Raw genomic sequence first — 57,671 nt, forward strand, 5'->3', positions numbered from 1 at the left:
TTGTAGGTTCTTATATTCACCACGGCAACAAAATCGCTGCAATCGTAGGCTTATCAGCAGCTATCACCGATGCTGCCGAAGTAGGTAAAAACTTGGCAATGCAAATCGCTGCTATGGGTGCTGAAACCCTTTCTTACAAAGATTTCTCTCCTGAGTACATCGCTAAAGAAACTGAAGCGCGCATCGCAATTATCGAAAAAGAAAACGAAGAGTTACACCGCTTGGGCAAACCGCTCAAACACGTACCTCAATACGTTTCACAAGCGCAACTCACTCCCGAAGTATTAGCTAAAGCTGAAGCCGATGCCAAAGCCGAGCTCAAAGCTGAAGGTAAACCTGAACAAATCTGGGATAAAATCCTTCCTGGTAAAATCCAACGCTTCATTTCCGATAACACTACCCTCGACCAAGAAAAAGCCTTGCTCGACCAAGTGTACATCTATGACGAAAGCAAAAAGGTATCTGAGTTTGTAAAAGGTAAAAACGTTGAGATTACCGCTTTCAAACGCGTAGCTTTGTAAAATTAAGTAGGATTAATTGTAAAGTTAATTGTAAACATAATTGGACTCCCTTTGCTGTCAAGCACGGGGAGTTTTTTAATGAACTCAAATAAAGGACTTCTTCTCTTTTGATTTACTGCACTCTGTGCTTCCTATTTCTTTTGAAAGAAAAACTTTTTAAGAAAAAATCCTTTCTTTTACTTGCGTGTTATCATAATATTAACTACCTTTGTCGCTCCATCATAAACTTAGTATTTAAAAAATTCATAACTAACAATATATTATGGACGTAAAGAAAATTATGACCGCCTTAGAGGCGAAACACCCAGGTGAAAAAGAGTACTTGCAAGCAGTACACGAAGTGCTCGAATCTGTTGAGGAGGTGTACAACCAGCACCCCGAATTTGCCAAAGCTAAAATTATTGAACGCATCGTGGAACCCGACCGCATTCACACTTTCCGCGTGGATTGGGTAGACGATAAAGGCGAAGTGCAATCTAACCTCGGCTACCGCGTGCAGTTCAACGCAGCTATTGGTCCCTACAAAGGCGGTATCCGCTTCCACAAAGCTGTGAATCCTTCAATGCTCAAATTCCTCGGCTTTGAACAAACCTTTAAAAATGCGCTCACTACCCTTCCTATGGGTGGCGCGAAAGGGGGCTCCGACTTTGACCCTACCGGTAAATCCGATGCCGAAATTATGCGCTTCTGTCAAGCCTTTATGCTCGAACTCTGGAAATACATAGGCCCCGATACCGATGTACCTGCGGGCGACGTGGGCGTTGGCGGTCGCGAAATAGGCTATATGTACGGTATGTACAAGAAATTAGCTCACGAGTACAACACAGGCGTACTCACCGGTAAAGGCATCAACTGGGGAGGCTCACTCATCCGTCCCGAAGCTACAGGTTATGGTGCCCTCTACTTTGTAGACCATATGCTTAAGAAATTAGGTTGGGATATCAAAGGCCAACGCGTAGTGGTATCAGGTTTTGGTAATGTAGCGTGGGGCGCTTCTCAAAAAGCTACCCAACTCGGCGCAAAAGTCATCGGTCTTTCAGGTCCCGATGGTTGTGTGGAAGTGCCTAACGGTATGACTCACGAGATGATAGATTACCTCTTGGAACTCCGCGCTTCCAACCGCAACATCGTAGCGCCTTTTGCCGAAAAATTTGCTAAAGAAAGCAAATTCACCGCTGGCAAAAAAGCGTGGACAATCCCTTGCGACATCGCCTTGCCTTGTGCGTTCCAAAACGAATTGGACGGTGAGGATGCCCAAATGCTTATCAAAAACGGTGTGAAATTGGTTGCCGAAGTATCGAATATGGGTTGTACCCCCGAAGCGATCAAAGCATTCCAAGATGCTAAATTGCCTTTTGCTCCAGGTAAAGCAGTAAATGCAGGGGGTGTAGCTACTTCAGGACTTGAAATGACCCAAAATGCTGCCCACCTCGCGTGGAGAAGTGAAGAAGTAGATGCTAAATTGCACCAAATTATGGAGTCTATCCACAACGCTTGCCTCAAATACGGTCAAGAGGACGGATATATTAACTACGTAAAAGGCGCCAACATCGCTGGCTTTATGAAAGTAGCCTACGCGATGCTCGATCAAGGCGTAGTGTAATGCATCAAAATAAATCTAATATCAAAGCTGCTCAACTAAGGGCAGCTTTTTGTTTTTAATATATTTTTGTATTAAGGTCGTAATTTAAAATTGAGTGGCATCATAAAATATTCTTCTATAGGGTTACCATATTGGTCTCGGGCAGGCACAAAGTCTGGGAGGTCTCTAAAAATTCTTTTTCCTGCTTCTAAAAGCTCTTCAGGACCTGTTGCACTTTTAGGACTTACTTTTCCTTCTTTATCTATCAATATCTTAACAAAAACAGTTCCTGTAATATTGTGTCGTGTAGCATTTAGTGGATATTTAAATTTTCTTATAACTGCTCTACGAAAGCACTTGCCTATATCCTCTCTTTTTTCCTTCTCACTTAAGTATTCTTTCCCTGGCCTGTAAGCACCTATTTCTATCACAGGTTGTAAAGCCATTTCGTGCGCTTTAGCAAGTCCTTCTTTTCCTTTTATAGGTTGCTCATTTTTGTCTTTAGGAATCTCAAAGCTGATAGGATAACGCCCTTTCACAGCTATAATCTTCCCTTGTGCGTCTTTAGCGGGAGTTACTTTAGGAAAGTCACTAAAAATCTGATAAGTAGCTTCTTTTATGATATCGTATTTACCTTCTTTCAGAGCTTGTTTTTCTTTATACGCTACGTGTACATCAATAGAGTCTTTATTTACCGTCAAAACTCCATTTTTATCTATTACAAAAAGCACTTCTACAAGAGCTTCAAGCCCATTGTCAAAAGCTTCTTGAGGGTAGCTAAAGTGGTCATATACCCAGCTGTCAAAACACTGCCAAAAGTCGCTTCTGTTTTCTTTCTGTACTGTTTTCTTGATGCTTGTGCATTTAGGTTCTTGCACTACCGCACTACTTTTGATGTCAATAGGAAGCGTTTGCGCTTGTACCAAAGTAAAAAAGCTCAAACATAGTAAAGTGAAAAGTGTTCTCATTGGTTTGAAAAAAGTTATAATTTTCTATTGCAAAAGTACTACTTTCTTTTCAGATGAACAAGTGAATTGTAACAATCCTTAGCTCACTACATACATTTCATTGGCATTATTGGCTTTTTTTGGTATTTCTAATATTATCCCTATCTTTGCCAAAAATTCTTAGTTTTCTGCCTAAAATGAAGATTGCTATTTACATACGCCAGTATTCCGAGGAAAACGAAGCCATTCTCAATGAGCTTTTTACCCTTCTATTACCCTCCGATAAAGTGTTTATAGAACGTGAAATCCTCAGCGACCTCAACGATCGCTCCGAGCTATTCGCAAGGGCAAAAGCCTTTGCCTCTTTCGAAGACCTCAACTCCTCTTACGATGTGATGCTCACCATTGGGGGCGATGGCACACTGCTCAAGGGAATTACCTATGTCCGAAACCTGCAAATCCCCATTCTCGGTATCAATGCAGGACGCTTGGGCTTCTTGGCAAATGCTCATAAAGACGACCTCAAAAACGTACTAACACAACTCCGTGAGGGGAATTACAAGGTCGTAGAACGTTCCGTTATCGAAGCCGTTTATGCCGATACAGGCGAACCCGTAGACCCCGTGAACTTCGCTCTGAACGAAATAACCGTCACTCGCAAAGATACCGCCTCTATGATTACTATCGATACCGAACTCAACGGCGATTTCCTCTCCTCTTATTGGGCTGACGGGCTTATCATCTCCACCCCCACAGGCTCTACTGGCTACTCTCTTAGCTGTGGCGGACCTGTAATACTCCCTACCGCCAAAAACTTCGTCATTACCCCCATCGCGCCTCACAACCTCAACGCCCGTCCGCTGGTAATCCCCGAAGATACCGAAGTAAAACTCACAATCTCAGGCAGAGAAAAGAAATTCCTAATGTCGCTCGACTCACATATCAAGTCCGTAGCCAACAAACACTCCATTATAGTCCGTAAGGCGCCTTTTGTCGTGAAAATGATACGCCTCGACGGAGATAGCTTTATCAACACCCTGCGCTATAAACTACTATGGGGTGAAGACCGACGAAATAAATAGTATGAATCAAGAATTAATAATATTTGGTTTATATTGAATTATGATGACCGTCATCCATTCCCCTCTCCGAGGGGGCTAGGGGGAGGTTTATAATATTTAAACTCTTGTTTTATAAGTAACTAAAAAAATGAAAGGATATATTTTCGACTTAGACGGTGTGCTTGTCGACACCGCTAAATACCACTACATCGCGTGGAAAACCATCGCTAAAGAATTTAATTTCGACCTCACTCCTCAGCATAACGAACAACTAAAAGGCATTGGTCGTGAAGTCTCCTTGCACCAAATTCTCAAATGGGCAGGCAAAACACTTTCCGAAACCAGCTTCACCGATACTGCTTTGCGGAAAAACAAATTGTACTTAGAGCAAATCAGCCATATCGATAGCTCTGAGTTACTACCTGGTGTGTTAAACTTCTTACAGCACCTCAAAGCCCATCACAAAAAGATAGCCTTGGGCTCAGCAAGCCGTAATGCCCGCTTAGTGTTGGAGCGCACTGGCATTCTCCCCCTATTCGCTGCTATTGTCGATGGCACGATGGTAAGCAAAGCCAAGCCCGACCCCGAAGTATTCCTCAAAGCCGCCGAAGGTTTGGGACTCCCTCCCGCTGATTGTTGCGTGTTCGAAGATGCCCCCGCAGGCGTACAAGCCGCCAAGAGTGCCGGAATGAAAGTCATAGGCATAGGCAATCCCGAAGTACTTAAAGCCGCCGATACCGTAATTCCCAACTTCTTAAATATGAAACTATAAGCACCCACTTCAGCTAATAATATGAAATTTATGAAGCCCCATAACCCCTTTAGACTCTCCAATTCCTCCCTCTGTGAGGCTATCCACAATAGTCGAGTAAGTGAATAGGGGGAGGTTGTCTTCATCTTTCCGTCATCACATTCCCCCCTCTCCCGTCACTACATTCCCCCTTTGAAGGGGGCTAGGGGGATGTTTTTATTATTTTTCCTGTCGCCGCATTCCTCCTTTGAAAGCGGCAGGGGGGACGTTTCTCCCCCTTTCCGTCACTAATTCCCCCCTTGAAGGAAGTCTGCGAGAGCAGAGTATGTGAATAGGGGGGAGGTTTCCCTCGCCATTCGTCCCTCGCCCCCCGTCGCATCTCCCCCTTTGAAGGGGGTAGGGAGGATGTTTATACAATATTAAAAAGATGTTTATATAACAATAATGACCGTCACAACCCTATTGCCTATTGCTCTAATTTTCCACCTGCCCGTCGTGCTACGACCTTGCCTGTCGTGCTACGACCTTTTTCTTTCGCCTCGAAACCCCATTATTGGCATTTTTAGTATTATTGTATTACGGTATGAATCAATCACTTATACACCCTTTGTATAACAATCGTCCAAGATTCGTATAAGCTTCCTATAAGCTTTGTATAAGCTAACCATACCCTCCCAATACCTTTTTTACATCAAATCTTGCCTTATCTCGCTTCTGAATTCCTCCGTTTCCTTCCGAAACCACTAATATGTCACTTTTAGCGGTATACACTTTGACAAAGTTTCCACCTGCCTGTGTGGCTCACACCTAATTTCCAAATTTACTAATCTTCTAATTTTTCACCTGCCTGTGCAGCTCACACTTAAATTTTCTCTCCGCTATTTATTATTATTCAAAATAATTTCATACCTTTGCACCCAAAATTAGTGACTAACTAACCACTGATATCAATGAAAAAAAAGATTTTAATCATTCTTACCCTGCTCCTCATCGTGTTGGCAGGTTATTTTGTGTGGCGAAAATACATCGCCCCTACCCGTATTGCGCTGGTAAATTTCATCAGCTATCAGGCGTCTAACATCGCCCTCTCAAATACCGATAAGTTTATCAAAATCGAGGAAGTCCCTCTTGATGAATTGGATAAACTCAAAAACTACGACTTCGTCCTCGTGTGGGCTATGGGTCTCAAAGTGAGTGACGAACAGCGCAATCAGCTCATCGATGCCGCCAACCGTGTGCCTTTCCACAGCTTCGCCGTTACCAATCCCGATAACGATATCAGTAGCCTCAACGAAACCGAACTCAAGCAAGTGGGCGACTATCTGATGAGTGGCAACAAGGCAAACTACCAAAACCTCGTGCGTTATGTCCGCAAATATATCGATAAGAAATGGTTCGCCACCGAACCAGCACCGCCTATCGAGCGTAAAGAAAACGTCTACTTCCATTTAGACGACGAGCGTTCGTTTGCGTCACTTAAAGAATATCAAACCTATATTGAAAAGAATAACTTCTATAAAGAAGGAGCTCCTCGTATTGCCGTAGTAGCAGGATTGCACGAACCTTTTGGCGGCAATAAAGAACATCTCAATGGGGTCATACGTGCGCTCCAGAATGAGGGGTTGAATGTCTATCCGTTCACCGCTCAAGCCAAACGCATCGAATTCCTTGAAGAAATCAACCCCGATGCGGTGGTATATTTCCCTCACGGTCAAATGATGATGGGACAACCCGAACTCTTCACCAATTGGGCAAAAGCGCATAACGTGCCACTCTTCACAGGGCTATCCGTCTTAGCAATGAAAGACGATTGGGAAAAAGACCCTATGGGAATGTCAGGCGGCTTTATGGGGCAAACCATTGTAATGCCCGAGCTCGACGGCGCGTTATATCCTTATGTGGTGATTGCACAAGAACAGAACAAAGACGGGTATTACTTTCTAAATGCTATTGAAAACCGCGCTCAAAAGTTCGCTAAAATCGTTCATAACTTCACCGACCTCAAACGCAAAGCCAATGCCGATAAGAAGTTGGCTATCGTATACTTCAAAGGTGTAGGGCTTGCCCCTGCTGCAGCACAAGGAATGGAGGTCGAACCTTCACTCTTCCGCTTCTTGCACCAATTGAAGAACGAAGGCTATAACGTGGGCAATCTGCCTGCTACTCAAGCAGAGTTCAACCAGTTATTGATTACCCACGCCAATACTTATAGGGCAAGCGCTAAAGGTGATATCGAAAAATTCTTCGCTACAGGCACACCTGCTTTAGTCGAAGCTCACGAATTGGACAGTTGGCTCAAGAAAACACTGCCCGAAAAGCTTTATAAAGAAGTCATAGCAAAAAATGGTGCAGTACCGGGTACTTACCTCAATACGTCTAAAGACGGCAAAGATTATTTAGCAGTAGCACAACTCACCTTAGGCAATATTACTATCTTGCCTCAACCTCCTGCCGCTATCAGTACTGATGACGATTTTAAGGTGTTGCACGGCGTAAAAGAAATCCCTCCTTACGCCTATATGGGAGCTTATTTGTGGGTACAAAATGGCTTCAAAGCTGATGCGCTCATTCACTTCGGTACGCACGGCTCTTTAGAGTTTACCCCTAATAAGCAAGTAGCCCTCTCCGATTACGATTGGTCAGATATATGTGTGGGTACAGTACCACATTTCTACTATTATACCATTGGCAATATAGGCGAAGCAATGATGGCTAAACGCCGTGCGTATGGCAGTATCGTGTCCTATCTTACTCCTGCATTTACCGAAAGCGATATGCGCAATACCTTTAATACGTTAGAGAATAATATCCTCTCTTATCAGAAAGCAAAGAACCCTACCGATAAACAAGCCATTGGCTTACACATTAAAAAGTTAGCCGTGCAAATGGGCTTGCACCGCGATTTGCGTTTAGATAGTATCCTTAGTAAACCCTATACTGAAGATGAAATCGACCGCCTTGCTAACTTTGCCGAAGAAATTGCAACCGAGAAGATTAATGGCGAATACTACGTAATGGGCGTGCCTTATACTCCTGATAAAATTAACTCTACCGTCTTGGCTATGAGTGCCGACCCTATTGCTTACAGCCTTGCTACTTTAGATAAGTATCACGGTAAAGTCACTGAAGCCGAACTCAAGCGTAAAGCATTCTTTACAGCTCGTTACCTCAACCCTGCTAAAGCTTTAGTAAACCAAATACTCGCAGGTAAACCGGTAACTACCCAATTGGTGTGCAGTTATGCACATATCTCTCCCGATGATTTGCAAAAAGCCAAAGAAACAGTGGCTGCCGAAGAAGGCAATGGTATGCCTTACTTTTTGCAACAGCAGATGAAAAAACAAGCAACAGCTGCCGTTACGCATACAAGCGCTACAGCTTCGGCTACTGCCAAAAAACCTGATGCGGTAGGTCGTCCTACTAAAATCAAAGCCCCTGCTAAGAAGGAAGAACGCAAACCTCTTACCAAAGAAGAGTTGGTGGCTCTTAATGCTAAAAAAGCTAAAACCGACTATGCTCGTGCCTTAGTAGATATCGAAAAAGCCATCTATAATGTGATGCTCTACAAGCAAGGCTTGCAAGAAAGTCCGCGTTTAGAAGAAAAAGCCTTTTTTAATGCACTCAAAGGAGGATATACACCACCTTCTTCAGGAGGTGATGCCGTTGCCAATCCTAAAGGCGTGCCTACAGGTCATAACCTCTATGGCGTCAATGCCGAAAGCACTCCGTCAAAACTCGCGTGGGATAGAGGTATAGCTTTAGCTCAAAATGTCATTGCTGAATACCAAAAGAAACACGGCGAGTATCCTAAGAAGATAGCTTATACCTTTTGGAGTTCCGAATTTATAGAAACCGAAGGAGTCTCCATTGCTCAAGCGCTCTATATGTTAGGGGTTGAACCAGTATGGGATACCTTTGGTCGTGTAGGCGATGTACGCGTGATTCCGTCTGAAGAACTCGGTCGTCCGCGTATAGATGTGGTGATACAAACCTCAGGTCAGTTCCGTGATTTAGCTGCCTCTCGTCTGTTCTTGCTCACTAAAGCCATTCAGATGGTATCAGCACTTCCTGAAGAAGCTTATGCCAATGAAGTAAGTGCCGGTAGTGTAGATATCGAAAAGCAATTGGTAGCTGCGGGTGTATCGCCCAAAGAAGCTCGTGAACTCTCTACCGAACGCATCTTCGGTGGCTTACAAGGGCGTTATGATACTGGCATTAAAGAAATGATTAACGCTGGTGATAAGTGGGAAACTCAAAAGGATATCGCCGAAGTGTATATGCATAATATGGGCGCTTTCTACGGCAGTAAAGAAGGCTGGAGTAAGTTCCAAGAAGGTATGTTTCGCGCTGCCATTAAGAATGCCGATGTCCTTATTCAACCTCGCCAAAACAACACTTGGGGCGCTCTTAGTCTTGATCACGTCTATGAATTTATGGGAGGTATGAATGCCGCCATTAAAGAAGTAAACGGCAAAGACCCCGATGCCTACCTTGCTGACTATCGCAATCACAAGAATATGCACGTGCAAGAACTCAAAGAAGCCGTAGGAGTCGAAGCCCGAAGTACCATATTTAACCCTAAATACATCAAAGAAATGATGAAGGGTAAAGCTTCAAGTGCTGGACAAATATCCGAAATCGTTACCAATATGCACGGTTGGGAAGCTACTCGCCCTGAACTCATCGACGATGCTATGTGGAACGAAGTGTACGACACCTATATCGAAGATAAAAACCACCTTAGTATTACCGACTTTATTAAGAAGGAAAATGTGGCAGCCTTGCAAGAAGTAACCGCTGTAATGCTCGAAGCCACCCGCAAAGGTATGTGGAAAGCCTCTGCTACTCAAATCAGCAAACTTGCCGATATGCACACTACCCTTACCGAGCAGTTTGGGGTGAGCTCTTCGCAATTCTCTTCAGAAAACAAGAAATTGCAAGACTATATCAGTCAAAAAGTAGCCCCCGAGAAAGCCAAAGCCTACCAGCAACAATTGGCACAAGCGCACCAAGGCAGTCAGGCACAACCTAATGACCAAGCAAATACTAAAGATGCTAAAGTGCTCAAGAAAGAAGAAACTAACACCGGTAACCCTCAAGAAAAAGTATCGCTTAGCGCCCTTTGGATAGGAGGTATCGTCCTCCTCGCATTTGTCGGGCTTATCATCTTTATCCGCAAAAGAAGAAGATAATTGAAGGTATAGCAAATAATAAAGGCGACTCATTTGGGTCGCCTTTTCATTTTTATTTTCATTACAAATTCAATAATTCCTCTACGTACTCTCTGCTGTTCGAGAGTCGGGGCACTTTGTTTTGCCCTCCAAGCTTGTCCTTGTGTTTCAGCCAATCGTGGAAAAGCCCCGTACGAGCCTTGTGCACTTTAGGCATATTCAGTGTCATATTGTTGTAGCGCTTCGCTTCGTAGTCCGAATTGAGCTTTTGCAACTCAAGGTCTAATATCTCAGTGAATTGCTCTAAACTTTCCGGTGCCTGCTCAAACTCTATCACCCATTCGTGTCCCCCTTTCAGCTTGTCCTGCATAAAAATAGGTGCTACCGTATAGTCTTTTAGCTGACTGCCGGTCTGCTCACAAGCTTTCTCCAAAGCACGTTCAGCGTTCTCAACAATGAGCTCTTCCCCAAATACATTAATAAAATGCTTCGTCCTGCCCGTAATCTTAATCCTATAAGGCGCTACCGACGTAAACCTTACCGTATCTCCTATCACATAACGCCACAAACCCGCATTAGTGGTAATCACCATCGCATAGTTCTTTCCTATCTCCACTTCACTTAGCGGAATAGCCTTTTGCTCCGCAGTGCCAACGGTCTCCATTGGTATAAATTCATAGAAAATACCGTAGTCCAGCATTAGCAACATCTCGTCCGAATTGTTCCGGTCTTGAATGGCAAAAAAGCCCTCAGAGGCATTGTATATCTCGTAATAACGGAAACTATCCGAAGGAATAATATTTTTATATTGTTCACGATACGGTATAAAGCTCACCCCGCCGTGAAAGTACACTTCTAAGTTAGGCCACAACTCCAAAAGATGTTCCTTTTGAGTGTCTTCCAAAAAGCGGTTTAGCAGTACTAACATCCACGAAGGAACGCCCGCAATACTCGTCACATTCTCTGTTTTTGCCTCTCTGATAATCGCTTGTAACTTGCTTTCCCATTCACTCATCAACGATACCTTGTTGCTCGGCGTACAACTCCATTCTGCCCAAAAAGGCAAATTTTCAATCAAAATCGCCGATAAATCCCCAAAATAAGTACCGTTCTGTTCATACAACTGCTTGCTACCCCCCAATCTCAAACTCTTCCCCTTGAACAAATTCGAATCTTCGTTGTTGTTTAGGTATAAGCACAACATATCTTTCCCCGATTTGTAATGGCACAGTTGCAACGCCTCATCGCTTACCGGAATAAACTTACTCTTAGCATTAGTCGTCCCACTACTCTTGGCAAACCATTTAATCGGCGTATGCCAAAACACATTCCGCTCCCCACGCCTCGCCCTTTCAACATAAGGCTCAAAGTCTTCATAAAACACTAAAGGAGTATTCCGAGTAAACTGCTCATAGTTTTTTACCTCAGCAAAATTATATAGCTTGCCGAGTTCAGTATCTTTGGCAGCACCCAGAAGCTCCAAAAGCACACGCTCTTGAACCTTGTGAGGGTGCTCTACAAACTCCTGTATTTGGTCAATACGGCGTTTTAAAAACCACGAGGTAATAGAATTGAATAAAGCTAAAGGCATATCCTATAAAACAAATTACAAGTGACAAAAGTAATAATTATTTCTGAACTAACAAGCAACTACCATTACAATTAAGTTACAAAAGTAACTTTTATCTGCCGGTTTGTTGGCTTTCTGTAAGTTACCTCCCTCCTTGAAGAAAGAGTTCCTTCATTTTTCCGTCACTAATCCCCCCTCTCCGAGTCGGCTAAAAAGAAATTTTTCTCACTTTCCCCATCACATCTCCCCCCTTGAGGGAAGTCCGCGAGAGCGGAGTATGTGAGAAGGGGATGTTTTTATTATTTTTCCTGTCGTCGCATCTCCCCCCTTGAGGGGGGCAGGGGGGGATGTTTCACTTTCTTTCCCCGTCCCATCTCCCCCCTTGAGGGGGGCTAGGGGAAGGTTATCCCCCTCTCTGAGGTTGTCAGCAACTACCAAATAATTGAATAGGGGGAGTTTTCCTCCATTTTTTCTCACATCCTCTCCATCGCATCTCCCCCTTTGAAGGGGGCAGGGGGGATGTTTATACAATATTAGGCACAGCTGAGTATGTGTATTAGGGGAGATGTTTCCGTCACTAATTCCCCCTCTCCGAGGGGGCTAGGGGGAGGTTTTCTTCGTCATTCGTTCCTCGTTCCTCGTCCATTTCCCCCTATTGCCTATTGCCTAAGTCCTAACACCTCTTCCTATTTCTTTCGCCTCGAAACCCTATTTTCAGCATTTTTTCCTTCACTCTTAACTACTAACTCTCAACCACTTATACACCCTTTGTATAACAATCGTCCAAGATTCGTATAAGCTTCCTATAAGCTTTGTATAAGCTAACCATACCCTTCTTACAGCCCATCTCTTATCTTTTACCTGAAAAACCACTTCCGATATTCTTCGTTATCTTTCTCCTTCCTCATCTCTCTTCTGAGCCCCCCCTCAGAATTTTTGAGACTTTCTCCAACAAGTCTGAAATGTCCGACTTGTCCGACTCGTCCAAACACCTTCAACCAACTTTTACCTTTTATCTTTTACCTTCAATATTTGGTATTATCAGTATTCTTGGCATTATTTTGGTATTATCAGTATAATTCCCTACCTTTGCCCCCAATAATAAGAGAAAAACATCAAGAATGAATACACCGCAAGAATTGTGGCGCAACAACTATGAAGAATCTCAAATGTTTACTGAAGACAACCTCGTAGCCGCCAAACGCAACGGCAAATGGGGTTTCGTAAACCGCAACGGCAAAGAAATTTGCCCTTTTAAGTACGACAGCACACTCCCCTTTATACGCGGAGTAGCACCAGTGAAAGTAGGCAACCTTTGGGGCGCAATAAACACCTCTGGCAAGGAAATTGTACCCGTGTTCTACGAAGCTATTTTTTATTTCTTTGAAGGATTTGCCAAAGTAAAGAAAAACGGCAAATTCGGCTTCGTAAATCTCAAAGGCGAACTCGTTATCCCTGCTATTTATAACCAAGCCGACCATTTTTCAGCCCGTATGTCCGCCGTAAGTAAAGACGGCAAAGCAGGATTTATCAACACCAAAGGGAAAGAAGTAATCCCTTTTGAATATGACGATGCCATATCCTTCAACGAAGGTCTTGCCCCTGTGAAACTAAACAGTTTATGGGGATGTATTGATAAAAATGCCCAACTGCTCATTCCTTATCAGTACCACGAACTCCAAGGTTTCTTTGAAGGTTTTTCCAGAGTAAAGCAAAATAACTATTGGGGTATTATCAATAAAGAAAATAAAATACTTGTCCCTATTGAGTACGATGAAGTTCTCGGTTTTGAAAACGGTTTCTCCCCTGTGATGAAAAACAATAAATGGGGATTTGTAAACAAAGAAGGTAAACTCATCAGCGAGCTGAAATACGACGAAGTCGCCGATTTTGACAACAAAGGTGAATTTGCCGCCGTGATGATTGATGAACAATGGGGGTTTATCAATAATAAAGGCGAAGAAATTGTACCCTTACAGTACGATGAAGTCTGCAATTTCCATAACGGAATGGCTGCTGTATGCAAGGACGACCTCTGGGGGTTCGTCAATGCCCAAGGCGAAGAAGTATTCACACCAGAGTTTGACGATGTTCATAATTTCGGGGCAGAAGGAATGGCACTTGGCTTTATCGACGAAAAGTCTTTTGTATTGTACAAACACGGCAAGAAAGTCCCTTTTGACCAATTTACCTAATTCACCAATGATGTAACAAGTAATAAATAATAAACATCGCAAACTTTGAGGGTGTCCGAAAAGTTTTTCAAAAGTATGATTGCGGATTGTCCCCCTTTGAAGGGGGAACTATAGCGACGCAAAAGTGACTTTCGGATAGCCCCTTGAAACCTACTAAGAAATGATCGTAAAAATAAAAAATGTATCCGATAACGCCCTCCCTTCCTATCAAACCGAAGGCGCTGCTGGCGTAGACCTACGTGCGAATTTACCCGAAGGCAGTATCACTTTGCAGCCTTTGGAACGCGCTTTAGTGCCTACGGGCTTATATTTAGAAATTCCTGAAGGCTATGAAGCCCAGGTGCGCCCGCGCAGTGGGTTGGCAATCAAACACGGTATTACAGTAATCAATAGCCCAGGCACTATTGATTGCGATTATCGTGGCGAAGTAAAAGTGCCTATTGTAAACCTATCCAATGAACCCTTCACCATCACTCACACCGATCGTATTGCCCAAATGGTATTCGCCAAATACGAGAAAGCCACCTTTGAAGCTGTAGCTGAGCTTTCACAAACCGAAAGAGGCACAGGAGGGTTCGGTAGCACCGGCAAATGATGAATAAACAGCATTGCAAACTTTGTCAAAGTCTCAAACTTTGACAAAGTCGATTAGACAAATTGACTCATTGACAAATTAGCACTATGAAAAAAATCATCTTAATCCTTACAGCTGTATTATTAGTGAGCTGTAAAACTAAACAGGTAGCAGTAACGCCAGCAGGCAGAACCAGTGTTGATAAACAAACCAAAGAAATTATCAACCAGCACCTCAAGTCGTTTCCTACTTTTAAAACCCTCAGCGCTAACCTGCAAGTAACTTATAACGATGGTAAAAACGAGCAGACCCTGCCTCTTTCTTTTCGTATGGAGAAAGACAAAACAATATGGATTTCTGCTCCTTTGGGGATAGCCAAAGCACTCATTACCCCTGAAAAAGCTGAGTACTATAACCGCTTAGACAGTTCGTTCTTCAGTGGCGATTTTAGTTATATCAGTAAGTTATTGGGGGTAGACGTAGGTTTTAACGAATTGCAGAATCTATTATTAGGCAATGCGCTTTACGATTTAAATTTTAAGAGTGAAGGGATTATCAAGCTCCTCCCTGACGACAACAACCGCTACAATATTGAAGTCACTGGAGAGTCACCTGTGGAAGTGATTTACCGCATTTTCCCCGATAATTACCGCATAGAGGTTACTGAAGTGAATCGGACGAACCAAAAGGCAGTAACGACTTACAGCTATCAACAAGTGGGGGAACTTTTATTGCCTCACACTATCAAGATAGTTGCCAGCGAAGGAGAAAATAGTACCCAAATCACTTTAGAGTTCAAAGGATTGGATTTAGATAAAAAACAGTCATTCCCTTTCAAAATCCCATCAGGAATGAAAGAGATAACAATTAAGAATTAACAATATTGCTTCTGCGTCACACATTCCCCCTCTTTGAGGGGGTTAGGGGGAGGTTTATAACTGATGAGCAAATATTTTTTTGTTAGTTTCCTAACTCCAATATCCCTGAAATCTGTGTGAGACTAAAAAAATGCCCGTCGTGCTACGACCTATGAATATACTAAAAATCACATTGCTTTTGCTTTGCTTTCCGCTACTTCTTACAGCCCAAACTAAGCAAAAAGAATTAGAACAACGTAAGAAGGCACTGCTTGAACAAATCAAGCAGATGTCCGCTTTGCGCCAACAACAAAGTCAGCAACACAAAACCACGATTCAGCAGATAGAAGCTGCTAACGAGAAGATATTAGCGCGCACCCGCCTGATACAAATCAATCAGCAACAGGCGAATTTGCTTTCTAAGGAAATAGCCGACAACGAGGAACAACTGCGCATCCTCAAAAAAGAATTGGGATACCACAAAGGCGAATACGCAAAGATTATTAAGCAGTCGTTTAAAAGCAAATCAGCTCAAAACCGATTGTTATTCTTGCTTTCTTCTGAAAGTTTTTCACAGGCTTACAAACGTTTGGCTTATATGAAGCAATATGCCGATTATCGCAAAGAACAAGTAACCCTCATCCAGACTAAAACTGAGAAGATAAAGAGCATCAACGACACTCTACTCGCCCAACGCAACACTAAAAACCAAGTATTAGAAGAACAACGCCAAGAGCAAGCTACTTTGCAAACTGAGAAAAAGGAATTAGAAGTATTGGCTACTAATATCCGTGCCGCAGAGCGTAATTATGAAGCACAAATTCGCGAAAAACAAAAACAAGCTAACGCTATTGACCGCGAGATACAGCGCCTGATTCGTTTGGCTATCATAGAGGCAAATAGACGAGAGAAAGAGCGTTTGGCAGCCTTGAACAGAGGGAAAAATGCCCCTAAAACAACTTCTACCCCTTCTTCAGCATCTAATACTGAGGTTACCTTTGTGCTTACTCCAGAAACGCGCAAAGTTGCTGACAGTTTTGAAGCCAACAAAGGCAACCTTATTTGGCCAGTGGCAAAAGGCTACAAATCGCAAGGTTTTGGAGTGTATTATGACCCTGTGTACCCTGATCTTCAACATTACAACAATGGTGTAACCATTGCTACTGAAAAGGGTTCAGAAGCTCGTTGTGTGTTTGAAGGAGAAGTATCGGCTATACAATCGATCCCAGGAAGTAACAAAGTGGTGCAGGTACGTCACGGTAACTACATTACTATTTACTATAACCTCACTGATGTATATGTAAAGAAGGGGGATAAAGTAAAAGCTAAAGAGCCTCTTGGGAAAATCTTTACCGACAGCAATGGTAAAACTGAAATGAAGTTCTTCTTATATAAAAATACTACCCGCCTCAACCCTGAGTTCTGGATACATAAGATGTAATAACATAATAAAATCCCTACAATTTTGTAGGGATTTTTATTTGAGTGCTCCAAAGTTGTTCCAAGTTTGCCCCAAGTTATTAGGGGTGAGGTTGTAGTAATGAGTATAGATAGGTTTAGGTTTTACAGATTATTTTTTTATAATTTGCAATTATTTTGTATATTTGCATTACAAATAGCTTTTATAAAAATAGTGAAGCTAATAAAGTTAGATGTTTAACAAATTAAATTTAAATGAATAAAATTGAGTATTATTTTGTGCAAAAAAGGAAAGAAGAAGAATACTTTCCTTATAGAGTTATAAAGCTACAGAATAGTTGGACTGAAGTAGAGAATCTTGAAACGGGAGAAATGGAAAAACTTATTCGTATTCACCATAAAACTGAAATCGATATCAGATTCCAGAATAGAATTCAGAAAATAAACTCTTTTATTGAAGAAAAAAGAGTTATTTTACATCCTATTATGTCTCCTTTGGGGAAAAATAATTCAAGTTTATCTTTTGAAATATTTATATTTCTAACTAAAAAAGATGAAATAAAAAACCTTGAAGAAAAATTCAATAATGAATGGAATGAATATCTCAAAGAGATTGAAAACTGTAGGATTGAAAAAGATGTTAAAGGAAAAGAATTTAGAGAACGTTAAAAAAAGCTAAACTATATAATCACAATAGAAGATCTTTTTGAAAAATTAGAAAAAGAATACAATATAACTTTTTCTTCTGAAGAGAGAAGGAGTATCATTTTGGAATTAGATAAACCAAAACTATAATAATTCTTATACAGATAATTGTTTACAATCCATTTTGTCAAAGCCCTTGGGATTTAACAACTTTGATTAAAGTTAGTATACAACCTCACACCACTTTATGGGTAAGTAATTGTAAACATTTCGTTCTTTTATCTAAAACAGTTTCAACTGTTCCACAGGTAATAACTGAAACGTTTTGCGGTGGTGCTCGGTAGCGCCGTATTCGGCAATGGCTTTGCGGTGCTCAGGGGTGGGGTAGCCTTTGTTTTGCTCCCAATGGTACTCAGGGAATTTCAGGGCGAGTTCCTCCATATACTCATCGCGGTAGGTTTTCGCAAGGATAGAAGCTGCTGCGATGGTTTGTATTTTGCCGTCGCCTTTTACTACACAAGCGTAAGGGATTTGTTGGTAAGGCACAAACTTATTGCCGTCAACGGCTATAAACTCTGGGGTTATCTTGAGCTGAGCAATAGCGCGGTGCATAGCGGTAATCGAAGCGCGAAGAATGTTCAGTTGGTCAATTTCGGCAGGCAGTACGTGACAAACAGCATAAGCTACCGCCTCACGCTCAATAATGGGACGCAGGAGATTGCGTTGTTTTTCAGTGAGTTGTTTAGAATCGGTGAGGAGGTCGTTTTTAAAGTCAGGGGGTAATATCACGGCAGCAGCGGTTACAGGTCCCGCCAAACAACCGCGTCCCGCTTCATCGGTACCTGCTTCTAAGGAAGAATGATAGAATATTTGTAGCATAGGTATTAGGACTTAGGCTTCAGGTGTTAGGAATACAAACGACTATTTACTAAATACTAAAGTTGAACAGTTCCCTCCAAAGCCAAAGGAGTTAGAGAGTACGTGCTGTATAGGTTTGTATTTCAATTCAGTTTGTGGGCGAATGGGCACTTCTTCCATTGGGGTGGTAAAGTTCAGATTGGGAAATACTACCCCGTGTTGCAAAGCTAATACGCTAAACACGGCTTCTACTGCCGAAGCTACTGCCAAAGTATGCCCCGTGAAGGCTTTGGTAGAACTAAAATCGGGAACAGTCTCGCCAAAAATGCGCATCAAAGCCCGACTTTCGGAAAGGTCGTTGTTCACTGTTGCGGTGCCGTGCGCATTGATATAATCGATGTCCGTAGGCTGTAAGCCTGCTACTTTTAAGGCTTTTTGCATTGCCAAGAACGCCCCTTCGCCATCGGCGGAGGAAGCGGTTTGGTGATAAGCATCGTTGGCATTGCCCCAACCTTTGACCTCTGCCAATATAGTAGCTCCGCGCTCTTGGGCACTTTCTTCCGTTTCTAATACTAAAAAAGCTCCTGCTTCTCCTAAGTTCAAGCCCTTGCGATGTTGGTCGAAAGGCGTGCAATCGGTATCCGAGAGGATCATTAGGGTATTAAAACCGTTGATAGTGAATTTAGAAAGCGCATCAGCACCTCCTGCGATTACTTTCGTAGCCCTACCGGTACGCAAGAGGTTTACAGCCGTCATTATCGCATTGGCAGACGAAGAACAAGCGGTACTCACGCTGGTAACCACGCCTTTTAAGCCTACGCAATCAGCGATTTGGTGAGATACCTCGCCTATGTTGTGAGTGGTGATATAGCGGCGCAATTCCTCTTCTTCGCCATAGCGAAAAAAATAGCGTTCGGTCATATCCATACCCCCCACGGTGGAGGCCATAATGAGTCCGCAGTGCTGGAGGTCTTCTTGGGTAAGTCTCGCATTGGCAATAGCTTCTTGCAGGGCAATAATGCCCAATAGGAAAGTGCGTGAATAGGCGTTTACTTTGGGGAGACCCAAAGCGGCAAAAAGTTCTTCATTGGTGCGCTTGATTTCCCCTACTTTGATGTGGTCAGCGTGAATGGTGTCTACATTTTCAATCCTGCTAATCCCCGCCTTGCGATGTGTAAGGGCATACAAATGCTCTCCGACAGTGTTACCTATCGAAGAGTTGATGCCCATACCGGTGATGACTATTTTGTGGCACATCGCTATTTAGTGCGGTGAGCGGTGATGTATTCCGCCATTGTTTTCACCGATTGGAAGATTTCTTTTCCTTTTTTAGGGTCGTCTAAGCGGATGCCGTAATTCTTGTCGAGTAGTACGATAAGTTCGAGAGCGTCAATAGAATCGAGAGCTAAACCAGTGCCAAAGAGCGGTTCGTTTTCGTCTATATCCTCAGGAGTTACTTCTTCTAAGTTGAGTACTTCGATGATTTTGTTTTTGAGTTCTAAAATAAGTGCGTCCATTGATAAAATTGTTATGAGGGGGCAAAGATAAGAAAATAATTGACAATTGACAATTAATAATTAACAATTAACTGTGGAAGTAAAGTATGATATTCGTGTATGATGAACGTCATACATTCCCCCTCTTTGAGGGGGGTAGGGGGGGAGATTTTTATTGTAAAAAGCTGTTTTTTCAAAGGATATTATTTACCTTAGGGACATATAACCCTTTATGAAATCTTCAAAACTATTAGCAATTATTACTGCTTCTACAGGGTCTAAATCTCCTAACGGACATTGAAATACAGCAAAATCTTTTGCTTTGCAAAATCCATAGCAAATACCTCCACCGTCAGTACCTATAGCGATGTATTTATCCGAAAGATATTTTTGTATTTGATATTCTGCGTTTAACACTGAGAGGTCTTCAGCCTTCCAAAGGGATAGATAGCTTTCATCTATATAACCTTCCCCACCGTTACTCCATTGTAAAAACAAACGGTAATCTTCAGGGAAAGAGAAGTTTAATAGTTTTTCAATAGAGGTTATTTGTATTGTATCAATTGCTGGATTGTGTGTCCAATTTTTGAGATATTTTGGAAAAGTTATCATATTTACGTCACGCTGTAGGGGCAAATTGCAATTTACCCATTCTTCATAAGGTATTTATAATTTTATAATGTATGTTTTTAGCTAAAGAAACTATTTCTGCACTATAATCAGCAGAAGTTTCTAAAACTGCCTTTAAATAGTATTGTAATTGCATTAAAATTTCAGTACCCGTAGCACTGTACTTTATGCTATCGGCTATTTGTGTAGCGAGTGTGAGATGACCTTCCTGCCTTAAAAGATTGACAAGATGCTCTGTTTCTTTGTATAAATCCATAATGTGTGATAGATTTGTGTAATAGACTTTGTCAAAGTCCTTGGACTTTGACAAAGTTTGTGGCGCAATCATTGTCAATTATCAATTGTCAATTAATTGGCAAATTGCTTTGTACTCTTCTCCGAGCACTTCCACCCAGCCAGTGAGCACGCTCTCGGCTTTGCCTTGCTTTAAAAGCGCCTGACTGTATTGCTCCAAAAAAGGTTGGGCTTCTTCATAGCTGTTGAATACAAAAAAGCTGTTCTCGGTCTTCAGTTGGTGGCGTATGCTTATTTCGCCTAAGCAGATATTGGGCAGGGTATAGACGAATACAGCGGGACTGGGGTAATATTCCTTAGGATTAGCAATGGTAGCTTGATGCTTCAGGTCGGTGTCGAGACTAGCTGAGCGGTTTGCAAATACCAAAGCCACACCGCTTTTTTCGGTTTGCGAAAAGGGACGTAACAGCACTTCGGCTACTAAGAAAGCGAGTTTGCTGAGGTTGTCCATTTTAAAGAACTTAGGATAGTCCATTTGCAGGGCTTTGAGTGCTTTTTTGGAGAAATCGGCAAAGGAGTCGCTCTTCTCGGCAAAAAGCACGGAACCGTTAAGGGTAATGGTGTTGTTTTCTATAGTGCAGTTTTTCATATTTTAAGTGATACTATATAAGGGAGCTCCTATGAGTTCAAAATCTTTCTTATTCAAGGTATAGATACTCATATCATAATAAATAGCAGTAGCTCCTATCAATGTATCAGCTACTTTTGAATGAGGCTTTTCGAAAACAAGTTTCATTGCGACGTTACAAATATCATCGTTGATATTAATTACTGGAATACTATTTATTACTGTTTTTAGCTTCATTCGCTTAGTCTTTTCGATACCTTCATAGAAAGCGAGCCAATTCATCAATTCAATATAGATGACAGGAGTAATACATACATTTTGTATTCCTATAATTTCATCAATGGTTATTGTTATCTCTGCACTACTATTAAGAATATAACGACTTATTACATTTGTATCGCAAATTACCTTTTTCATTTTATCGGATAGGGTCACAAGGAGCGATTAACCCTTTTTTATAAAGGTCAGCTCCCACTTTTTGGGCTTCTTTTATAAGAGTAGCTAAGTTTTCTTCTTGATGAGCCTCTTCTTTTTCTTCAATTATAAGAGCAAAACCTGTATTTTTATTACCTATGTCTAAGGTAGTTTGCTTTTTTTTCTTTTCTAAGACATCTGTTCCCATAATATTCATTATTTTCTGCAAAGATACAAATAATTTACCAATATAGTAACGTGATTTGTAAATATTTCGTATATATTTTTGAGATATCTAATCGCTAATGACTTTTATGACTAATGCTGTGTTGCTTCCGCCGAATCCTGAAGCGGTTTTAAGGATATGTTTAACTTCTTTATATTGGGTTTCTTTCAGTACATTAATGGGATGAGAAACACCTAAGGTTTGGTAGTTCAGGCTCTTTATGAGGGTTTTATGACGTGCAAATTCGATGGTGAGTACAGTTTCGAGCAAACCTGAAGTGCCTAAAGTATGACCGAAGTAGCCTTTGTAGCTGTTTAGAGGGGTAGTGAGAAGTCCTGCGCGCATAAAGGCGATGCTTTCCATCTCATCATTATAGAGAGTGCCTGTGCCGTGTGCGTTGATAACATCAATTTGTTCAGGGGTTAAGTGAGCTTCGGTAAGGGCATTTTGAACGCTTAAGTAGAGACCTTCGCCTGTGCGTGAAGGTCCTGAGATATGGTTGGCATCATTGATAGAACTGCTACCCAACAGCTGTGCTTTAGCGTCTGTTGCTTCGCGAGTTACGTAAGCCACTGCGGTAGCTTCGCCTAAAGTAATGCCATCGCGCTGAGCATCATAGGGGCGACAGGGTTGTGCACTCATCGCTTGAAAGGATTGGAAGCCTGAGAGCACAAACTCACTTATCTCGTCGCCTGCTAATACTACGGCACTGTCATAGGCTTCGGTTTTGAGGAGTCTATCGGCTACTGATAGTGCCATTGCTCCTGATACACAAGCGTTTGAAACGACTATAGGGGTAGTGGTTACCCCTATGGCATTCGCCATTTTTTGGGCTAAATTTGACAGCAGAGGTGTACTATTGCCATTGGTAAGTGCTGAAATATTACCCTTGGTGGTAGAAAGGATAAGAGCGGTTCGAGGGGTGATTTTGATTTTATGAAAAATAGGCGCTATCGCTAAGAGCAAGAGTTTTTCTAAACGAGAGAAGTCGTTGCGTTCTGCTACTTGCTGAAAACGGTTTTCAACAGCTCCGTCGCCAATCTTAGAAAGGCAAACATCGGTGAGCTGTCCGTACATAGGGTAGCGGGCAATTCCCGAACGTGAGCGCAATACGAGATTGACGGTAGTAGGGAGGTCGAAGCCTAAAGGGGTTACTATGTTGTAATGCTGGATATACATTTTTGATGGCAGGAGCCTTACGGGTTTTTGATATAAAATGCAAAGATACGATGTTATTAGCAAATTAGCAAGTTGTAGTGCGATAAGTGGGAAAAATTAGGTGCGGTCGTAGCACGGTGCGAGCCGCACGGGCAAGTGTGAGCCACACGGGCAGTAATGGGGAGATTGGTTGGAGGTGGTCGGACGAGTAGGACAAGTAGGACATTTTGGACTTGTTGGAGAAAGTCTGAAAAACTTTGAGGGGCTTTCAAGAGAGAGATGAGGAGAAAAAAAAAGATAACGAAGATGAGCAGGACTGTTTGGACAAGTCAGACGAGTCGGACATTTCAGATTTATTAGAGAAAGATAACGAAGAATGTCGGAAGGGGTTTTTTAGGTAAAAGGTAAAAGATGAGCTGTGAAAAGGGTATGGTTAGCTTATACAAAGCTTATAGGAAGCTTATACGAATCTTGGACGATTGTTATACAAAAGGCATATAAGTAATTGATTCATACTGTAATACAATAATGCCAATAATGCTGAAAACAGGGTTTCGAGGCGAAAGAAAGGGGAAGAGGTGTTAGGCCTTAGGCAATAGGCATTAGGGTTGTGACGGTCATTATTGTTGTATAAACATCCCCCCTCTCACATACTCCGCTCTCGCGGACTTCCTTCAAAGGGGGAGATGCGACGAGGGACGAGGGGCGAATGACGGAGAAAACCTCCCCCTAATTCACTTACTGGACAAATGCCGACAAGCTCTATGAGGAGGGGTAACATCCCCCCTGCCCCCCTTCAAAGGGGGAGATGCGATGGGGAAAGTGAAAGAAAAATGGTAAAAACTTCCTCCTATTCACTTACTCCGCTATCGTGGACAACCTCGGGGAGGAGAAATTAGTGACCGAGGAAATATTGAGGACTTTCCAAAAGAATGGGGGTGTAGTGAGGGTTTCTTTTGTTTGTTAATTATCGAAGACGAATTTTTTGCCGTCTTCGCCTAAAAAAACGTTCTGAAAGACTTCTTGTGCTTCCTCTTTAAAGAGGTTTACATCTGGATAGCGAGAGGAGTAATGTCCTAAAATAAGGGCATCGGCGTGGGCATTTTTGGCGACGAGTGCGGCTTGATAGGCGGTGGAATGCATTGTTTTAGCAGCAAGTTCTTCGTTGATTTTTAGGAAGGTAGATTCGTGATATATCACACGAGTGCCCTGTATTTCGGTTGCTAAGTTTTCTAAATAAAGGGTATCGCTACAATAAGCGTAACTTTGGGGGCGATGAGGATCGAAGGTGAGAGAGGCATTGGCAATAGTTTTGCCGTTTTCTAAGGTTATATCTTTACCGTTTTTGATGTTTTGATAGTCGCACGTTTGTATTTCGGGGTACTCAGCAATAGCGTCGATATTTAGGCGACGTTCACCTTCTTTTTCTTGAAATAAGAAGCCATTGGTATAGACGCGGTGTTGGAGGGGAATGGTGCGCACGAGCACTTTATCATCTTCGTAAAGCAATTCAGAAGTTTTAGCAGATAGCTCGTGAAAATACAAAGGGAAGGGTGTATAAGCACCTCCTAATTTGAGAATAAGTAAGACGGCTTCTTTGATGCCTTTAGGTCCGTAGATATGCATTTCGGCTTCACGACCGAGGAGCTGGAATGTAGAGATAAGCCCGAAGAGACCGTAGAAATGGTCGCCGTGAAGGTGAGAAATGAATATGTGTTTGATGCGGGAGAACTTAGCGTTGGCGTTGCGGAGGGCGATTTGGGTAGCCTCACCACAATCGATAAGGAAAAGGTGACCGCGCATTTCGAGCAGTTGAGCTGAGGGGCGGGCATTGGAGCGAGGAGTGGCACTATGACAGCCTAAGATAGTTACTTCCATAAGTCGCGTTCTATTTCGTCGAGTTCAATAAGGTCATACGCCTCTTGGAGGGTGGGGGCGATGTGCAGAGTGAGTTCAAGACCTTCGAGAGCGAGTTCACGGTTTACTACCACCAGCGATTTTTGGTGTTGCTGGCTGTGCTGTTCAGCTAAAGCGACAAGAGGTTTAAGGTCTTTTTTTAACCAGTGTTCTTCCTCAGAGAGGGTAATTACAATGTGCTGTGTTTTAAAGAGTTCATTATTAGTAAAGCTGGCTATCCACGAGGGCAATTCTGCTTTAGAAAGGGCGATTACAGTAGTTTCATTCATTTGGTAAAGAATATTTGCGCAAAGTTATGAATAATATTTAAAATACAAAATTATCTTTTCAAATAAATATCAAAGGGCGGAAGGAATTAGGTCGTAGCACTACAAGCTAAAAAAAACTTTGCCAAAAGCGCGAGCTGCACGGGCAAGAACTTTTGGCAAAGTGTGTAATGTTATTATTGTAAATAAACTGTATAACTTACATTAATTAATGATATCAAATCCAGTGTATTTTCTGAGGACTTCGGGTACTACGATACCTTCAGGCGTTTGGTAGTTTTCCAAGATACCCGCGAGCACGCGTGGTAAGGCGAGGGAGCTACCGTTGAGGGTGTGTGCCAAGCGATTTTTACCTTCAGCGTCCTTGAAACGCAATTTGAGTCGGTTAGCTTGGAAGGTCTCAAAGTTGGACACGGAGCTTATCTCTAACCACTTTTCTTGAGCGGTGGAATATACCTCGAAGTCGTAAGTAATGGCAGAGGTAAAGCCTAAATCGCCACCACAAAGGCGCAAGATATGGTAAGGGAGTTTCAATTCGTTGAGAATACCCTTTACGTGTTCTATCATTGCTTCGAGCGCTTTATAAGAGCGGTCGGGGTGTTCAATGCGTACAATCTCCACTTTATCGAACTGGTGCAAGCGATTGAGCCCACGCACGTGAGCGCCATAGCTACCCGCTTCGCGACGGAAGCAAGGGGTATAGGCAGTACAGCAGATAGGCAAATCACTTTCGCTCAGCAAGACATCGCGGAAAATATTCGTTACAGGCACCTCAGCTGTAGGAATCAAATAGAGATTGTCTACCCCGATGTGGTACATCTGTCCCTCTTTATCAGGCAACTGACCCGTACCGTAACCTGAGGCTTCATTTACTACGTGAGGCACTTGGTACTCGTTGTAGCCTGCTTCGGTGTTCTTGTCGAGGAAATAGGTAATAAGTGCGCGTTGCAATTTAGCTCCTTTACCTTTGTAGACAGGAAAACCTGCGCCGGTGAGCTTTACGCCCAACTCAAAATCGATGAGGTCGTACTTCTTGGCGAGTTCCCAGTGAGGGAGGGCGTCCTTGCCGAGATTAGGAATTTCACCCGCTTCAAATACCACTACATTATCGGCTTCGGAAGTACCTTCGGGCACCAATTCATTAGGGATATTAGGCACGCGGTAGAGCAAGCCATTGAGCTCCTCGACCGCTGTGTTGAGGGTATCAGTGAGGGTTTTAATATCTTCTTTGAGCTGTGCAGTCTCAGCTTTCAGCGCATTAGCTTTGTCGGTTTCACCTGCTTTAAAGAGGTTACCGATTTCCTTAGAAAGGTTGTTAGATTTTGCCAGTGTTTCGTCCAACGCCAATTGGGTGTTACGGCGTTTTTCGTCTAAGGCGATAATGTCGTCGATGAGGTGCAACTCTTTGAAATTGCGTTTCTTCAGACCCGCAAGTACGCGGTCTTTTTCTTCTCTAATAGTGTTTAGTTGTAACATATTTCTTCAATTAACAATTGACAATTAATAATTATCAGTAAATTCGTGAGTAACGTCGTCCCATTGGTCATAGCGATAAGGAGTGTTATTATAGAAAGCTTCAAAAGGGGTGTATGCCTCGGCAGCGGTATTGACGTAAGTACGGTAATGGCTAAAGCTATCAGGACTGTGGTACACGCGGGCTTCTACTTGATAGGGGCTCTCTTCGTCGAGTTCGGGCTCAGCCATAATGGTTTGCACATAGTCGCTGGTATCGCCGTCCTCGCTGTACACTACAAACACGTGAGAGCTATAAGGCAATTCCTCAATCAGAGTTTTGATTTCTGAGAGGTTTAAAACAATGGGTTGCTGGTATTCTTCAGTTACTATTCTTTTCATTGTATGTTAGGGTTTTTAGGCCACAGGCATTAGGTCTTAGATTAGACTTTGACAAAGGCCGTAGCACGGCAGGCGTTAAGGACTTTGACAAAGTGTGTGACGCAAAATTGACAAATTACAGTGCTGTTGCAAAGGCGATGAGCCCAAAGAGGATGCCTGGAGCATTAGCAAGAGCTACGGGGATATCGCGTTTGGGATTTTTCAGCAGTCCGTAGGTAACCCATAGGGCGCAGTTGATAGCAGCTACCAAAGGCTGGATAGGATTGCCTGGTTTGCCGTTAAGATTATCGTGAATTTGTGGAATGTAGGACACGTACATTCCGATGGCGGTAGCAGTGGCTACCCAACTTAAGATAGTAAAGAATTTTCCGTTTTCCATTTTATTTAGGGTTTAGGCCACAGGTAATAGGCCATAGGCATTGGATGATGAGACGTATTAGACTTTGACAAAGTGTGTGACAAATTACTCTGTGGGAGATAAGAACGCTTTTTTTTCTGCTATTTTTTGAGCAAAAGAGGCGATAGAGTTCTCGGAGAGTTCGTGCATAAAGTTGTCTCTAAAAGGTTGTACGGAATTGTGCAAGGGGCAGGGTTTTTCGGAGGAGCACTCCTTGAATCCCATTGCGCAAGCAATGAACTTATCGGCTTCGCCTATGTTCTCAACAACCGTCATTAGAGGGGCTTCTTTTTCTTCATCGGAGAGCCAAAAGCCACCCCCAGGACCTTTGTTAGAGCTTATCACCTTTTTGCGCGCTAAAGTCTGTAATATTTTTGCCAAAAAAGGCGTGGGAATATGCAAAGCCTCTGCCACGTCCTTTGGGGCTAATCTCTTACTCGCCGACGAGTATACGGCGAGGTATATTACTGCATTAATGGCATACTTGCTGGAATTGGATAACATATTCGTTTCTTTTTTATTATGAGTTCTTATCTATTTGTCGGCTGATGACTAACTTCTGTATTTCAGTAGTGCCTTCGCCTATGGTACAGAGTTTAGAGTCGCGGAAGAATTTTTCTACAGGGAAATCCTTCGTATAGCCATAACCACCGTGAATTTGAATGGCTTCGGTAGCTACCCGCACGCACACTTCGGAGGCGTACATCTTTGCCATTGCTCCTGAAAGGGTTACACGCTGACGGTTGTTCTTCTGGAAAGCGGCTTTGTGTAGCAAAAGTTCAGAGGCTTCAATTTCGGTAGCCATATCGGCAAGTTTGAAGCCAACAGCTTGCAGGTCGATGAGGCGTTTGCCAAACTGCTCGCGCTCTTTGGCATATTTGAGCGAGGCTTCATAAGCGCCTTTGGCAATGCCCAAAGAGAGTGCCCCTATAGAAATACGCCCGCCGTCTAATATCTTCATCGCTTGGATAAAGCCCTCACCTACTTCGCCGAGGCGGTTCGCATCGGGGATACGGCAGTCTTGGAAAATCATCTCGGCGGTTTCGCTGGCGCGCATCCCGAGTTTGTTTTCCTTCTTACCTGCGCTAAAACCTTCTGTACCGCGTTCTACAGCAAAGGCTGTGATTCCGTGCTTGTCGCCTTTGGCACCGGTACGTGCAATCACTACTGCTATGTCGCCACTCTTGCCGTGAGTAATGAAGTTTTTAGTGCCATTAAGTATCCAGTCATCACCGTCATTGACCGCTGTGGTAGCCATACCGCCCGAATCAGAACCGGTATTGTGTTCGGTGATGCCCCAAGCGCCTATCCACTCGCCGGAAGCTAATTTAGGCAACCAGCGCTGTTTTTGTTCTTCATTGCCAAAAGCAAGGATATGATTGGTACAAAGAGAGTTATGAGCAGCTATAGAGAGCCCTATAGAAGGGTCGACTTTTGAGATTTCTTCGACAATGGCGATGTAATCGTGATAATCGAGACCTGAACCGCCATAGATTTCGGGTACTAAAATACCCATAAAGCCGAGTTCGCCTGCTTTGCGGAATACCTCAACAGGGAATTCCTGACTTTCGTCCCATTCCATTACGTATGGACGGATATATTTTTCGGCGAACTCTTTGGCGGCATCGGCTACCATTTGTTGTGTTTCAGAACAGTTAAAATTCATTCGTTATATGCTTATTTCTAATACTAAGGGGCAAAGGTACGAAATAATTACGAATTACGAATTACCAAATATGTTTTTTTTAATAAAGAGGGGAGAAGAAGGGTATTAATTGTTAGAAAAGTACTATTTAATAAAAATGGTATGCAGTGATGATAACGCTCAATTAGAAATGCTATATTTTACTATAAAGCGGAAGATTTTTCAATATAAAATAAGTAAAAAGCTTTTTGATTGTTTATGCTATAAAATAGGCTAAATAGCTATAAAACAGATAAGTAATATTTCTATCTTTTTTAAAGATTAAGAGTACTTCAAGCGAAGGAAGAGCGAAGGAAAGACGAACCTAAGACGAAGGAAGGGTGGTAGTTAGTTGAATTTCAGTTGGAAGGAAGAGGTAGTTTACTTATTGAGAAAAAAGTGTTAAAGGAGAATGATCTTCTTTTTAATTATCTTGAAGACTACTGTTCGATATAGAGATACAGCTGTAATCGTGCGATGCGTTCTTTGTCAAACCCCTCGATTTGCAAAAGGTCGTCAAAAGATTTGAAATTGCCGAGCTCAGAGCGCAAACCTACTATCTTCTTGCCTTCTCCGTATTTCACATAAGGAATTTTGCTGAGTTCGTACATATTGAGAGTATTGATATCCTTTTTCTCTATCACGGGTGTTGTTTGTACCTCAAAGCGTTCGGCTACACGTTCGTACACTTCTTTGTCGAGTCCGTAGACCTCAGCTACTTGTTCCATATAAGTAAAGCCGTGCAATTTGTTGCGGTACTTCAAGATACGGTTGGAAAATCCCTCGCCTATGCCGTAGATTTTCATCAGTGCATCGGCAGTAGCAGTGTTGATATCTTGCTTGGGATAGTGTTTTGAGGGGTATTTTTCATAAGAAGAGGCAAATGTTTTGCGGTTTTTCACCCAGTCGGGGAATTTGAAAGAGGGGGCGATTTTGTGCAGCACACTATCGCTGATGCCCGTTACTTCTTGAAACTCTTCCGCTGAATTGACATATCTATCTTGCGCGCGGAAAGCCTGCAAGCGGTCGTATTGCTCAGTCGTGAGTCCGATTTTGTAAGCCTTGTAATCGCTGAGAAAATTAGGGTTGAAGGGGTAAATAGTATCTTTATTAGCGCGAAGGGTGAGCTCCCTGAGTGAATCCATTTCGCGCTCGGCAACCGAGGTGTCTACAGGAGCGAAAGTGCTGGGGAACTCACAATTGCGAAAGGCGAATTGCAGGGCGATGATCAGAACGAGAAAAGCGATAATTCCTCGGGTTTGACGTTGGGTAAAAGGCATAGTTAATAAGAGTTTAGTATATTATTATTGGAAACCTCCCCCTAACCCCCTCAAAGAGGGGGAATTGTAGCGACGCAAATGCGACTTTTGGGACAACCTCAAGTGTGCGATTCAATTAGTCATTAGTTTTAGAACTTCGGCTTAGGACGATATATCCCAGAATACCGCCAAGGATAGAGGCTGCAAAAATTCCTATTTTGGCTTGGTTGATGTACAGCGGTTCTTCAAAAGCCAACGTGGTTACAAATAGCGACATCGTAAAACCTATAGTAGCGAGTAAGCTCACGCCTAAAAGGTTGCGGGTATTCATTCCTTCGGGGAAAGTAGCTATTTTACTCTTGATAAGCAAATACGATCCTCCGAAAATCCCGAGGACTTTCCCTAAGAACAAACCGAGTGCTACCCCCCACATCACATTGGTGCTGAGCAGTTCGCTCATATTTACCGAGAGTGACACCCCTGCGTTGGCCAAAGCAAAGATAGGCACTACAAAGAAAGTTACAAAAGGTTGCAAAGCGTGTTCTAAGCGTTGCAAAGGCGGTACTGAGGAACGCGCATCGGCACTGATTTTCTCAATAAGGTGCAACTGCTCTTCGCTGAGCGTAGGCAACCCATTCGGGTCGATTTGCTTAAATTCTTCGAGATTCTTTTTCGTTTTGGCGATAAAATCCTTCTCTACCATTGCCACATTGGCAGGAATCATAAAGGCTACTAAAACGGCGGCTATCGTTGCGTGAATACCTGATAACAAAAAGGCAATCCATATCACGATGCCAAACAACCCGTAGAAAAACACCGACCGTATACCGATGCGCTTGCCCACGTACAAGAAGGCGAGCAATGCCAAGCCTATACCTAAATTTACAAAGGAAATATCGGAAGTGTAGAAGAACGCAATCACGAGCACAGCTCCTAAATCGTCTACAATAGCCAAAGCAGTGAGAAACACTTTGACAGAGAGCGGAATGCGATCGCCGAGGAAGTACAACACGCCCAATGAGAACGCTATATCAGTAGCCATTGGGATACCCCAACCGGCAGTGGTTTCGGAATGGAAGTTCAGCGCTACGTAAATCACCGCGGGCACGACCATACCGCCAATAGCAGCGACTATGGGCAAGAGCGACTTACGCAAATCGGACAGTTCGCCCGCTACGATTTCTTTTTTGAGTTCCAAACCTACTACGAAGAAGAAAATCGCCATCAAGCCGTCGTTAATCCAGTGGTGGAGTTCGAGGTTTAGGTAAGTTTCACCGTTAATAGCAAAGCCAAAATGGTGGTGCAAGAAGCCAAAATAGTATTTGGACAGCGGGGAATTGGCGAGCACCAAGGCGATGATCACCGTAATAAACAAGACAATACCGCCCGAGCGGGTTTTCTTGGCAAATTCGTAAATAGGGGAAGTGATTTTATTGATTAAAGGTTCTTTCATTTTAATGATTGTTGAAAGTCTCGCACGGATCTCACGGATTGCACGGATTTTTGAGACTGATATATTTTTAGTTAATTTGATTCACGGATTAAAGCAACAAGTTGCTTGGATTTCACAGAACGATGTTACTTAATTGCCCGTCGTGCTACGACCGTTGTTTTAGCACTTCGTATAGGAAAACGCCGCAGGCCACAGAGACGTTTAGCGAACTGATATCGCCTACCATTGGCAATTTGGCTTTGCTATCTACAATTTTCAAGACGGCGGGCGATACTCCCACATCTTCGGCACCCATCACAATGGCGGTGGGCAGGGTAAAATCTTCGGCGTATAGCAATTGGTTCGTTTTCTCGGTGGCTGCCACCACCCTGATGCCACTGCCTTGGAGGTAATACACGGCATCTACGAGGTTTTCCACCTTGCAGATAGGCACCCGAAACACGGCACCAGCCGAGGTTTTGACCGTATCGGCGGTGATGCTCACACTGCCGCGCTTAGGAATGATAATCCCCGAAACGCCCGTACACTCAGCGGTACGGATGATTGCCCCAAAATTGCGCACATCCGAGAGGTGGTCTAAGATGAGGAAGAGAGGCGTCCGTCCGCTTTCGGTAACCGAGATGACCAAATCCTCAAAATTGTGGAAATCTACAGGAGAGAGGTTGGCTACCACGCCTTGGTGGTTTTTCTTGGTTAGGCGGTTGAGTTTTTCGATAGGCACGTACTGCACAGGCACTTGCGCTGCGTTGAGCAGAGGCATTAACTCGCGGAAGAGGTCGCCGCGCAAGCCTTTTTGCAAAAATACTTTATCGATAGTTTTGCCCGCTTTGAGGGCTTCAATAAGGGCACGAAGGCCGTATATTTGGGATTCTTGTGATTGCATATCGTAGCACGATGGGCGTTTGTTTTTATAATTCAGGGGACAAAGTTAGTATATAATGCGCAAATGCGCAAATTTAGAGATAAGTAAATTAGAGGCATTACAAAATAGAAGTTATAAAAAGGATATTATTTACATTAGCACTCTTAACGACTAAACACTACACTCATAGAAAAGTAAAAACTATGTTTTGCTTCGGTGTTTTTACCTAAATTATCGGTAAAGAAACTATTAAATTGCCGTTCTTTATAAGTGCCTGTGCGAGCAAGGTCTATCCCTATGGTGAAGGGAAAGCGGAGGTTTTTGCCTATACTGAACTCAGGTTGTAGTGCTATAATGCTGTGTTGGGTAAAAAAGACAGTTTTTTGCTCGTTTCTTCTTAAAAAAGAGGCGTAAATACTAAAATCAGCGAGGGCATTGAGGGTAAAATACTCATTAAAGCGATAGCCTACTGAGGCACTACCGCCTTCTAAGAAATTGCCTTTAGCCCACGCGTTCCACGTGTCGCTTTTGTACTCAGCAAAAGCACTGGGGAAAGCCATTGGGTAACCCAAAAGCGTACTCACTGCCACCCCTGCACCTATCTGTAAACGTTCACTGCCGTGCCATATAGCTAACAATGCACCACTACCCAGCACATTCTCTTTCCATACTATAGCCGAAAGCCGATTAGCAGGCGTATAAGCTCCTATGCCCATTGCCATTAGTAACGACCAACGGGTGTGCAACGGGCGCAAATGCACTAAATGTGCACTGAGGTTCATTGTTTCATAAGGCGTTGCAGGGCTATGTTCACGTGCTTTTACAAAACAAGCATCGGTGCTGATAGCCCATACTTTCATACGTTGATAGGGGTCATCATCATACTTTTGCAGTGCAATAGGTAACTGCACTGAGAGGCGCTGCCGAGAGAGTTTGCCTTTGGCAAAATATTCGGATTTAAGGGTTACTTGCGCAAAGGAGTTAAGAGTGATAAGGAATAAAAGGATTGTATGTTTCATTGAGATATTTGATTATTAGAATGATAGACTTTGTCAAAGTCCTAAGACTTTGACAAAGTGTGTTTGGCTGTGTGTTGGCTAATTTTCTCATTTTTTAAATTTGCTAACTTCTTTGATGTCTTTTCTTTTGGAATAGGCTACGGGTTTGGCATAGCCGATGCGCAAAATGATTTGTGGATAAGCGCCTTCAATAGGCAAACTCTTTTGTAGTTGTGCTCTGAGTTCAGGTACTTCACACGGTTGATTGAGATAGGCATTGGCGATGCCTGCTTCGGTGAGGGTGAGCAAAAAGCGTTGTAATAGGCGACCTGTGTTTATCCAAGTGGGGATGTTGTCTTTCTCGGAAGTGATGAGCACCATATCTGAAGAGGATTCTATCTTCTTCAAATCGGTTTTGTTTTGTTTATCGGCTTTGAGAGAGCCTTTTACAATGGGTTCGGTTACCCAACGAGGAAGATTGGGTGCGCCAAGTACAGCGTAACTGAGTCCGTCGTGGGTACTTTCAGAATGTTTTTTGTTAAAGCGTATCCAAGAGAGGAGTTCGTTTTTGAAAGCTGGGTCAGCCATTTGCACAGCGTTGCCTTGCATTACATACTCGGTGAGTTCAGCGAAGAGGGGAGAACCTTTTTGGAAAGTATAGATATTTCCTGATAGTCCTTCAGTACTCTTATTAACTAAGCTCTTGAGCAATTCGGCATCAATGGTTTTACCGTCGTAGGCTGAGCGGTTGGTTTGGCGTTTAGGAATGACGGCTGCTAAGGAATTGGGCGTTACATCTTCTCGTTTTTGCAGAAGCACGGTAATGACGCCTTCGCTGGTGAGTTGTACCTGGGTGCGATAGTGCAATTCGGTGGCTTTTAGGCAGAGGTTTTCCAGAGCACATCCTAAGCTCATAAAGAGTTCGCGGTGTTTACCGTCTACGGCAGGTAGCGACTTGGTGAAATCGGGCGTAATAACAATGTGGTTGCTCTCAACGGTGAAGAACCAAGGTTGAGAGTTGTGACCTGAAGGGGCTTGTGTAGCCGCTGTAATGAGCGCTACAAAATCAGGATTTTGACTGTTGGATTTTAGGGTTGCCAACGTCATAAGAAGTGTGATACTAAACATTTTTAAGTTCATTTTTAAGTTGTTTTTGTTTTACGGGGCAAAGTAACGGCGGAAAAGTGGGGGAAAAATGAACTTGGGTTAAGAAATTAATTAACAAATGAGGTGCGAGGTCGTAGCACGACAGGCAGGCACAGGCAATAATGGGGAGATTGGTTGGAGGAGTTTTGAGAGAGGGAGGACAAAAAGTTTGAAGGAGATAACCTCCCCCTAACCCCCTCCAAAGGGGGAATTGGCGACGGGAAAGAGATGTATTGGAGTTGTCGGAAAGAAACGGAGGGATTCGGAAGGAATTTTTCAGGTAAAAGATAAAAGGTAAAAGGTAAAATGGGTATGGTTAGCTTATACAAAGCTTATAGGATGCTTATACGAATCTTGGACGATTGTTATACAAAGGGTGTATAAGTAATTGATNNACAAAGCTTATAGGATGCTTATACGAATCTTGGACGATTGTTATACAAAGGGTGTATAAGTAATTGATTCATACTGTAATATAATAATGCCAATAATGCCGAAAATAGGGTTTCGAGACGAAAGAAAAGAAAGGGGCAATAGGACTTAGGGGGAGATGCGACGAGGAACGAGGGACGAGGGACGAAAAAGGTGAGATAACATCCCCCTAGCCCCCCTCAAGGGGGGAACTGTAGGGACGAATGACGAGAGACGAGGGACGAAGAAACCCTCCCCCTATTCACATACTCTGCTCTCGCAGACTACCTTGGAGAGGGGGAACTGTAGGGACGAAAGGGGGAATTAGTGACGAGAAAGGTTTTTTAAAACTGTTGAAGATTAGTGTTGCACTATATCAGGATAAAAGGTGTGGCAAATTTTGTATTTGTGATTTATTTATTATCTTTGCACAAAGATAAAGGAAAGAGCTTTTGGAATGGATTAAAAGATATTCCTAAAAAGACTATAAAATAAGTAAAATGGATTTTGAACGTATCAAAGAAAAGTTGGCTATCCTTGCTGATGCTGCTAAGTATGACGTGTCTTGCTCGAGCAGTGGGAGCGCTCGTAAGGCGGTGAAAGGAGAATTGGGCAACGCAGCGAACTTTGGTATCTGCCACTCGTTTACTGAGGACGGCAGGTGTATTTCTTTGCTCAAAATCTTGCTTACGAACCACTGTATTTACGATTGTGTGTATTGTGTGTCGCGACGCAGTAATGATATACAGCGTGCTGCCTTTAGTGTGCAGGAGGTGGTAGACCTCACTATTAACTTTTACAGGAGAAATTACATTGAGGGGCTGTTTTTGAGTTCGGGAGTGTTCAAAGACCCTAATACTACGATGGAGCGATTGGTGCGCGTGGCTAAGAAATTGCGCTTAGAAGAGCGTTTCAACGGTTATATTCACTTGAAAACCATACCTGGTGCAAGTGAAGAACTGATTCACGAGGCGGGGCTTTATGCCGACCGTTTGTCCATCAATCTTGAAATTCCGACGAAAGAAGGGTTGAAACTGCTTGCTCCTGAGAAAGACCACCAGCAGATGATTACCCCGATGCAACAGGTGAAAAACGAGTTGGCGGTTACGGCTTTAGAGAAAAAGAAGTTTAAGCATACGCCTAAGTTTGCGCCTGCCGGGCAGACCACCCAGATGATTATAGGGGCGACTGATGAAACAGACCAGAAGATTATAAAGGTGGCGAGCTATATGTATGACAAGTTTGAGATGAAGCGGGTGTATTATTCGGGTTATGTGCCGGTGTTGCAGGACAGTAGGCTACCCTCTATTCACAGCCAAGTGCCTATAGTGAGAGAAAACCGCCTCTACCAAGCCGATTGGTTGATGCGTTACTATGGCTTTGCTCCTGATGAGATATTAGATGCTCGTCAGCCGTTTCTCGATTTAGAGATAGACCCTAAATTGGCGTGGGCATTACGACACCCACATCTTTTCCCGGTAGATGTGAACACGGCTCCACGTGAAATGCTTTTGCGCATTCCTGGGGTGGGAGTGCGGTCGGTACAGAAGATACTCACGGCGCGTACTTTTCAGAAGCTGACGTATTACTCGCTCAAGCAGATAGGGGTGACGCTCAGCAGGGCGAAATACTTTATCACTTGTAGCGGGGCTATGCCGTTGGCAGGCAGTATGGAGCCCGCCAAACTTCGCCATTTGCTTATCGCCAATAGCCACAACAAGCATAAGGAGCTTTTCGGTGGGCAGTTGTCGTTGTTTTGATTAGTAATGCAAACTAAAGGTTGAATTGACTTGTTGATAATAAATCGCCGTTGTTATTCACTTACTTTGCTATCGCGGATAGCCCTATAAGAGGGAATAACCTCCCCCTATTCACATACTCTGCTCTCGCAGACTACCTTCAAAGGGGGAATAACCTCCCCCTAACCCCCTCCAGAGGGGGAATGTGTGACGGTCATCATAACTCATTATAAGCTAAATATCATTATTATTATTTTTTATATTAATAATTCTGTGTGAGTGAGGGGTTCTTCTCCATTACGTCTTTAGGGAACGGAACGATGTACATTGGTGAATTGGGGGGCAAGGTATAGGTGCGTTGTGGCACGGTAGTATTTACCAAAGGGAAGGTGCGCTGTAGCGTCTTGGCATAAGCGGGTTCGGTGTTCAATCGTTTTAAATCGAAAAAGCGGTTGAAGCCCATTGCGAGTTCCCTGCGGCGTTCAGCGATGATGAGTTTTACGGTCTCCTCAGTAGTAGCGGGGGTTGCAAGAGTAGCCCCACTGCCTTTTACGCGTTTGCTGCGAAGGGTGTTTACGGTTTGCATCGCTCCACTAAGGTCGCCTAAGCGCGCTTGACACTCGGCTACAATAAGGTACATTTCACCTGTTTTCATTCCCACTGTAGGATAAAAGAACTTAGTAGCCGTCATATTCCAATTGGCAGCTCCTGAACCTTTATCGGAATAAAAGTGATTCTTGCTGAGAAAGAGCTTGAAGCGCATATCGTTTTCGGTATCAAAAAGCTCACAAAACTCTGGACTCACGGGATAAACCCACCAATTATTCATCTCGGTATGCCCGTTCATATAGGCTAAATTGAGCACTTCGGGGTTTTTATCTACGGTGATAGGAGTAGGATTTGCCTCATAAGCTACCATATCTACCAGTTGGTTGTTATACGACAGACTCTTTTGTGCGGCTACCAACGCCTGCTGATACTCTCTTCTGAACAAATGCACTCTGGCTTTGAGGGCATAGCCAAAAGCCAATGAGGGGTGATATACATTCACGGGGTGTTCTTGCAAAAGAGGTAATGCCGCCTCGATATCTTCTTGAATAAAGTCGTACACTTCCTTTACGGTAGCTTTAGCGGGCTGGGCTTCTAAGTCGAACTCACGCATTAGGCACACGCCACCATCGGTAGCGGCTGTAGCGGGGTTATAGCCTTTCCCGTAGACATTCACTAACATAAAGTAATCAAAGGCTCTGAGCAAGCGGGCTTCGGCTTTGGAACGCGCTTTCAAAGAGGCATCGCCTTTGGCATCGTCAACAGTGCTGATAATCATATTCCACCTACCTATATAACTGTACACATTGTTATAGAAGGCAGAAGACTCAATGTAATCGGCTCGTGGAGCGCTTTCTTCGTAAAAGAAATTGATACTGTTCAAATCGGGCGCTTTACCGACGATAGTACTCTCCTTCACCCAATTGTCGTCCACCAAAGCGCGGAAGTTGAAAGGAGGGTAATTCTTAGTAGGGAGTACTACCAAATTGTAATATTCCTCAGCGGTGTTGATAATCTTTTCGCCTTTGGGTGTAAGGTCGGTATATTTGTCACAGGCTGTGAGAAGCAAGGCGATGAATACTGTTGTGATTATGTTTTTTTTCATTGTAAAATAGGGTTATTTTACTTTGTCAAAGTCCTAAGACTTTGACAAAGTCTGTTATAAACTGCCTGCCGTGCTACGGCTAAAAGCTAAATGATACGCCGAAAAGCGCTGTAGTTGCTACGGGTAATGCGCGGGTTCCGGTGTTGAGGTGATAGGTTTCAGGGTCTATATCGTCGCCAGCAGCGCACCAAGTGAACAGATTGTTGAGCTGAGCGGTGATTTTAGCATTTTGTAAGCGCAATTTCTCGCAAAGGTCTTTAGGCATATAGAAGGCAAACACCACATTGCGCCATTTGAGGTAATCGGCATTGACCACGTGATTATCACCATACTGCCAAAGAGTGTTTACCGTATTGGTGGTAGCCCTCAAAGCCGCTGGATAGTCAAATGACATACGGGGCATATTGGTAGGGTTTGCCGCTGTCCAACGTTGGGTAATATCGCGGTGGGTCTCGCTCTCTTGATTGATAGCGTAAGTATCTTTGCGCAGTTTATGACCACCGGCGTATACGAACATCGTACCGAGCTCAAAAGCCTTGTAGCGCAGTTGTAAGTTTAGTGCTCCGTTGAAGGTGGGGTTCATCGTTCCTAATCTCACAAGGGCATCTTCACTTTTGATATCTTTAATTGTGGGCACGCCATTCGCATCGAAAGTGGTATTAGGTTCGCCATTTTCGTCTACAAAAATGGGATAACCATTCACGGTTTCTTTATATTGATAGGCGTAAAGCGAGTTGAAATCGTCGCCTTCTTTGTAATAGCGCAAGGGATTCCAAGCGTATTGCACTGGATTGGAGGGCTTGCTACTCACTTTTTCAATGGTATTTTTGTTGTAGGCGAAGGTAGTCTCTACGGTAAGTCGTAAATCGTCAGCAAGCCTACGGGTAGCATTGAGACTCACTTCTATACCTCGGTTTAGTAGTGCTCCGTTATTGATACGTTGCCTTTGAGCGCCTACGGTGGGGTCGAGTTCGGTAAGCACTAATAAATCGGAACTATAGCGACGATACAAATCAATACTTCCTGAGAGCCAATACCACAAGCCAAAGTCAATACCCAAATTCAGTGTTTCAGTCTTTTCCCAGCGCAATTTAGGGTTGGGCAAATCGGTATCGGTGATAGATACATATTGCTGGGTAGGGTAAGCACCACGTACATCGGTGAGCAAACGTCCGCGCAAGAAAGGAGTGGTAGTTTGGTCTACATTCCCACTGATACCATAGGTAAGGCGCAATTTTAGTAAGTTCACCTCATCGCTATTGAAGAAATCTTCACGATGGATATTCCAACTACCGCCAACAGACCATAGCGGACGGTATTTATACTTGGGGTCAGCTCCAAACATATCGGCTTGATCTATGCGCACACTCCCTGAGAAATTGTATTTCTGGTTGAAGGAATAGCCCAGTGTACTATAGAAAGAGATAAAGCGATGTTTAATTTCGCTGTGCTGATCGCGGTTGAGTGATAACGACTGACGCCCGTAGAGATAGGTGGTAACACCAGGATTGTAGAGGTCTTTCCAGTTGAGAGTAGGGAAGGAGAGCGTTTGCTCGTCGTAGCCATACTGCATTTCCTTAGTGCTACGCGGGGTGTAGTGATCGCGCATCTCAAAACCTAAGAGCGCTGTCACGTTATGTAATTCGGCAAAAGTGCGGTTGAAATTGAGCTGCTGACGGAAGGTATAGTGCTGTGTTTGGCTTTTTTGTTGCTCGTAATAACCGCCTTCGGGCAGTTCAGAAGAGAATTGTTGAGTAGCAGTATCTTCTTTTACAAACTGATTATGGCGCAAACGCATATAGTAAGTGTCTTTGCCAAAGAAAGTTTCACTGCCCAATGTGTTCAGTTCATATTGAAAATAGCTTTGAGATTGCAAGCCTTTCACAATAGAGAGCTCCAAGTTTACAAACGGACGCACACTGAGAAGGTGCTGTTTTTGGTGCTCTTGTGCTATAGATTCGAGCAAATTAAAGCTATACGGACGAAAGGCATCGTTACCGGCAATTTCTTCTAATATATGTCCGTTGATAGGTGCTACCAAGTTAAAACCCGCATACGGATTGGTGCCCAACACAGGAATATAGCGCGGTTGCTTTAGAGGGTCAGTATACATAGCTCGCATAGGGTCGGCTACAGCATCAGTAGCAGTATACCTGCCGTTCACCCCAAGAGTACTCTTGAGCCAAGGAGTAAGCTGGTAAGAGTTTTTTAAATAGAGGTTGAGCGCGCGTGATTTTTCAGTAACAATGCGTTCATTCGTATCTTCATATTGCAATGAAGCGTAGTTCTGAGAGCGGTTGTTGCCACTTTCCACACTCACATTATAGCGTTTGGTGATGATAGGTTGCCACACATAGCGCTGAAAATCGCGGATGTAATCGCGTTTGCGCCACTGCTCAAGCGTACTGTTTACCTGAGCATCGGTGAGTTTTCCTTTAGCTTGGTCGCGGTAGAGCTGGAAGAGAGGTGAATAGTAGCGCACCGTTTGCCTGCCTCCAATTTCGCCATACGAAGCGAAAAGGTTATCTACATTGCCATTGTTGTCAGCCAATTTACTTTGGTAAACAGCTGTCTCAAAATCGATAAGATCAGGGGTAGAAGCGTAGTGCATCTTGCTCATATCAGGCTTAAACGTATAGAAGAGGTCGGTATGCACGTTGATGCGCAAACCGTTTTGCAAGCCTTTTTTGGTAACAATCACAATGACCCCATTGGCAGCGCGCACCCCGTAGATAGCAGTGGCGGCAGCGTCTTTCAGCACAGTAATCGACTCGATATCCTGCGGGTTGATTTCGTCTAAAGCCATATCAGTAGGGATATTATCCACCACAATGAGAGGCGTATAGCCCACATTGCCCGAAAAAGTGCCTACCCCGCGCAGTATAGGTACGGTTTTTCTCGTAGTAGGGTCGGTAGTAAAGCGCAACCCAGCTACTTGTCCCTCAATAGCCTCTTGTACGGTTCGGTTAATCTGTCGGTTGAGCTGTTGAGGTTTTACTTCAGTATACGCCGAAGTGGTGAGTTCTTTGCGAAGATTTTGGTAACCTGTAGCTACCACAGCACTTAAAGTGATAATTGCGGGCTCTAAGCGCACTGTTATAAAGGGCTTTTGGGCAGAAGTGGTAAACTCATAAGGTTTCATACCTAAATATAAAACCCTTATAGGCTGTCCTGCTTCTACTTCCACTTGAAAGTTCCCCTCGGCATCAGTAACCTTAGCAAATGAGCTATTATTTCTACCTATGACTGTAACAACAGCTCCTTCCAAAGGGTGATTCATTTCATCGGTTACTTTACCCGATACAGTAATCATTTGGGCAAACGCCCCAGCGAAGCAACAGAGGAAGAGTGCTTGCGCTATCAGATATTTTTTCATAAACGTTAGTTATTAGCGGGTTAGCAGTGAGTGATGGTAAAGATGTTTTAACGGCGACAAAAGTAGTAAATAGTGCCGAACCGTGCAAATTATTTTGAAGGAAACTAAATTATACTTCTGGTAGATACTGCCAATAGCGCTTTGGCATATTCCTGAGCTGGTACTTTGCATTCTTGCGCTCGGCTATGTTAATATGCTGAAAATAAGTTTTCCAAAGGGTCTCATAAGCATCGGCAGTAGCCGAAGCAGGCACTCCAAAATGCTTATCGGCAGGAGTAAAGGGCAACACCTCGTGCAGATTGTAAATAAAACCGTAACCGTGCTCAGGGTCATAAAGCACCCACTGCTGGTCAGAAAAGCGGGTTTTGAAATGAGGAATGACCAACGGCAATACGTCATACTCGGGAACTATTTTGGCAAAATAAAGCTCGCCTACCTTTTCAAAGCGCACAAACTCTTTCATTCGGTGTACTTCACGCCCCACACTTTTAGCTGCCTTGCGGATAGCAGCAATGGCAGGATGAGCAAAGTTCTCCAACACTTTACCCTCGGGGTGTTTTACCATCAGCCTAATAGCCTCTAACAGATAATCTTCCATATGCGTTTCTTCTGATAAAAAAGCCCTTAGCACAATTGCCACCCCTTCTTTACCCCAACACTGTTCTATCTTGGCAAGCACCCGTTGCGCTTTGTTGGCATCGGTATACACGGTTTCCTCCTCGCCAAAAAGCAAGGGCGCAAACCGATGTCTCGCTATAATAGTTACCGTATTGTAACGATACTCAAAAGCAACAAAAACGGCTGTGAGGAACCCCTCAAAAGTACTGTCGTATACTAAATGTTTCAAAGCTAAATGCGGTTAAAGAATTTAATAGCCTGCAAATATACTTCTTTTTTATTTTAGAGGGTAGAATATTACCAAAAACATTTACTTATAATGGTTTCTTTGGCTTGATTAGTGAGAGGAAGAGATAAGTGGAGCCCCGACTCACTTACTCGGCAGTGCCGATAACCCCGAAGGGGGACAAGAAGGAAAATGGATTGCAAATCACAATTAATAGAAGTTTGATGTGAGATTTTTAAAATCTCGCACAGATTACACGGATTACACGGATTGTGACAAAATAAAATTCAATTAAAGATACTTTTATTCACGGATTTAGCAACGAGTTGCTTGGATTACACGGAGCCCCCGACTCACTTACTCGGCAGTGCCGACAATCGCAAAAGAAGAGAAAACCTCTCTCTAATCGCGAAAAAACCTCCCCCTAATTGCGAGAAAACCTCCCCCTAATTGCGAAAAAACCTCCCCCTACCCCCCTCCAAAGGGGGAATGTAGTGGTGGTCATCATACACGAAACATATGATGAGGTTATTATTCTTAATGTTTAATTTATATAAGTAAAATAGCCAAAAAGTGTTAAAACACTGCGTTTTGTTCAATTTTAGAAGCAGGCTATCTTCAATTTACTCAAAAACAATAAATATTTAATAATCAGTGAATTGTTTTACCTTTTATCTTTTACCTTTTGACTACTTTAACCGAAGGTAAGACGAAGGTAAGACGAACCTAAACCGAAGCTAAGGCGAAGGAATGATGTTTAAAAACTGAATATCAGTTGGATAAAAGAGGGTGTAAAACACTGAAAAAAATATGTTAAAAACGGGTTTTTAACAAAAAAAATGTAAGGTTATTTCCTCACGGCGTTCGCATTTAATATTAAGCAGCTTCCTACCTATTTAAGCCTCGCACAGATTTCGCGGATTTCACGGATTTTGACACGGATATTTCTTTAACTTGGCAAGCGTGATTTGCACGGATTGGTAGTTGCCACTGCTATATTTCACGGAATAGAGTACAAAAAGTTTAAATGCAAATGCTGTGTTACCTTATTGGTAAATTTGTTATTTTACTAATTATGTAGTACCTTTGCACTATGCTTTAATACTTTATTATGAAAGACGATTTGTTGTATCTTATAGCCTTAAAGAAAATTCCTTTGATAGGCGATATAACTGCCAAAAAGCTCATCACACACTTTGGGAGTGCCCAAAATGTATTTGCTCAACGCAAAAGTGCTTTAGAGAAAGTAACAGGTATTGGCTCTAAGATTACTCAAAACATACTCAGTGCCCAGTGTTTGCACGAAGCAGAAGCAGAATTACAGTTTACTCAAAAGCAAAATATCAGCATTATAACCTATATTGATGCCGAGTATCCTTCGCCCCTCAAACAGTGTGTGGATAGCCCTATATTGTTTTACCAAAAAGGAAATATCCACTTGCAAAACAAGCGGCTGTTGAGCATCGTAGGCACGCGCAATATCACGAGCTACGGCACAGCTTTTTGTGAACAACTCATCGAAGAACTCGCTCCGCTTGATGTGGTCATCGTCAGTGGTTATGCCTATGGGGTAGATATTACTGCCCACAAAGCCGCTATGAAGCATCGCCTGCAAACGGTAGCTTGTTTGGCGCACGGGCTTAATACTATCTACCCCGCCGCTCATAGCAAGTATTGTGAGGCAATGGAAGAAAACGGCGGTTTCATCACTGATTTTAGCAGTCAGAGTCCGTTTGATAGAAAGAATTTTTTGAGTCGTAATCGCATTATTGCGGGGCTTTCGGAGGCAACCGTAGTGATTGAGTCGGGACTAAAAGGCGGTAGCTTAGTTACGGCTGATATAGCTTTCTCGTACAACCGCGAAGTATTTGCCGTACCAGGGCGCACTACCGATGTCTACAGTGCAGGCTGTAACGAGCTCATTCGCAATAGTAAAGCTCGTATGCTCACCTCAGCCAAAGACCTTGTGTACGTACTCAATTGGGATACCCCTGCCCCGAAAGCGGTACAGCAAGAGCTTTTTGTAAGTCTCACTCCTGAAGAAGAACAAGTGATGAATTACCTGAAAAACAACGGCAAACAAGGCTTAGACGATTTGGCTTTGGGTTGCCAAATGCCTATATACCAGCTTTCTAATTTGTTGTTTCAAATGGAACTGAAAGGTGTAGTAACCCCCTTGCCAGGGAAAGTGTTTGAAGCGATAGGGTGATTTGCTACTCACGGCGTTCACATTTGATATTAGGCAACAAGCTGCCTATTTAAATCTCGCACGGATTACACAGATTACACGGATTTCGCAACAAGTTGCTTGGATTGTACGGAGGACATTAACTTCTAAATCCTAATTTCTTGAACAGAAAAATCATACATATCGATATGGACGCTTTCTTTGCTTCCGTAGAGCAATTAGACTTCCCTGAACTGCGCGGGAAAGCCATTGCTGTGGGTGGTGGCGAAGCGCGTGGCGTGGTTGCGACAGCCAGCTACGAGGCGCGCAAGTTTGGGGTGCGCAGTGCCATTAGTGGAGCGCAGGCACGCCGGTTGTGTCCGCATCTTATTTTTGTGAAACCCCGCTTTGAACGCTACAAGCAAATATCGATGCAAATACGAGCTATCTTTCACGAATATACTGATTTGGTAGAACCTCTTTCCCTTGATGAAGCTTACTTAGACGTAACTGTAAACAAAAAAGGCAATCCTTCGGCTACCCTTATCGCCCAAGAAATCAGGCAACGCATTTTTCAAGAAACAGGACTTACGGCTTCGGCGGGTATCTCGGTAAACAAGTTTATCGCCAAAATTGCTAGCGACTATCACAAGCCAAACGGACAAACTACTATCACTCAAGCTGAGGTACAAGATTTCCTCGACGGACTTGATGTGCGGAAGTTTTACGGCATAGGTAAAGTAACCGCCGAGAAGATGTATCAGTTAGGGATATTCAAAGGGAAGGATTTACGAGCAAAGTCGTTAGCATTTTTAGAACGGAATTTTGGCAATAGTGGTCATTATTACTACGAGCTCTCACGGGGTATTCACCGCAGTGAGGTACAGCCTTTCAGGATTCGTAAATCGGTAGGCGCTGAAGAGACCTTTGCGGAGAATCTCACCAGCGAGGTATATATGCTACAGGAGCTCGAACGTATTGCCGAAGATGTAGCCCGCCGTCTTGAGAAGCAACAGGTAGCAGGCAAAACCGTTACCTTAAAAATCAAGTACAGCGATTTTTCCGTACAAACGCGCAGTAAAACCCTCAAGGAGTTTATCAGCAGTAAAGACGAAATACTACTACACATCAAGGAGCTACTTTACCAAGAACGGCTGAGTGAATCGGTACGACTGTTAGGCATCTCACTCTCGCACCTAAACAACGAACCTGAAAAAGAAGAAGTAAAGAAACCCGAGTATATACAGCTAAAGTTAGAGTTCCCAGATTAAATTTAAACGCTTAAAAAAGAACTATATGAAAAAGCACCTCATCACCGCGATTGCTACCGCCGATTTCCCAGCAATCCTCACCATCACAGCGCAACTATCGGATAGCGAGCGTTACGAAACTATTGATTGGCTTAAAACATTAGACCCTTATTCGGAAAAAGATTTTCCGAGGAAGGAGAAAAGCACTTGGGAGCTCAATTACAAAATAGACCAAGCTTTTTACTACGCCCTTATCACGATGGTGCGTAAGGAAAGCGATGTGGCTAAGATAATGATTGACAAAACGAACTACCTTGGCGAGCCTTTTCAACAGAGTCCTTATATGCTTTTTAGGTCTCAGTTTGTTCAACCTGTGATTGATTATTACGAACAGTTTCCTCCTGATACTTATATCCAAAAAGTCGTAGATGAGCAATATAAAGCGTTTGGGAGCATCTCCTTTGGCTTTCAGTGGTATTTTTATAGAAAAGGTTGGCTTCCTTTTGACGAAGAACGTTTTGTGAGAAACTTGTTAGAAGTAAACCAGTTGCACCATCGTTCGGTAACCGCTGATGTACATTTCCTTTTGCAAAACCCTGAAGCGATTGAGAAAGTGCTCTTGCAGTTGTATCGTATAGAAACCCGAGTACTCGACCTTTCAAAATGGAGTAGTGACAACCCCAACCGCAAACGCAACGATTTAGGTGCAGGCAAGGTAACCGACTATTGGGATGAAGTGTTTGAACTCTTACAAGAAAATGGCTATCAAATCCCGCGTAGCTTTGTGGGACAATTGTTTGAGTCGCTGCTCAACCAATGGAAGAAACCCCATTTGGATTGGCATTGTCGTTTGCTAAAGTTCTTTAAACCTACGCACGAGGAAGTATTAGCCAACCAGCACACCCTCTTTGCGGTACTCGGCACAGGCGTACCCAGTGTAGTGAAAACGGTAATGGACTATATCGCCACCATTGCAACCGACCCGCAGTTTGACCGCGAAGGCTTTGTGAGTCAGTTGCCGTTGTGCTTTACGGTGCAAAAGCAACCCAAAACCTTGTTGTTGGGATTGGAACTCCTTAGTCAGTGTTTTGAAGCACAAGCCCCCACAGATATTAACTACCGCGAACAATTAGCCGTGCTCTTCACCCAACCCGATGTAAAGGTACAAGAACAAACCGCTGCCTTGTTGCTAAAATACTTTAATCAGGAAGGATTGAACGAGGTGGTGAGTCCGTATTGGGATTATTTAAAAGAAGAGGTGAAGGGGTTGTTATTTGATATAAACCTCCCCCCTCACATACTCAGCTACGCTAGCTCACTGACTTCCTCCGAGAGGGGGAGCTGTAGCGACTCAAAAGCGACTACTGAGGCTCAAAACTATACTTCTGTTAGTGTTCCTACTTCTTGGAACGCCTTATTATTCCTATTAGGCGATTGTATCCGTGAGAAATCTGCCGCTACGCTTGATGTATTCTTCAACGCTTTAGTGGAATTGCAAGATCAAATCCCTGCGGATTACGCCCAACAAATTGCTACTTATATCAAGCAGGTGAGTGCGCGCGAATGGGAAGAGGTAGGCACTATGCCTTTGCTGTATCAGTTTTTAATGGCGTGGAGCGAAAAACTACCACTACATAAGTACAATGAAAAAGCTGAATGGAAAGAAGTGCAAGCCCTTTATAAGAAGGAAGAATACGGCAAGGCCCAAAAGCTCTCTAAGTTGTACCAATTGAACAGAGCTGCCGATACCGCCCAAAAAGCCTTTGCTCACCTATACCGCACGACCGAGCGCACTTTGGAAAAACTCCAAACCCACAATACCTTGCCTTTTTTGGCTACACCTACGCACTTACCTTTCTACATAGATGCCGAAATTTTGGTTGACAGACTCCTGCAATACGAAGCGAAAGGAGAACAACCCGATTTGGAAGACCTTATTGTTGCTTGCCACCGCTTGCTGTTCAAAGAAGTTTCGGCAACAGCCCAAGCCAAAGTCCAAACGCTCAAAGGCAACTACGGTCAGGCAATTCAGTATTTCTTGGGAGGTACCGATGAACTCAAAGTTACTGATGACCTCCTGCCTCTTTGGAAAGTAGTTGCCCGCCTCAAACACCCCGATGCAACCTTAGTAGATAAGCCGTATTACATTGAGTACGGTTGGGAGAAAGTGAAATACGCCAATGGAGAGATTGATGATGAATTTCTGTTTAAGCACAAGGGCGAAATCAATGCCTATCCGCGTGATATGGAATACTTGCTCAGCTTAACGCCTCAGTACCCTAATGAGATATTGTGCAGATGTATTAGTAATTGGGCGACAATGAACGAAGTGCTTCAAGTGCGCAATATGAGTATGCCGTTAGAAGTCCTTTTGCGTCACAATCTGCGCGTACAGCACAGCGGGTGGCTCTATATAGGAGCTTGTTTGCTGTTTGAAAAACGACCTTCACGCGATTTAGCGTATGAGTATGTAGTACAAGCCATCGCTCGCAATGAAAACCTTACCTACTTACAAACCTTTTTGGCGAATGCCTTAGCGTGGGATTTTTTGCCTATCCCACGCTTTGTGGAGTTCTTAGACCGACCCAACCCACCTCTCGTAAAACAATTTGGAAAAGAGGTGGTGCAATTGTATTTAGAAACCGTTAAAAAGCAGGACAAACTGCCACGAAATCATAAGAAATTAGTAGAGTTTAGTCGTTAGTGATTAGTCGTTAGCAAGCGTCGCAAACTTTGTCAAAGTTCTTAATGCCTGCTGTGCTACGGTCTTTGGATCATAATCAGTAGCTTTTTTTAGTATGCTGTAGGGGCGAATGGCAATTCGCCCTTAAAAAACAAGCCTATTTATTTGCAATTATAACCCTGTTTCACATTATCAATAGTATAAAAAAAATGGGAAAAACTTTTGAACAATTAAAATCCCTTATCACTTCCCACGATTTGGACGCTCTTTTTGACTTCTGTAACAAACTAACAGAAAGTGAGCGCCTTGAACTTTTAGAACAACTCCAACACTCGGGTTGGGGAGTTAAAGAAAGTACATTTTTTGGGAACCAAACCCCCGATAAATTCAAGAAAACGCTCTTCTTAGAAACTCCAAAACAATCTGATTATGAGTTTAACGTTGCCTTATTTCTCCTTACCCAAAGTGAGGAAGAGTACCAACACCTTCCTATTCATCAGCTGCTTAGTTATGGTGTGTCGGCATATAAACTTTTTACCGATGGAAAGGCTTTGCGTCTTTTCATAAGAGTTTTTAAAGAAGAAAAATACCACTTTTTAATAGACCTATTCAAGCACTTAAAGCCCAACGAAAGGGAATTTATCTCCTTTGAAGCCTATTGGGTGCTCTACAAAGCGGGAATCATTCCGTTTGACCACGCATTATTTACCAAAAACATTACCGCTACGTATCTCTATGACGACAAGATAGCCCGCTATAGCGATTTGGTGCTAAACGACAAAGAGTTTCACGAGCTGATATTCCGCCGTTTGCACTGCTACGAAAACCAAATGTTCCACGATGCCAAGCCTTGGGAAGCCTTTTTTGTACACCTACAAAAGCAAGGTTATACCTTCACTCGCAAGTATATCCCCGAGCTGTTGGAGAGCTTGCTGAATCTTTGGAAAAGACCCCAACTCAATTGGCATTGCCGTTGGTTAGAGTTTCTACAGCCTACCGCTAAAGAACTGCTCACTTCTCAGCAAACCCTTTTTGCCCTGCTCGGCACGGGTAATGCCAACCTTATCAACTTTGCTATCAAGCACATCAGCACGATTGCTAAGGAAAAGGATTTTGACTTCCCTGCTTTCGCTGATAACTTTGCCCTTTGTTTTACTACCCAAAAGATAGCCAAATCACAGCTCATCGGGCTGAACATTTTGGAACAACACTACAAAAAGCAAGCCCCCACCAACACCGATTACCGCGAACAATTGGCGGTACTCTTCACCATCCCCGATGTCAAGCTACAGGAAAAAGTTGCACGCTTGCTTACCGCTTATTTTGGTGGTGAAGGCTTGGACGAAGTAGTAGTCCCCTACCGCGATTACCTCAAAGGCAAAGCCCAAGAATTGTTCTCTGACCAGTCGGGATTGTCTGATGAAAACCTTCCTAATAAAAACCTCCCCCCTGCCCCCCTCCGAAGGGGGAACTATGGTGACGCAAATCCTAATACCTACAACCTAACAGCTAATACCTATAACCTAACACCTATAACCTATCCCCTAACCCCTGATAACCTCCTCTTTCTCCTTGGCGATTGTCTCCGTGAGCGGTCGGCAGCTACGATTGAGGTGTTCTTGGAAGGTTTTAACCAATTGCAAAACCAACTTCCTGCGGATATGAACAAACAATTAGCTCCTTACCTCAAGCAGATGAACAAACATTGGGGAGGTACGGCGGCGGTGCCTATTTTGGAGTGGTTTTTATTGCATTGGTTAGGTGAGAAAAAAACACTTCGCAAAGAAGATAAGCAGTTTTTTGAGGAAACACTGCCTTACTTGTTTGACAAGGTGCAATTATTGCTCAAGAAATTAGATAAAAAAGATAAATTGCCTTTCCTCGCTACTCCTACGCACGCACCTTTCTATATAGAAGCAGAGGTATTGATGGATAGACTTCTGCAATACGAAAGTGCAAACACCGCTCCTGACCTGCACGATTTGGTAGTGGCTTGTAACCGTCTGCTCTTCAAAGAGGTTTCGGCAGCAGCCAAAGAGAAAGCCCAGCAACTCAAAGGAGCTTATGCAAAGGACATTCTGTATTACGTAGGACTTACTGATGAAGTTAAACTCGCGGAAGAATTGTTGCCGTTGTGGGCACAAATCACTCGTATCAAGCACCCTAACAGAGAATTTCCTGAATTTGAAAACACTACTGCTAAGGATATCCCCAGTGTGGTCAAACCTTTTACCTTAGACTTTGAAGTGAAAATGCGCAAACAAAGTGCAGTTACTTTCTATTACCTTGACCTTGCTGATAATTGGAATGACAATTTTGATAGACGACAAAAACCTGTAAAAGCTCCTATTCCTTATTACAATGCAGGGATTTGCGATGTGGCGTGGGGTAGCGATGTACTCTATCAATGCAGTTTAAACCCGCATTATATCGAAGCGCAAATCACCCGCTACACCGCTTCTTACGGCAAGGGCAACGAGTCGGGCGAGTTAGAGCATATGCAGTTGCCTATGCAAGCGTTGGTGGAACATCATCTGCCTGTGTATCACGGCGGTTGGCTATACGTAGCCGTTGCTTTGCTCTTTGAAAAGCGACCTACCCGCGACCTTGCCAATGCGTACATCCTCGAACGCCTGCAAGCAGGAGCAAATTTGGATTACGCCGCCCAAGTGATTGGCAAACTTTTAGCCGAGCAGTACGCGCCTATCAGTAGGTTTATGGAGTTTTTGGATATGCCCACCCGAGATCCTAAAGTCAAGGATTTTGAGAAAAAAGCCGTAGATGCTTATTTGGCTTTGGTAGAAAATTTAGATAAGAAACCCACTAATCATAAAAAATTAGCTGATTTTGTAATGTGATAATTAGCAAATAAGAAAATGAATCAAGGAGAATTATTACTTTATCAAACCGAAGAAGGCACTACCCAAATAGAAGTACGCCTTGAAAACGAAAATGTTTGGCTTACACAAGCGCAATTGGTAACTCTTTACCAGTCCAGCAAAGCCAATGTAAGTGAGCATATAAAACACATCTTTGAAGAAGGTGAATTAGAAGAAAAGGCAACTGTTCGGAAATTCCGAACAATTGCAGCTGATGGTAAAGTTAAAACACTCTCTACTGTAGAGAAAGATTACTTAGAAACATTGAAATCTTTACAGAAAAACTAACCCCTAAAACCTAACCCCTAAAACCTAACCCCTAACAAGATGACCGATTTCCAATACGCTTATCCCTTTGCCTCTGTGATTGAAGAGGCAACACCCCACGAAAAGAACTTTATCTTTTCACACTGCTCTGAACTGAAGGAGGACAACGCGGTACCTTGCTTCTTTTGGGGCAATATCACCCAGCCTTTTGTGGTGGCAAAATGCCTCGCTACGCTGGCTAAAACCGTTGCCTCTCAGTTTGCTATCGCTCCTGGTGTATTAGCCAAACTGCGCGACCCTATCATCTCGGTAGGCAATGGCGAATTGCTGTTTGAAGGCTTTTCATCTTGCAACAGCGTCTATGCCCGTGTGGGTTTGCGCAACGACGTGCTCGATGGTGATTTTCTGCAAAGCGGCTGTACTAATATCGATTTCAACGATGTAACGGTGCGCGCTTTCAATGCAGTTACCGCTTCCGAGAAAATGGTACTGAGCGTCGGTCAGAAGCAAACGCATTTCATTACTGAAAAACACAAAACTGTTGAGAAGAAAGTAACCCTCCCCAACCGTTGGATCAAGGGATTAGGCAATGTGCAAGTGTACTTGTCCGAAATGGATTTGGCTTATCGCCTCAACAAAGCTGAAGCCATCCAACTTTTCCGCTCTTTGCCTAAACAAGCCGTGAAAAACGATTATTACTTAGTAAAACGCGGCGTAGGCTACACTTTTGCCCCTACCCCTACGGCTGGAGCGATCAAGATAGGAGGTGTACACCGTCTGAACCTCTTGCAAGGCTTGTTGTTATTGGCCGATAGCCTCTATATCTACCGCAGTATGAGCGAACAAGCAGTGGCCTTTGTGTTGCACTTCAAAGGGGTAGAAATGTTCTTCCTGCTCTCCGATGGCGTCTATCGCGGTTTTTCGGGCGAAGGAAAGTATTTGGAGAATATGATTGAGGACGTACCTATGGAATGGCTCGTGGGGATTAACAATTTCTTTAAGACCAACGAAGTGTTTTCGCCCGCAATGGTAGCCATTGAGAACGATGTGAATATGGGCACGATGACTACCCTACAAGCTTCATTATCAAGCATCGGACTCTTGGGCTATAACCTCACCGACAGCAATTATTTCTACCGCCGATTGCCTTTCAAACCACAGCGACTCATAAGCCTCAATCCGCGTTTGCAGAATGCCAAAAAGCTCACCGCAAACGATGAAGTGCAAATCGTAGAACAACACGGCAATTATGTGAAAGCCAATGTAAAAGGCACAGGAGGAGTCACTCATACGGTGATCCTCGACGGCGAAAATGCCCAATGCACCTGCAATTGGTACACCAATCACAAAACCGACAGAGGCTTGTGCAAACATATTTTAGCCACAAAAATGCTCACACAATAAGCAGATAAGGTAAAATAATTAGGGTAAGCCATTTAAGACTACAGTAAGTGTAAAGGCTTTAAAAGCAGTTTGATCTTTAAAAGGGACTGCATATCCTTATAAGCACCGCCGAAATTTACTACAGTAAGTCCTACACGAGGCTGTATGCAATGAGTATTTATTAAAAGTCCCGCTGCAAATATAGTAAAAGCATCATCAACACAAATACATATCAATTAAAGCATATATAAATAATAGCATAGGCAAAGCCATTACAATATTGGATATCACACAACCACGCTTTTTCTTTTTGTACAGGAAATATGTCTCTACTGATAAGAAAATACCAAAGAGAATATAAAATACTCCCAACCAAAAGAAATACACAAAGACATCTCCTGTAGCACAGAAATAATCGGGATCAATAAACCTATTAGCAATAATAATGGATACTATCCACAGTAATAATAACAAGGCAAGGCGTTTCGCTATATGAGTCGTTACTTCCATAATATGGTTCTTTAGAGAGCAAAAATAAATATTTAACACTTATAAACCAAAAGTTTTAGCCAATAAGGCTTTTTATTCATATCACACAATTTGCTCATTTGCTAATTATTTATTACTTTTGCGCTCTAATTCTCAACTTCTAATCCCTAACACCTAAAAACCAAACAATATGGCTCGTGTATTAACAGGCATTCAAAGTACTGGTACCCCACACTTGGGGAATATCCTCGGAGCAATACTCCCCGCAGTGCAAATGGCGTCAGACCCTTCTAACGAATCGTTCCTATTCATCGCCGATATGCACTCTCTCACTCAGATAAAGGACGGCGCACTGCTTCGTGCCAACACCTATAGCGTTGCTGCTACTTGGTTGGCTTTTGGTTTGGATACTAATAAAGTAACCTTCTACCGCCAGAGTGATGTACCCCAAACCGCTGAGCTCTCGTGGTACTTAGCTTGCTTTTTCCCTTACCAACGCCTCACCCTCGCCCACTCTTTTAAAGACAAAATGGACTATCTACAAGATGTGAACGCTGGGCTCTTTACTTACCCTATGTTGATGGCTGCCGATATTCTCCTTTACGATGCTGAGGTAGTGCCCGTGGGCAAGGACCAGTTGCAACACCTCGAAATTACGCGCGATGTAGCTTCGCGTTTCAATCATCAGATGGGTGAGACATTCGTGCTCCCTCAAGCCAAAATTGCCGAAAATGTGATGATTATTCCTGGAACCGACGGTGAGAAAATGAGCAAGTCTCGCAATAACTTCATCAATATTTTCTTGCCCGAAAAGCAACTCCGCAAGCAAATAATGGCAATCCCAACTGATAGTACACCTTTGGAAGCGCCCAAAGACCCTGATACTTGCAACGTGATGAGGCTCTACCGCCTCTTGGCTTCTCCTGAGCAAATAAAAACAATGGAAGATGCTTATCGTGCAGGGGGTTACGGTTTCGGTCAAGCCAAACAAGCCTTTTACGAACTGATATTAGAAAAATTTGCTGTCCCTCGCGAGCGCTACGCTTACTATATGGAGCATTTAGAGCAACTCGACGCTATACTCAAAGAAGGTGCTACTAAAGCCCACCGTGTAGCCGACGAAACTTTGCGCAGGGTACGTGCTAAAATAGGATATTAAAATGACAAAACTAAAAGCTGGCGTCCTCGGTGCAGGACATTTAGGAAAAATACATTTGCGATTGCTCAACCAATCCGATAGATATGAACTCGTGGGTTTCTATGACCCCGATGAAGCTAACGCTCAAAAGGTGAGCGAAGAGTTTGGTTACAAGCGCTTTGACAGTATCGATGCACTCATTGCCCAGTGCGATATGGTAGACGTGGTAACCCCTACCCTCAACCACTTTGTGTGTGCCGAAAAGATTATCAAGGCTGGTAAACATCTCTTTATCGAGAAACCTATCGCCACTACCGTAGAAGAGGCGGAAACCATTATCGCTCTCGCTAAAGAACACCACGTCAAAGGACAGGTAGGTCATGTAGAACGCTTTAATCCTGCCTTTACTGCTGTACGCGACCAGATTCACAACCCTATGTTTATTGAGGCGCACCGCTTGGCGGAATTCAACCCGCGTGGTACCGATGTGCCTGTAGTGCTCGACTTGATGATTCACGACATCGATGTGATTTTAAGCGTCGTAAAGTCTAAGGTAAAGCATATTTCAGCCAGTAGTGCAATGGTCATTAGCCATTCGCCCGATATTACCAATGCGCGTTTGGAGTTTGAGAATGGTTGTGTGGCTAATATCACCGCCAGCCGTATCTCAATGAAGAATATGCGCAAGAGCCGTTTCTTCCAAAAAGATGCGTATATCTCTATCGACTTTTTAGAAAAGAAAGTGGAAGTAGTGAAGATGAAAGATGCCCCTGAAGTGCCAGGAGACTTCGATATGATACTACAAAATGCCGAAGGTGAGCGTCGTCAAATATATTTTGAATATCCCGAAATCCACAATAATAACGCTATCTTAGACGAGCTTGAGAGCTTTGCCGATGCTATCGAAAACGATACTACCCCAATGGTAACCCTCGAACAAGGGACTGAAGCCCTCCGAATTGCCAAGAAAATAGTAAGTTTATGAAACAGCTCATCACATTGCTCGCTTGTGTGGGACTCGCTTTCTCCCTAAAAGCTCAATCTACTACCGATTTCAATATTAGATACGAAACCTTTATCAAAGGCGATATCAAGATTATAGGCAACAATATTCTTAACCGTAAGGAGAAGCGCAATAACCCTAACGACCCTTATAACGACCGCAGCTCGAAAGCCAAGCTGAACGATGAGTTCGATATGGAGTATATTGATATTGACTCCGACCCTAATACATTTTCGTCCAGTAGTGCTAATTTTACCTTTGAAGGAACAGGCGGGAAAGTGGCGTATGCTGGTTTGTATTGGTCGGCTACCTATCCTTATGCTAAGGGGGCTCTAAAAGGAAATAAGAATATTCCCGTTGATGCTAATAGAGAAAACGCTAATAGTGTGTTGCTAAAAACTCCTAATAACGATACTTACACCCCTATTGTTGGAGAGCTCATCTATGACGGGCGCACTGACGACGCATTGAAGAACTCTGCCCCTTACGTGTATTACGCTAATATCACCTCTCTTTTAGCTTCTGCCTTCAAGACAGTAGGCGACTATACCGTAGCCAATGTAAAAGCGGCTTTAGGGCAAATAGAAGGTGGGTCGGCGGCAGGTTGGGCTTTGGTGATAGTATACGAAAACCCCGATAGCAATGTAAAGAAAATCATTACTTACGATGGCTTTTCGGCAATTACCAATGAGGCTTCTAAAACCTTTACTTTTAGTGGCTTTAAAACCCCTGAGACAGGCGACTTCAAAACGCGCATTATGGGCGTAACCCTCGAAGGCGACTTTAATATGGCAGGTGATAACGTGGCTGTTGGCGTACCTACCAGCGGTAAAACCTCCTCTTTGGAAAGCAAATGGCGGCCTAATCAGAACTTCTTTAGTAGCGCTATCACAAATAATGATGAGGTGATAAAAACACGCACCCCTAACAGCGAAAACACTCTGGGCTTTGATATCTTCCGTATGGATATTAAAAACGATAGCCAATACCTCATTCCTAACAATGCTACTTCGTTAGATTTGAGTTATACCCGCAGTCGCGACCGTTATTATTTGTTCCTTACCGCTTTAGAGATAGAAAACAATCCTAAGGAAATTACCCAACTACACCGTTCACCAACAGTCAAGAGAATAAGCACCACCGAAACTCAGCGGGGGTACTACGTGGTAGTGGGTGTATTTTTAAACTACAACAATGTAAACAAACGAGTAGAAGAATTGAAGAGATGGGGTTATGATGCCCAAGTGTATTACAACCGTGACCAAGGGCTAAACTACGTTTATATCGCCCGTTATAATACCTATGACGAAGCCCTGAAGAAAGTAGAAGAAGTACGCGAAAATACCGAAATCCCCGACCCGTGGATATTAGATGTAGCTAATGACGAATAATAAATGCTAAATAACGATACACAAATAGCCTTACAGAAAGGGGAACTTCTCCCCCTGATGGAGGCTTTTTATACCTTACAAGGTGAAGGTTTCTATAAGGGAACAGCGGCTTACTTCATTCGCTTAGGCGGTTGTGATGTGGGGTGTCACTGGTGTGATGTAAAGGAAAGTTGGGCTGCCGAAGCTCACCCCTTAGTGTCCGTCGATACTATTGTAGCCGAAGC

48 protein-coding genes (2 of these 48 running past the window's edge) are annotated in these 57,671 nt (G+C 43.3%); 21 read left to right on the plus strand and 27 right to left on the minus strand.

What is annotated here, in order from left to right:
- Together tsf and gdhA are read left to right on the plus strand one after the other, a co-directional pair.
- On the plus strand, positions 1-521 hold the 3' portion of the coding sequence (tsf, locus tag RCZ04_RS04320; RefSeq protein WP_460484725.1) for a translation elongation factor Ts. Its footprint begins 442 nt before the window's first position; the window shows 521 of its 963 coding nt (coding positions 443-963); the start codon falls outside the window, past its left edge; it ends in the stop codon at positions 519-521.
- Between the two features lie 262 nt (positions 522-783).
- The gene (gene gdhA, locus RCZ04_RS04325; RefSeq protein WP_460484726.1) at positions 784-2,124 is read left to right on the plus strand and encodes a glutamate dehydrogenase; all 1,341 of its coding nucleotides are present in this window, start codon (positions 784-786) and stop codon (positions 2,122-2,124) included.
- A gap of 71 nt (positions 2,125-2,195) precedes the next feature.
- Here gdhA and RCZ04_RS04330 read toward each other — a convergent pair whose 3' ends face one another.
- Entirely contained in the window at positions 2,196-3,071 is an 876-nt protein-coding gene (locus tag RCZ04_RS04330) for an energy transducer TonB (protein ID WP_460484727.1), read from the minus strand.
- Between the two features lie 176 nt (positions 3,072-3,247).
- Here RCZ04_RS04330 and RCZ04_RS04335 point away from each other — a divergent pair, with 176 nt between their 5' ends.
- The 3 genes from RCZ04_RS04335 to RCZ04_RS04345 all read left to right on the plus strand — a co-directional run bounded on the left by RCZ04_RS04335 (position 3,248) and on the right by RCZ04_RS04345 (position 10,054).
- The gene (locus RCZ04_RS04335; protein ID WP_460484800.1) at positions 3,248-4,132 is read left to right on the plus strand and encodes a diacylglycerol kinase catalytic domain-containing protein; all 885 of its coding nucleotides are present in this window, start codon (positions 3,248-3,250) and stop codon (positions 4,130-4,132) included.
- Between the two features lie 127 nt (positions 4,133-4,259).
- Entirely contained in the window at positions 4,260-4,883 is a 624-nt protein-coding gene (gene pgmB, locus RCZ04_RS04340) for an HAD family hydrolase (protein WP_460484728.1), read from the plus strand.
- A gap of 929 nt (positions 4,884-5,812) precedes the next feature.
- A complete protein-coding gene (locus tag RCZ04_RS04345; protein WP_460484729.1) occupies positions 5,813-10,054 on the plus strand; it encodes a cobaltochelatase subunit CobN in 4,242 nt (1,413 codons plus the stop codon).
- A 61-nt stretch (positions 10,055-10,115) separates the two neighbouring features.
- On the opposite strand, the gene RCZ04_RS04350 is transcribed toward RCZ04_RS04345, so the two are convergent.
- Positions 10,116-11,624 (minus strand): GH3 auxin-responsive promoter family protein, encoded by a 1,509-nt coding sequence (locus RCZ04_RS04350; protein WP_460484730.1) that lies wholly within the window; start codon positions 11,622-11,624, stop codon positions 10,116-10,118.
- A 1,100-nt stretch (positions 11,625-12,724) separates the two neighbouring features.
- Between RCZ04_RS04350 and RCZ04_RS04355 the strand changes: the two genes are divergently transcribed.
- From RCZ04_RS04355 to RCZ04_RS04375, 5 genes are all read left to right on the plus strand, one after another.
- Entirely contained in the window at positions 12,725-13,798 is a 1,074-nt protein-coding gene (locus RCZ04_RS04355) for a WG repeat-containing protein (protein ID WP_460484731.1), read from the plus strand.
- Positions 13,799-13,958: 160 nt separating this feature from the next.
- Complete coding sequence (dut, locus tag RCZ04_RS04360) at positions 13,959-14,393, plus strand: dUTP diphosphatase (RefSeq protein ID WP_460484732.1); 435 nt, start codon at positions 13,959-13,961, stop codon at positions 14,391-14,393.
- 86 nt (positions 14,394-14,479) lie between these two features.
- On the plus strand, positions 14,480-15,250 hold the full coding sequence (locus tag RCZ04_RS04365) for a DUF4292 domain-containing protein (protein ID WP_460484733.1): 771 nt from the start codon (positions 14,480-14,482) through the stop codon (positions 15,248-15,250).
- A 151-nt stretch (positions 15,251-15,401) separates the two neighbouring features.
- A complete protein-coding gene (locus RCZ04_RS04370) occupies positions 15,402-16,670 on the plus strand; it encodes a murein hydrolase activator EnvC family protein (RefSeq protein ID WP_460484801.1) in 1,269 nt (422 codons plus the stop codon).
- A 233-nt stretch (positions 16,671-16,903) separates the two neighbouring features.
- Positions 16,904-17,317, plus strand: a complete 414-nt coding sequence (locus RCZ04_RS04375; RefSeq protein ID WP_460484734.1) for a hypothetical protein — start codon at positions 16,904-16,906, stop codon at positions 17,315-17,317.
- Positions 17,318-17,575: 258 nt separating this feature from the next.
- On the opposite strand, the gene RCZ04_RS04380 is transcribed toward RCZ04_RS04375, so the two are convergent.
- The 21 genes from RCZ04_RS04380 to RCZ04_RS04480 all read right to left on the minus strand — a co-directional run bounded on the left by RCZ04_RS04380 (position 17,576) and on the right by RCZ04_RS04480 (position 34,767).
- Positions 17,576-18,172, minus strand: coding sequence for a ribonuclease HII (locus tag RCZ04_RS04380; RefSeq protein ID WP_460484735.1), 597 nt, complete (start codon positions 18,170-18,172; stop codon positions 17,576-17,578).
- A gap of 42 nt (positions 18,173-18,214) precedes the next feature.
- Positions 18,215-19,408, minus strand: coding sequence for a beta-ketoacyl-[acyl-carrier-protein] synthase family protein (locus RCZ04_RS04385; protein WP_460484736.1), 1,194 nt, complete (start codon positions 19,406-19,408; stop codon positions 18,215-18,217).
- Positions 19,409-19,410: 2 nt separating this feature from the next.
- Positions 19,411-19,668 carry an acyl carrier protein gene (locus RCZ04_RS04390; RefSeq protein ID WP_460484737.1) on the minus strand — a complete coding sequence of 86 codons (258 nt, stop codon included), beginning with the start codon at positions 19,666-19,668 and terminating at the stop codon, positions 19,411-19,413.
- A gap of 186 nt (positions 19,669-19,854) precedes the next feature.
- Complete coding sequence (locus tag RCZ04_RS04395) at positions 19,855-20,259, minus strand: SMI1/KNR4 family protein (protein WP_460484738.1); 405 nt, start codon at positions 20,257-20,259, stop codon at positions 19,855-19,857.
- A gap of 43 nt (positions 20,260-20,302) precedes the next feature.
- Complete coding sequence (locus tag RCZ04_RS04400) at positions 20,303-20,533, minus strand: hypothetical protein (protein WP_460484739.1); 231 nt, start codon at positions 20,531-20,533, stop codon at positions 20,303-20,305.
- Positions 20,534-20,614: 81 nt separating this feature from the next.
- The gene (locus RCZ04_RS04405) at positions 20,615-21,160 is read right to left on the minus strand and encodes a 3-oxoacyl-ACP synthase (RefSeq protein ID WP_460484740.1); all 546 of its coding nucleotides are present in this window, start codon (positions 21,158-21,160) and stop codon (positions 20,615-20,617) included.
- Positions 21,161-21,163: 3 nt separating this feature from the next.
- On the minus strand, positions 21,164-21,556 hold the full coding sequence (locus RCZ04_RS04410; RefSeq protein WP_460484741.1) for a type II toxin-antitoxin system VapC family toxin: 393 nt from the start codon (positions 21,554-21,556) through the stop codon (positions 21,164-21,166).
- Between the two features lies 1 nt (position 21,557).
- Complete coding sequence (locus RCZ04_RS04415) at positions 21,558-21,761, minus strand: 3-phosphoshikimate 1-carboxyvinyltransferase (protein ID WP_460484742.1); 204 nt, start codon at positions 21,759-21,761, stop codon at positions 21,558-21,560.
- An 87-nt stretch (positions 21,762-21,848) separates the two neighbouring features.
- Positions 21,849-22,958: a beta-ketoacyl-[acyl-carrier-protein] synthase family protein gene (locus RCZ04_RS04420; protein ID WP_460484743.1), complete on the minus strand. Its 1,110-nt coding sequence runs from the start codon at positions 22,956-22,958 to the stop codon at positions 21,849-21,851.
- Between the two features lie 942 nt (positions 22,959-23,900).
- Positions 23,901-24,815 carry a ribonuclease Z gene (locus RCZ04_RS04425; protein ID WP_460484744.1) on the minus strand — a complete coding sequence of 305 codons (915 nt, stop codon included), beginning with the start codon at positions 24,813-24,815 and terminating at the stop codon, positions 23,901-23,903.
- Positions 24,806-25,123, minus strand: coding sequence for a hypothetical protein (locus RCZ04_RS04430; RefSeq protein ID WP_460484745.1), 318 nt, complete (start codon positions 25,121-25,123; stop codon positions 24,806-24,808). Before RCZ04_RS04430 ends, RCZ04_RS04425 begins: the two co-directional genes overlap by 10 nt.
- A gap of 201 nt (positions 25,124-25,324) precedes the next feature.
- A complete protein-coding gene (serS, locus tag RCZ04_RS04435) occupies positions 25,325-26,596 on the minus strand; it encodes a serine--tRNA ligase (RefSeq protein WP_460484746.1) in 1,272 nt (423 codons plus the stop codon).
- Positions 26,597-26,620: 24 nt separating this feature from the next.
- On the minus strand, positions 26,621-26,974 hold the full coding sequence (locus RCZ04_RS04440; protein WP_460484747.1) for a hypothetical protein: 354 nt from the start codon (positions 26,972-26,974) through the stop codon (positions 26,621-26,623).
- A 115-nt stretch (positions 26,975-27,089) separates the two neighbouring features.
- Entirely contained in the window at positions 27,090-27,353 is a 264-nt protein-coding gene (locus tag RCZ04_RS04445) for a SemiSWEET family transporter (RefSeq protein ID WP_460484748.1), read from the minus strand.
- Between the two features lie 84 nt (positions 27,354-27,437).
- Entirely contained in the window at positions 27,438-27,875 is a 438-nt protein-coding gene (locus tag RCZ04_RS04450; RefSeq protein ID WP_460484749.1) for an RrF2 family transcriptional regulator, read from the minus strand.
- Positions 27,876-27,891: 16 nt separating this feature from the next.
- Positions 27,892-29,037 (minus strand): acyl-CoA dehydrogenase family protein, encoded by a 1,146-nt coding sequence (locus tag RCZ04_RS04455; RefSeq protein ID WP_460484750.1) that lies wholly within the window; start codon positions 29,035-29,037, stop codon positions 27,892-27,894.
- Between the two features lie 458 nt (positions 29,038-29,495).
- Positions 29,496-30,335 carry a ComEA family DNA-binding protein gene (locus tag RCZ04_RS04460; protein ID WP_460484751.1) on the minus strand — a complete coding sequence of 280 codons (840 nt, stop codon included), beginning with the start codon at positions 30,333-30,335 and terminating at the stop codon, positions 29,496-29,498.
- Between the two features lie 115 nt (positions 30,336-30,450).
- Positions 30,451-31,767 carry a Na+/H+ antiporter NhaA gene (gene nhaA, locus RCZ04_RS04465; RefSeq protein ID WP_460484752.1) on the minus strand — a complete coding sequence of 439 codons (1,317 nt, stop codon included), beginning with the start codon at positions 31,765-31,767 and terminating at the stop codon, positions 30,451-30,453.
- 145 nt (positions 31,768-31,912) lie between these two features.
- Positions 31,913-32,650 carry a TrmH family RNA methyltransferase gene (gene rlmB / locus RCZ04_RS04470; protein WP_460484753.1) on the minus strand — a complete coding sequence of 246 codons (738 nt, stop codon included), beginning with the start codon at positions 32,648-32,650 and terminating at the stop codon, positions 31,913-31,915.
- 143 nt (positions 32,651-32,793) lie between these two features.
- Positions 32,794-33,648: a DUF6268 family outer membrane beta-barrel protein gene (locus tag RCZ04_RS04475; protein ID WP_460484754.1), complete on the minus strand. Its 855-nt coding sequence runs from the start codon at positions 33,646-33,648 to the stop codon at positions 32,794-32,796.
- Positions 33,649-33,735: 87 nt separating this feature from the next.
- A complete protein-coding gene (locus RCZ04_RS04480) occupies positions 33,736-34,767 on the minus strand; it encodes an Acg family FMN-binding oxidoreductase (RefSeq protein ID WP_460484755.1) in 1,032 nt (343 codons plus the stop codon).
- Between the two features lie 917 nt (positions 34,768-35,684).
- Here RCZ04_RS04480 and RCZ04_RS04485 point away from each other — a divergent pair.
- Positions 35,685-36,944 carry a putative DNA modification/repair radical SAM protein gene (locus RCZ04_RS04485; RefSeq protein WP_460484756.1) on the plus strand — a complete coding sequence of 420 codons (1,260 nt, stop codon included), beginning with the start codon at positions 35,685-35,687 and terminating at the stop codon, positions 36,942-36,944.
- Between the two features lie 241 nt (positions 36,945-37,185).
- On the opposite strand, the gene RCZ04_RS04490 is transcribed toward RCZ04_RS04485, so the two are convergent.
- The 3 genes from RCZ04_RS04490 to RCZ04_RS04500 form a co-directional block, all read right to left on the minus strand.
- Positions 37,186-38,577 carry a RagB/SusD family nutrient uptake outer membrane protein gene (locus RCZ04_RS04490; RefSeq protein WP_460484757.1) on the minus strand — a complete coding sequence of 464 codons (1,392 nt, stop codon included), beginning with the start codon at positions 38,575-38,577 and terminating at the stop codon, positions 37,186-37,188.
- Positions 38,578-38,656: 79 nt separating this feature from the next.
- The gene (locus tag RCZ04_RS04495) at positions 38,657-41,953 is read right to left on the minus strand and encodes a SusC/RagA family TonB-linked outer membrane protein (protein ID WP_460484758.1); all 3,297 of its coding nucleotides are present in this window, start codon (positions 41,951-41,953) and stop codon (positions 38,657-38,659) included.
- A 109-nt stretch (positions 41,954-42,062) separates the two neighbouring features.
- Positions 42,063-42,800, minus strand: coding sequence for a TIGR03915 family putative DNA repair protein (locus RCZ04_RS04500; protein ID WP_460484759.1), 738 nt, complete (start codon positions 42,798-42,800; stop codon positions 42,063-42,065).
- A gap of 1,108 nt (positions 42,801-43,908) precedes the next feature.
- Between RCZ04_RS04500 and dprA the strand changes: the two genes are divergently transcribed.
- The 6 genes from dprA (at position 43,909) to RCZ04_RS04530 (ending at position 53,447) form a co-directional block, all read left to right on the plus strand.
- Complete coding sequence (dprA, locus tag RCZ04_RS04505) at positions 43,909-45,006, plus strand: DNA-processing protein DprA (RefSeq protein WP_460484760.1); 1,098 nt, start codon at positions 43,909-43,911, stop codon at positions 45,004-45,006.
- Between the two features lie 140 nt (positions 45,007-45,146).
- On the plus strand, positions 45,147-46,235 hold the full coding sequence (dinB, locus tag RCZ04_RS04510) for a DNA polymerase IV (RefSeq protein ID WP_460484761.1): 1,089 nt from the start codon (positions 45,147-45,149) through the stop codon (positions 46,233-46,235).
- A gap of 25 nt (positions 46,236-46,260) precedes the next feature.
- Positions 46,261-48,918: a DUF6493 family protein gene (locus RCZ04_RS04515; RefSeq protein ID WP_460484762.1), complete on the plus strand. Its 2,658-nt coding sequence runs from the start codon at positions 46,261-46,263 to the stop codon at positions 48,916-48,918.
- A gap of 188 nt (positions 48,919-49,106) precedes the next feature.
- A complete protein-coding gene (locus RCZ04_RS04520; protein WP_460484763.1) occupies positions 49,107-51,755 on the plus strand; it encodes a DUF6493 family protein in 2,649 nt (882 codons plus the stop codon).
- 18 nt (positions 51,756-51,773) lie between these two features.
- Positions 51,774-52,064: a virulence protein gene (locus RCZ04_RS04525; RefSeq protein WP_460484764.1), complete on the plus strand. Its 291-nt coding sequence runs from the start codon at positions 51,774-51,776 to the stop codon at positions 52,062-52,064.
- 39 nt (positions 52,065-52,103) lie between these two features.
- Positions 52,104-53,447 (plus strand): SWIM zinc finger family protein, encoded by a 1,344-nt coding sequence (locus tag RCZ04_RS04530; RefSeq protein ID WP_460484765.1) that lies wholly within the window; start codon positions 52,104-52,106, stop codon positions 53,445-53,447.
- 195 nt (positions 53,448-53,642) lie between these two features.
- On the opposite strand, the gene RCZ04_RS04535 is transcribed toward RCZ04_RS04530, so the two are convergent.
- Entirely contained in the window at positions 53,643-53,936 is a 294-nt protein-coding gene (locus tag RCZ04_RS04535; RefSeq protein WP_460484766.1) for a hypothetical protein, read from the minus strand.
- 169 nt (positions 53,937-54,105) lie between these two features.
- Here RCZ04_RS04535 and trpS point away from each other — a divergent pair, with 169 nt between their 5' ends.
- The 4 genes in view from trpS to RCZ04_RS04555 are tightly spaced (at most 3 nt apart) and all read left to right on the plus strand, a layout consistent with a single transcriptional unit that may run on beyond the window.
- The gene (trpS, locus tag RCZ04_RS04540) at positions 54,106-55,074 is read left to right on the plus strand and encodes a tryptophan--tRNA ligase (protein ID WP_460484767.1); all 969 of its coding nucleotides are present in this window, start codon (positions 54,106-54,108) and stop codon (positions 55,072-55,074) included.
- A 1-nt stretch (position 55,075) separates the two neighbouring features.
- A complete protein-coding gene (locus tag RCZ04_RS04545) occupies positions 55,076-56,038 on the plus strand; it encodes a Gfo/Idh/MocA family protein (protein ID WP_460484768.1) in 963 nt (320 codons plus the stop codon).
- Positions 56,035-57,447: an SPOR domain-containing protein gene (locus RCZ04_RS04550; RefSeq protein ID WP_460484769.1), complete on the plus strand. Its 1,413-nt coding sequence runs from the start codon at positions 56,035-56,037 to the stop codon at positions 57,445-57,447. The genes RCZ04_RS04545 and RCZ04_RS04550 overlap by 4 nt, the downstream gene beginning before the upstream one ends.
- Positions 57,448-57,450: 3 nt before the next feature.
- A protein-coding gene (locus RCZ04_RS04555) for a 7-carboxy-7-deazaguanine synthase QueE (protein ID WP_460484770.1) crosses the window boundary here: on the plus strand, positions 57,451-57,671 show its 5' end (the start). Its footprint extends 412 nt past the window's final position; 221 of the gene's 633 nt are visible here — the first part of the coding sequence; the start codon lies at positions 57,451-57,453; its stop codon lies off the right edge, out of view.

Source organism: Capnocytophaga sp. HP1101, assembly GCF_054772415.1.

Excerpts from the sequence above, each read along its gene's own strand:
- RCZ04_RS04410 (WP_460484741.1), bottom strand. The coding sequence starts at position 21,556 with ATGAAAAAGGTAATTTGCGATACAAATGTAATAAGTCGTTATATTCTT.
- RCZ04_RS04450 (WP_460484749.1), bottom strand. The coding sequence starts at position 27,875 with ATGTTATCCAATTCCAGCAAGTATGCCATTAATGCAGTAATATACCTC.
- RCZ04_RS04550 (WP_460484769.1), top strand. The coding sequence starts at position 56,035 with ATGAAACAGCTCATCACATTGCTCGCTTGTGTGGGACTCGCTTTCTCC.
- RCZ04_RS04395 (WP_460484738.1), bottom strand. The coding sequence starts at position 20,259 with ATGATAACTTTTCCAAAATATCTCAAAAATTGGACACACAATCCAGCA.
- RCZ04_RS04520 (WP_460484763.1), top strand. The coding sequence starts at position 49,107 with ATGGGAAAAACTTTTGAACAATTAAAATCCCTTATCACTTCCCACGAT.
- serS (WP_460484746.1), bottom strand. The coding sequence starts at position 26,596 with ATGTTACAACTAAACACTATTAGAGAAGAAAAAGACCGCGTACTTGCG.
- trpS (WP_460484767.1), top strand. The coding sequence starts at position 54,106 with ATGGCTCGTGTATTAACAGGCATTCAAAGTACTGGTACCCCACACTTG.
- RCZ04_RS04445 (WP_460484748.1), bottom strand. The coding sequence starts at position 27,353 with ATGGAAAACGGAAAATTCTTTACTATCTTAAGTTGGGTAGCCACTGCT.
- dut (WP_460484732.1), top strand. The coding sequence starts at position 13,959 with ATGATCGTAAAAATAAAAAATGTATCCGATAACGCCCTCCCTTCCTAT.
- rlmB (WP_460484753.1), bottom strand. The coding sequence starts at position 32,650 with ATGCAATCACAAGAATCCCAAATATACGGCCTTCGTGCCCTTATTGAA.
- RCZ04_RS04385 (WP_460484736.1), bottom strand. The coding sequence starts at position 19,408 with ATGTGCCACAAAATAGTCATCACCGGTATGGGCATCAACTCTTCGATA.
- nhaA (WP_460484752.1), bottom strand. The coding sequence starts at position 31,767 with ATGAAAGAACCTTTAATCAATAAAATCACTTCCCCTATTTACGAATTT.
- RCZ04_RS04375 (WP_460484734.1), top strand. The coding sequence starts at position 16,904 with ATGAATAAAATTGAGTATTATTTTGTGCAAAAAAGGAAAGAAGAAGAA.
- RCZ04_RS04365 (WP_460484733.1), top strand. The coding sequence starts at position 14,480 with ATGAAAAAAATCATCTTAATCCTTACAGCTGTATTATTAGTGAGCTGT.
- dprA (WP_460484760.1), top strand. The coding sequence starts at position 43,909 with ATGAAAGACGATTTGTTGTATCTTATAGCCTTAAAGAAAATTCCTTTG.
- RCZ04_RS04405 (WP_460484740.1), bottom strand. The coding sequence starts at position 21,160 with ATGAAAAACTGCACTATAGAAAACAACACCATTACCCTTAACGGTTCC.
- RCZ04_RS04355 (WP_460484731.1), top strand. The coding sequence starts at position 12,725 with ATGAATACACCGCAAGAATTGTGGCGCAACAACTATGAAGAATCTCAA.
- RCZ04_RS04415 (WP_460484742.1), bottom strand. The coding sequence starts at position 21,761 with ATGGGAACAGATGTCTTAGAAAAGAAAAAAAAGCAAACTACCTTAGAC.
- RCZ04_RS04420 (WP_460484743.1), bottom strand. The coding sequence starts at position 22,958 with ATGTATATCCAGCATTACAACATAGTAACCCCTTTAGGCTTCGACCTC.
- RCZ04_RS04370 (WP_460484801.1), top strand. The coding sequence starts at position 15,402 with ATGAATATACTAAAAATCACATTGCTTTTGCTTTGCTTTCCGCTACTT.
- RCZ04_RS04400 (WP_460484739.1), bottom strand. The coding sequence starts at position 20,533 with ATGGATTTATACAAAGAAACAGAGCATCTTGTCAATCTTTTAAGGCAG.
- RCZ04_RS04535 (WP_460484766.1), bottom strand. The coding sequence starts at position 53,936 with ATGGAAGTAACGACTCATATAGCGAAACGCCTTGCCTTGTTATTATTA.
- RCZ04_RS04335 (WP_460484800.1), top strand. The coding sequence starts at position 3,248 with ATGAAGATTGCTATTTACATACGCCAGTATTCCGAGGAAAACGAAGCC.
- RCZ04_RS04440 (WP_460484747.1), bottom strand. The coding sequence starts at position 26,974 with ATGAAAAGAATAGTAACTGAAGAATACCAGCAACCCATTGTTTTAAAC.
- RCZ04_RS04515 (WP_460484762.1), top strand. The coding sequence starts at position 46,261 with ATGAAAAAGCACCTCATCACCGCGATTGCTACCGCCGATTTCCCAGCA.
- RCZ04_RS04475 (WP_460484754.1), bottom strand. The coding sequence starts at position 33,648 with ATGAAACATACAATCCTTTTATTCCTTATCACTCTTAACTCCTTTGCG.
- RCZ04_RS04480 (WP_460484755.1), bottom strand. The coding sequence starts at position 34,767 with ATGAACTTAAAAATGTTTAGTATCACACTTCTTATGACGTTGGCAACC.
- RCZ04_RS04330 (WP_460484727.1), bottom strand. The coding sequence starts at position 3,071 with ATGAGAACACTTTTCACTTTACTATGTTTGAGCTTTTTTACTTTGGTA.
- RCZ04_RS04485 (WP_460484756.1), top strand. The coding sequence starts at position 35,685 with ATGGATTTTGAACGTATCAAAGAAAAGTTGGCTATCCTTGCTGATGCT.
- RCZ04_RS04380 (WP_460484735.1), bottom strand. The coding sequence starts at position 18,172 with ATGCTACAAATATTCTATCATTCTTCCTTAGAAGCAGGTACCGATGAA.
- RCZ04_RS04495 (WP_460484758.1), bottom strand. The coding sequence starts at position 41,953 with ATGAAAAAATATCTGATAGCGCAAGCACTCTTCCTCTGTTGCTTCGCT.
- RCZ04_RS04345 (WP_460484729.1), top strand. The coding sequence starts at position 5,813 with ATGAAAAAAAAGATTTTAATCATTCTTACCCTGCTCCTCATCGTGTTG.
- RCZ04_RS04530 (WP_460484765.1), top strand. The coding sequence starts at position 52,104 with ATGACCGATTTCCAATACGCTTATCCCTTTGCCTCTGTGATTGAAGAG.
- RCZ04_RS04525 (WP_460484764.1), top strand. The coding sequence starts at position 51,774 with ATGAATCAAGGAGAATTATTACTTTATCAAACCGAAGAAGGCACTACC.
- gdhA (WP_460484726.1), top strand. The coding sequence starts at position 784 with ATGGACGTAAAGAAAATTATGACCGCCTTAGAGGCGAAACACCCAGGT.
- RCZ04_RS04390 (WP_460484737.1), bottom strand. The coding sequence starts at position 19,668 with ATGGACGCACTTATTTTAGAACTCAAAAACAAAATCATCGAAGTACTC.
- RCZ04_RS04350 (WP_460484730.1), bottom strand. The coding sequence starts at position 11,624 with ATGCCTTTAGCTTTATTCAATTCTATTACCTCGTGGTTTTTAAAACGC.
- RCZ04_RS04455 (WP_460484750.1), bottom strand. The coding sequence starts at position 29,037 with ATGAATTTTAACTGTTCTGAAACACAACAAATGGTAGCCGATGCCGCC.
- RCZ04_RS04430 (WP_460484745.1), bottom strand. The coding sequence starts at position 25,123 with ATGAATGAAACTACTGTAATCGCCCTTTCTAAAGCAGAATTGCCCTCG.
- pgmB (WP_460484728.1), top strand. The coding sequence starts at position 4,260 with ATGAAAGGATATATTTTCGACTTAGACGGTGTGCTTGTCGACACCGCT.
- RCZ04_RS04545 (WP_460484768.1), top strand. The coding sequence starts at position 55,076 with ATGACAAAACTAAAAGCTGGCGTCCTCGGTGCAGGACATTTAGGAAAA.
- RCZ04_RS04490 (WP_460484757.1), bottom strand. The coding sequence starts at position 38,577 with ATGAAAAAAAACATAATCACAACAGTATTCATCGCCTTGCTTCTCACA.
- RCZ04_RS04425 (WP_460484744.1), bottom strand. The coding sequence starts at position 24,815 with ATGGAAGTAACTATCTTAGGCTGTCATAGTGCCACTCCTCGCTCCAAT.
- RCZ04_RS04460 (WP_460484751.1), bottom strand. The coding sequence starts at position 30,335 with ATGCCTTTTACCCAACGTCAAACCCGAGGAATTATCGCTTTTCTCGTT.